The following is a 57671-nucleotide window of genomic DNA, read 5'->3' as shown; positions in this document are numbered from 1 at the left end:
GCGATCTGCCACGAACTCCTCACTTTAGCCAGGCAACTCGCTCCGGAGTCGGACGTGGTCGGCATTATTGATCCCGAAAATACCGCGTCGAAGAAGCTGCTGGAAAAGTTTGGCTTTAAAAGTTATTTCGTGGGGATAGAAAATAGCATGGCTACTGAGATGCTGATGCTCCGTCAGACTTCTTTAAAATCCCCTTCTCTACACTCTCATTAAGTAAGTTATCCGCATAGCTCCAAAGCGCTGTAGAACCATTGGCAATGACCTTCTTCTTCGCATGCACCTTTTCATAGGGGACATCAAACTCCTGCCAGGTGCCACCATTGTTAGACGCATTTTGCAGAAGCGGTTCAAACCGGTCCATGGATCTGGCGAATTTCGCCTCTTCCGATACACCTTCCTCGAACTCCTTCCAGATGCCGATAAATTCTTCTGCCTGCTGAGCTGGCAAGAGGCCGAATATGCGTTCAGCAGCTAAAAGTTCTTCTGCTGTATTATCGTGACTTTTGGTGGTGTCGTAAATGAAGGTGTCCCCCGCATCTATTTCGACGATGTCGTGGATCAAGACCATCTTCAGCACTTTCAGCACGTCTACCGGCTTGTTGGCGTGACCCGCCAGAACAATGGTCATCATGGCCAGGTGCCAGCTGTGCTCGGCGTCATTCTCGTGCCTGTCGCTGTTGAAGAGTTTCGTCCGTCGCTGGATATATTTCAACTTATCAATCTCTTTGATAAAGTTGACCTGCTGGATGAGATCACTGTTTTGCATGATCGAAGATAATAAAAGCTGTTGACTGGCAGCCGATAAATAACTATTAGTAGCTATTGGCTTTGCTGAACGATTGCCGCAATTTAGTACTGCAGGTAATCCTAACCGTGCCTGAGCCATCCGATGAAAATGCTGGGAATAACTCTTTTTTTATTTCTGTGTCTTCCCGCAAGCAAAGTGTTTGCTCAATACACTATGGAGAACTATAAAGAAGGGGAACGAGATACGAAAGATTTTACGGAGATCTATTTTGTCGGCACAGGAGACATTCAGCAAAATCTGGCCAGAACAAAGGATGACATCGCAGCAAGTACCGGTGTCGGCGTGATCTTCTGGAGGATGTTTGGGGATAAGCTTAATGGCATGGAGCTGCAGCTGGAGGCCAGAATCAGTATTGCATCTACCGTTGACACCATTCTCGCAAAGTACGCCGGCAGCAAGTTTGTCAATATGCGCGATTTTGGTGGCTACGTTTCAGCTCCTCTGGCAAGTGGTCAGGCAACCACCGTGAATTCTCTCTGGTATTTTAAAGACAGGGACGCAAATGCGCTTGATAAGCTGGTCGACGGTCTGCAGGTTGACTTTATTGCAGCCAATCAGGTCTTTCAAGATTCTGCAAATGCAATGAATACTGCAGTTTTAGGATTCAGGGCAGGTCTGTTCCATGAGTTTGTGCCCACTTTAAACAGGTTAAAGCAAGGTTATTCCATTCGCCTGGGCGTAAACTACATTCTGCGCGGTCTCCGGGGAGATCTGGGAACGAACTCTCCAGATGCCAATAGTTTACGTCTCAAGCTTCTTGGGGTAGATAAAAGAATCTATCATGGGCCCGAGGTCCTTCTTGCTTTTAAATTGAAAAACCTGAAGGCTCAGGCAGCTCTGCCTATCGTTTTCGCAAAGAGCGGTCAGTCGACTTATGGTCTTTCAGGTACACAGTTTATAACCACCATTTCTTTTATAGGTGGCTTTCCTCTGAGATTCTGACGGGGACATGCTAAGTTTTAGAACATGCATAAAAGTATAATACCTGAAATATGGACATTGTGACCGACATTACAGCCCAGGCCGTTTCGTTTATTACCACTTTTCAAGACATCTGCCATGAAAAGGGCAGTGAAATCCGAAAAACAGATAACCTGAATGCAGCCCTATGGGACCTTGTTGATTTCGACAAGATTGACGATATCGCCGATAAAGGGAATCTCAAGGACACATTCGGGCAATTCAAAGAGCGGATTCATGAGATTATATGGAGCAGCAGAGGTGAGAAAGAGACAGACCAATCTATCCGGTGCTTCTTCAATATTTCGAAAAACCTGATGTCTAAAATTGCGGAACTCCGGGATGAGAATGCAGATGATCCAAACGCGGATACAGATAAGGACAACGCCGCTGTACTGGGCTCACTTCATTCCAGTCCCTATCAATGGCGACGTATCATCAGAAGTATTTTGTACCGGTTCCCCGAGAAGCGCATTGAGTTTGTGTGCGTTCTTCATTATATGCCCATTCAGATCATTCTGAGTCTGGGGGGCAAAGGCCTGAGTGCATACAGGCAGAGGCTCTATCAGATATACAAACCCGACAATAAATATCTCCTTTCTGGTTCCGACAGAGAGAAGAATGAAAGCTGGTGGGAAATGCGCAATGAATTAGCCCATGAATTGCTTAAACATGACCCCATGTTGTTGAAAGGCCTCTTAACATCAGATAACGCGGTACCCTTCGAAACTCTTTTTAATAATGAACTCGACGAAGTAGCGAGGCGGAGAGAGGCGGTCGGCAGTTCTGTTGCAGGTCAAAGCCATTCTGCAGACCCGCTGATACGGGCAAAACAGATGGAGCTGGTAGGCCTGGCACTTTCCGGAGGAGGAATCCGGTCAGCCTCATTTAACCTCGGACTGATCCAGCAACTGGCGGAGAGAAATCACCTGAAGCGGATAGATTACCTTTCAACGGTTTCGGGTGGAGGATATATAGGGTCATGGCTTGCCTCCTGGATTATGAGAATGGGATCCATTTCGAAGCTGACGGCGCGCTTAAACCCGCGAAAATCAGCTGATCCGCTTGCCGACGAGGTGAGGCCCATCAGATGGTTGCGCATGTATAGCAACTTTTTAGCACCTGATACAAGTATAATGTCCGCCGACTCATGGACAGTGGGAATTACCTGGCTCAGAAATACGCTGATTAATCAGCTCATTCTGCTTCTTATATTATGTTCCGGACTATCCCTGGTTTGGGTACTGTTTTACTTCTGGATATATTTAAGTGAGACGCCCGGATTGTTTTTGGAAGGCAATGTATTATTCTGGAGTTCCTTGTTGTTATTGCCCGGAGCAGTCCTCGCCGGTTGGGGCATCAACGCCTATTATCCCAACCGTCCACCCCAAAGTCGCTTGAATTTAGTAAGGCATCACCTGGTTGCACCTCTCATAGTGGGCTGGGCAATCGTAGCATCATTCCTTGTCAGCTGCTGGATATATTCAGGAAGCACCGGATCGGCAAATATGACCTATCGGGAACACGTTTCTGTGTTGATGCCTGCCGTTGTTCCTGCTTTGATAGCCATGCTGCTTGTGGCCTGGCTGGGAAAATATCGCACCTGCATTAAAAAAGTTCCGGCACGCGAATATTATCCCGCTATTATCTTGTCGTCATTAGCTGCTGTGCTCGGAGGCCTGCTGCTTATCGCAGGCCTTTGGAGCCTGTTCCAGAAGGTAGATGATAGCAAGTTCTATTACCCCTGGAAGCGCACGGAAAAAGTTGTAACTAAAGATGCACCAAAAAAGGCTGTAAGCTCGTCGGATCAGGTGCAAGCCTGTGCTACAACAGGAAAGAATGTCGCCCCGACCCTCATCAGCAATAAGCACCTGCTGTTTATTTTTGGGATGCCCGCGATCCTGGAGGTCCTGGGGGTCATTATCGTGATCCGCATGCTGCTCATGGGGGTGTTATTTCCGGATGAACGTAGAGAGTGGTGGGGGAGGATGGGAGCAGTAGCGCATCGCTTCATGATCTTGTGGCTGTTAATCAGCAGCTCTGTGTTCCTGCTTCCAGGCTTAATCGCAGGTATGTATTTTAAATACATAGCAGGAGCATGGACCGTCATCATAGGGGCTGCAGTCCGCTTGGCCTATAGCTCCTCCCAGGCAGAAGCTTCAGGGAAAGGGAACGGACTGTCTGCTAAGGAAATTTTCATCCGCTTTGCACCCTACCTGTTTATGTTCGGATCATTGCTGATCGGAGTCTACGTACTTAAAAATATCAGGGAGGTTTGGTTCAAGGATCCAAGCTCAGGCCTCACTTTGGCCTACGCCTGCCTGTTGTCACTTGCTCTTATGGGTATAACCTATTTACTTAGCTGGCGCGTTGGTGTTAATGAATTCTCATTACACCATTTCTATCGGAACCGTCTGGTTAGAGCCTTTCTGGGAGCGACGAGAAGACAAGCAGATAGAAGCAAAACAGCAAATGGTTTCACCGGCTTTGATAAACATGATGATATAAAGCTGTCATCACTTCGGGTAGAAAAAGGGTATCAGGGACCTTATCCACTGATCAATACAGCAATGAATTCCACGGTGATGTCTGAGTTGGACCGGCAGGACCGGAAGGCCGAAGCATTCGTATTCAGTCCCTTATTTACAGGTTTCGACTTTAGTCCTACGCGTTCCGCGGCTAACTACCGGGACCACGTGTATGAGTACGGTTACCGTCAAACTTCTGAGTATGGCTATGAAAATGGTCCTTCTTTAGGAACTGCAATGGCAATTTCCGGTGCAGCCGCGAATCCCAATATGGGTTATCACTCATCGGCCGCGACTGCATTTCTGTTAACCGTCTTCAATGTAAGGCTAGGGTGGTGGATTGGCAATCCTCGGTTAGGCCGCTGGCGCAGATCAGATCCCGCAACCGGTCTCGGCTATATTCTAAAGGATCTTTTAGGCAAGTCAGATATTAATTCCGATTACGTATGCTTGTCAGACGGAGGACATTTCGATAATATGGGCCTCTACGAGCTTGTCCGGAGGAGGTGTAAATACATCCTTTTGAGCGATGCAGAAGGAGATGAAGATGCTATTTGCGAGGGACTAGCCAATGCGATCCGCCGATGCAGAATCGATTTCGGGGTGGAAATCAGAATTGGAACCGAGCCAATAACTGAGAAGGATAAGGCTACCGGATACAGTGCCATGCGCGCAGTAGAAGGTTTGATCTGGTATCCGGGAGATGAGCTGCCCTCGGGAAAGCTCCTTTATGTCAAAACCACATTAACGAAGAATATGCCAACCGATATCCGGGAATACCACTTAAAGAATAAAAGTTTTCCCAACCAGACAACTGCGGATCAGTTTTTTGACGAAAATCAATTTGAAAGTTATCGTAAGCTCGGATATCATGCCCTTGACGGCGTTGTAGTCCCTTTTTAAGATAGAGGATAATAATCACCGTTCATTATCAGACACAAGGCCGGTTTTCGAAAGAAACACCTTACGTATGTTAGTTGGTCGTGAACGATAAAGGGGAGTCCTGGCAACATACAGTCTTAATTTTGCTATTCTTTTAATGCAAACGCAGTCTGCCTGATTACCGCCAAGAACATGATACGCTTCTTCGTCTTCTCCTGTATATAAACCAACGTGACCACCGCCCTTCCTCGTAAATACCAGGACATCTCCTAGCTCCGGCGTCTCCTTTCTTGCGCCAAACGTGGACCAGTTTAAGGCCCATAGTGGATCTTTTACCAATTTTTTCTGCGCCCGTTTGGCAACTATCGCCAGAAACAAGCCACACCATGGTATCTCGTCCGCTTTATACACATCCGCGACGTTTTCTCCAACTTCTTTCGCCCAGGAGATGATGGTTACGTTATGTTTATTACCGCTCAGCTCTGTTGTTCCAATTAGCTTTAGCGCTTCCTTAATCATTCTGGGGCCAGGTTCTCGTTCCAGCCAGAGGTATCTTTGTTCTAAAGTCATGATCTGGGTTTCATGGGTAGGTAGTACATTGATGATGATCATAAATGTACTACGACGATAAGCCGGCTCAAATAGCTAACGATAGCCATTTGAGCCAACAGGCGTTGATTCTCCTTTGATAAGGTGGGTTAGCGGGGGGGATGAGATCTTACCGGAATTCAGATGATCTATTGGAGGTAAGAAGATCTGCTCCTTTAGAGGAAGACCACAGATCAATGTCCGCCTGATTACTTTCTAAGTTTTCTTGAGATAGATCAAGCGGAATTGTGTATTATTAAAGGATCTGGAACAGCTCCTTTGGGTTAGGAACATAGGTGTTCATCCTTTTATATGTAAACAGTCAAAATGAAATCTTACTTATTCCTTTTCTTAGCGATCATGTGTGAACTTACAGGAACAACATTCCTGAAGAAATCGGAAGGCTTTACAAGACTCTTCCCAACTGTGATTACAGTAGTCGCGATGGTTGCAGCGTTCTATTTCCTCAGTTTGGCGATTAAGACAATTCCAGTAGGCACAGCCTACGCAATATGGTCAGGTGTGGGAATCGTTTGTATCACCTTTATTGGCGCAATATTGTTCAAACAGATACCGGATACCCCGGCCATCATAGGCATCATACTCATCATAGCGGGCGTGTTGGTCATCAACCTGTTTTCTAAGGCTGCTGGTCACTAATTCCACATCGTCCCATTTAGGTCCCAGCACCAGGCTTATCCATAATCCAATGGCGTAGCTCAGCAGACTTAAGATAAAGAATAGCTTGCCCTGCCAGCCATTGAGTTGGCGCAGTGGTTCGGTCAGGTCGTAACATAAACCGATCAGGGCACCGAGAAAAGGGGTTAATAATAGAGGTTTGATTCGCCAGTAGGGACCCCAGGCTGGACTGCCCTCACCTGCGCCGAGAACAAAAATACCGATCAGGGCTAAGGCTATACCGCCGCCCACTAACATGCGTCTACCTACGGCAGAGCTAAGATGAAGTCTCTTGATTGCGTTTTCTGAAAGTGTCATAGCTTTTGATTGATTAAAGTACTTTGAATAACAAAGTTAATATATATATGTTCAATGTGCTAAGGTTTAATTAATTAGATCAGAGTTTCTGCAGTATCTTAGACGTTTGAAACTGTCAGAGCCAAAGCTTCCTGCAACTAAATACTCCGAATGATTAGAACAGTGGCGTCATGCCTGCAAGGCAGGGAAAACAACTTTGATTTTATAAGATTTTGTGCGGCACTAGCCGTGATGTTTGCTCATTCCTTTGATCTTACTCAATCTACCAAGGATCCACTTTACACCTTTTCATCCGGGAAAGCAACTTTTGGAACCCTGGCGGTGGCAATATTTTTTATTATCAGTGGTATTCTGATAACACAGAGTTTTGACCGATCAGCAGACCTGTACACCTTTCTGAAGGCAAGAGTATTAAGGATATATCCGGCCCTTATCGTCGTCGTGCTAATTTGTGTTTTTGTTGTAGGGACAATTTTCACCACCCTTACCCTGGCTGATTACTTTACCAACTGGTACACCTGGAGGTTTATGGTGAACATGCTTGCAATCAAGATCCAGTTCTTTTTACCCGGAGTGTTTGAGCATAATGTTTATCCGAGATCTGTAAACGGCAGCCTGTGGACGCTGCCTGTCGAGATGGGATGTTACGGTTTGGTAGCCGCATTCGGATTATATATAAAGAAGAACTATCGTCTGTCGATCCTGTTTTTTCTGTGCGTGGCCGCGTTGTATGGGAAAACTCTTGTCGACGTAAATACCTACTACTTCGCTTTAGGGGCGCTTATCTACATATATCGAGAGAAGATCTCTCTGAACAGTTTTCTGGCAATCGCATCTTTCGCGCTCTTTTTAGCTAATCAGTATTTGAATCCGAATCTTGCATCAGCCAATATCATAAATGGCTTTGCACTGGCTTATTTCCTGCTTTATGTAGGCTTCCTCCAAAACGACAGCGTTAAAAACTTTTCCAGGAACGGCGACTTTTCTTACGGTTTGTACATCTATGCGTTCCCCGTGCAACAAATTGTATCATTGAAGCTAGCTCACTTGAACCCTTATCAGCATGTCTTGCTATGTGTCCCTATAACGCTAAGCTTCGCATACTTATCCTGGCATCTCGTCGAAAAGCAGGCGCTCCGGTTGAAGAAGAAAGCTTAGAGTTTTTGTCGCCCAACTACATACATGGCTATTTTTTCACTAACTCAAACTTTCCTATGATCTCTTTCAATCCTTTATCTGATAAGTTACTCCCCCTTTGAACTTGATAAACAATAGTGTCTTCCGAAGGTAATTCCACGAAATCGCTGATAAGTGAACTCTTTCCACTTCTTCTTATATATTTATCCCCGTCAATTCCCAATGACCTGATCATAGATCCCTTGCCCCTCAATCCTACTTACTGTATGGGAAATTTCTTGACACCTATACGCAGTATAAGTAAGGTTTTAGACATAAGACAAGGTTTTGGTAGCCCAAACCTAACAAATATCAGTACGAAAAGCAATGCCCTTCATCTAAAAAAGAGATCGTAGGGGGGAGTCCCCTTAGTTCCTGCAATCCCTTTTAAATAGGAAATTGCTCTATCCGATTGATAAACATGCAGACAGAGCCCGATTATCGCCCTTTTTCCACACAAAGCCGATCCAGGCCAATATCCCTCAAATAAGAATTTATCAAATGACATACGTTTGCGGTGGTGTAATTTTAATATTTCAATAATTAATCCCTTTTATTATTAAAATATCATAAAAGTTCAAATATATTTCTCAATAATGCAATGTGACTGTATATTTGTTATGAAAATCAAAACGAACATTATGAAAAAGACTTTATTACTCGCCTGCTTAATCAGCGTTCTATCTGCAAAAAGCTTTGCAGTTGACAAAAAAGACGGTAAAGACGCTGATGTATCGTATTTCGCTGAAAACAACTTTTTAAACAAATACTACGCTGCCGAAAATGTAAGATGGACAGTAACAAGCAACTTCCAGAAAGCAGTATTTACACTTGAAGGAAAAACAATGGCTGCCTTCTTCGACAGAAACGGCGAGTACATCGCAACAACTCAGTACGTAGAGGCAAGCAAGATTCCAGCTGTTGGTAAGAAGCGCCTGGCCAAGTTGTACGGCGATTTCAAAGCCAGTGAAGTGATCAGGTACGATTTCGATGGTGAATCTGATGCACACCTTCAAATGCTTACCGGAAAGAGGTTTTACAACACTGTTTATTTTGTAAACGTGAAAAGCGACAAAGAAAATGTACTGGTAAAGGTTACTCCCGACGGAGATGTATCTTTTATCCGAAACCTTTAATAATAGTTTCCGTAATAAGCAGAAAATAAGCAGCTTATTCCCTGTTAAGTGTGGTACGGGAGAAATCCTGAAGGTTCGACTCCTTCGCTAACAGCTCCTTTCAATAATTTAGGTTTATAATTGGTTAGTTTGAGCTCCCGCCCATCGGGGGCTTATTTTTTTTGGAAGAAATTCTCTTCGAGCAGTTGTAATCAGCTAAAAGCGGCTCTGCCCGGAGAAGGGGTGAGGTTGTTTCCAATAAGAAGGTAGCACTCTACCAGGCCCCAATATCACAAAACTATCTAATCCCGCTGTTCTACTTCTCGCTACATTGTTGGTTCCTTGATTTGCTTACAAGCTTCAGGGGTTTGCATACATGCGCGCCGTTTCGCATGCCGACCTTTGGATCATGGAAATAAAACAAATGGCATTAGGCAGTCAGGGTTTGACTGTACCGGTGATCGGCCTGGGTTGCATGGGCATGACCGGTTTTGAAGAAGGACATATGTATGGTCCCGCCGATGAGCAGGAAGCCATCGCGACAATTGAGCGCTCGCTCGAGTTAGGCGGTAATTTCTTAGATACAGCAGACCTCTACGGACCACTTAAGAATGAGCAGCTGATCGCTAAAGCGATCCAAGGTAAACGCGATCAGTATATCCTGGCAACCAAGTTCGGTTGGGAGATCGATGATAACAATAGAATAACCTGGACCATCAATGGCAAGAAAGATTATGTAAAGAAATCTTTGGAACGTTCGCTGAAGAACCTCAATACCGATTACATCGATTTGTATTATCTGCACCGCCTGGATAAGAATACGCCGATCGAGGAAACGGTTGGTGCCATGGCCGAACTGGTAAAAGAAGGTAAAATAGGTTATATCGGCTTATCAGAAGTTTCCTCCGAGACGGTCAAGCGGGCTCATGCCGTACACCCCATCACCGCGGTACAAAGCGAATATTCTTTATTTGAGCGGAGGGTGGAAGAACGCGGAGTGTTGGCCACACTAAATGACCTGGGAATAGGTTTTGTAGCTTACTCACCCCTGGGCCGTGGGTTTTTATCGGGACAGATCAAAAGCATCGATGACCTTCCGGAGAACGATTTCCGTCGGGCAATCCCGCGCTTCCAGGGGGAAATGTTCAGTAAGAACATGGAATTGGTTAAGGCGATTGAAGCTATGGCTGAGGTAAAGAACGTCACATCCTCACAGCTTGCTTTAGCCTGGATCATGAGCAAGGGAATTCTACCGATCCCAGGAACGAAACGCCGGAAGTACCTGGAGCAAAATATTGCGGCTACGACTATCGTACTTACTGAGACGGATTTGTCACAGCTGGAAAGCATCGTGCCACTAGGTACCGATACGGGCGCACCCTATGATGAGTTCAGTATGGGCTTAATTGATTAAATTAGTTTTATGAACGCCATTAACTCCATATCTCAATTCCACCGTCTGCTGTCTTTAGCGGAGCCTCGCCACCCGCTGGTAAGTGTGATTAATCTGGCGGAAAGTGTTTTTTTGGAAGACGAGATCTGGAAAGGTTTCGTTAACCGCTTCTATTGCGTGGCGCTCAAGCGCGAAGCCAAAGGCAAGATCAGGTACGGGCAGCAGCACTACGATTATGATAAAGGCGTATTAAGTTTCACAGCCCCGAACCAGGTACAACAACTCGACCTGCAGAATATGGAATGCGGGTCGGGCTATGTCCTGATCTTTCACCCGGACTTCCTTTTACAGCATAATCTGGCGAATAGCATTCATCAATACGGGTTTTTCGATTACGCTGTCAATGAAGCGCTGCACCTGTCGGCTGAGGAAGAGGATGACCTGATCACGATTCTCCATAAAATTGACAAGGAGTGCCAGCATATCGATAAGCATACCCAGGAGATCATCCTCACACAGATCGAGAGCCTGCTAAAATACTCCAACCGTTTCTATGAGCGGCAGTTCTTAACCCGCAAGAATAATAATTTAGCGCTGCTAAGCCGTTTCGAGCACTTGATTGATGACTACTTCAACGGCGAGGTGACAGGTTTGCTCACGGTGCAATATCTCGCAGCGCAGATGAACCTGTCGCCGAACTATCTGAGTGACCTGCTTCGCGTTCATACCGGACAGAACACCCAGCAGCATATTCATTCGAAGCTGATCGCGAAAGCCAAAGAAAAACTTTCAATGACCAGTCTGTCGGTAAGTGAGATTGCCTATGCCCTGGGCTTTGAGCACGCGCAATCCTTCAGCACCCTTTTCAAAAAGAAGACGAACTTATCGCCCCTGGAATTCCGTCAGGGCTTCAACTGATTAACAGCAGGGGAGGTTCTGTAAAGATTAAAAAGGATTATCAAACCACTACTTCTCCTCGGAACTCACAATTTTTATTATAGCTTTGTCGTGCTTTTGGTTTCATCCCGAGCAATCAGGATGGATTAAATGGGAATCTGGTGTAAATCCAGAACTGTCCCGCAGCTGTAAACTCTATTAACCGAGGTACACTCTAGTGTCACTGTTCATTGTTTTGAATGGGAAGACCGTACCAAGGGGAGTAAGTCAGAATACCTGCCATAGCATTATATAATTCATAGCTTTCGGGGATTGAAGCTAGAATGAAGATGCTACGGTGTTTCCATTTTGTATTTCTATACCCCTGGCTGTGCAAGACACAGGTATGGAAAAAAGGATACTCATTACATTATTTGGCTTCTTCGTCGGTGCATGCTCTTATGCACAAAACGATACCAGCAGGACCCTTCAGGAAGTGAATGTTCGCGCAAGCCTTCCTCCGCCGGTTCAAAGCTTTCTTCCCTCACAAACCATTTCTTCCACCGACTTCAAGCGCACTGCTTCCTATAATGTTGCGGATGCCATCAGAAACTTCTCCGGTGTAAACATTAAAGACTATGGTGGGATCGGCGGCTTAAAGACAGTTTCCGTACGAAGCTTAGGGGCAAATCATACAGGTGTTCAACTCGACGGCCTTCAAGTTGCAGACGCACAAAATGGTCAGATCGATCTTGGCAAGATTAACCTGGAGAATGTTGCGTCGATCACGTTATATAACGGACATTCTGATGATCTTTTGCAGCCTGCCAGGGCTTATGCTTCAGCGAGCATGCTGGTCATCAAAAGCATAGCTCCCGATTTTGGACCGAAAAAGAGCTATCGTCTTCGCCTGGGTTATAAGACAGGATCTTTTGGCTTGACTAACCCGACAATCTCATGGCAGCAAAAGATCAGCAAACGCTGGTCCATGAACCTGAGCAGCAACTGGCAAAAAGCACACGGACGCTACAAATATCAGGTGGAAGGAGATGGTTCCGATACACTGGCGATCCGTCGCAATGCCCAGCTAAACACCCTGCAAACAGACGCCTCCCTTTATTGGAAAGGCACAGACAGCAACCAGCTTCAATTCCGCATCAACTATACAAATTCCAGTCGCGGACTTCCCGGTGCGGTCGTGTACTACAATCCCTATTCCAATCAACACCTGTGGAATAAAGATCTCTTTTTGCAGAGCAGTTACAAGCACCATTTCAGGAGTAAATTGAGCCTTCTGATCAATGGGAAGTTTTCGCACAACAGACTGCGCTACCTCGATCCCGATTACCTGAATCAGGCAGGGGAACTCGACCAGCGGTTCCGGCAAATTGAGCTTTATGAATCCGTGTCCGTATCTTACCCACTTTCATCAGTATGGGAAGTCGCCATCGCCAGCGATATGGCCTATAATAAGCTGAATACAAATCTTTACAACTATGCTTACCCTACGCGTTTTACTTTCCTGAACGCGCTGACAAATAAAATCAAGTTTCAAAAGTTGATCGTCCAGGCGAACCTCTTGAATACCAGTATTCAGGAGAGGGTAGAGGCTGGCACAGCCAGTCCCTCGAAAAGCATCTGGTCGCCCGCCATCTCACTTAGCTACAGTCCCATTGAGCAGGAGCAACTGCAATTCAGAGCCTTTTACAAAGACATTTTCAGATATCCAACCTTTAATGATTTATACTATACCCGCTCGGGCAGACGCGATCTGAAACCCGAATATGCATCGCAGTACAATGCGGGGATTACTTATACCAAATCATTTGACTCAGCCGTAGACTTTGTCAGCATCACAGCTGATGCCTATTACAACAAGGTAAAAGACAAAATAATCGCCATCCCAAATAAAGACCTCTTTACCTGGACCATGATGAACCTGGGTATCGTGGACATCCGCGGCCTGGATGTCGGGCTAAAGACGAAGTGGAAGCTGACACAAGGTTCCGATCTGAGCCTGACAGGAAACTACACTTACCAGAAAGCGGTCGATATTACAGATCCTGCTTCCTCCGTTTATCTGCAACAAATCCCTTATACGCCTGAGCACACTTTATCCGTCAATGCCGGCCTTAGCTTCGGTCAGACAGGGATTTTTTATAACCATATCCTCTCCTCATCAAGGTATTACCTGAGCGAAAACCTGCCTGAGTACTATGTGCCGGGGTTTTCCGTGAGCGATCTCTCTCTGAATCATCAACTGCAAACCAAGTTTCCAATCGGTATTTCCGCCGAACTCAATAATCTATTTAATCAATCCTATGCCTTTATCCGAAGCTTCCCAATGCCGGGTCGTTCGCTGAGGTTTTCCATTCAAATTACAATTTAATAAACAACATGAAACAATTCCAACAAAAATCCCTGCTGATCTTAGTTCTGGCAGCAAGCATTTTCGCATCCTGCAAGAAAGACGACCGTTCAAACACTGAGCCCGAACAGCCAACTGCCGAACGAAAAGGCCTCTATGTATTATGCGAAGGTTTATTCAATGCCAATAATACCTCTCTGGCGTATTACAATTATGACGATAAGCAACTGACAACAGACCGGTTCCTTGCTGTAAACAAACGTGGACTGGGCGACACCGGTAACGACATTAAAGTATATGGTTCCAAAATGTACATTGTCGTAAATGTGTCCAGCACCCTCGAAATTGTAAATCCTCATACCGGCGCGTCGCTCAAGAAAATTGACCTGAAAGACAAAGGTCTTGGCAGACAACCCCGTTATATTGTTTTCAACAAGAACAAAGCGTTCATTTCGAACTTCGACGGAACTGTTGCCGTGCTGGATACCGCATCCATGGCCATAGAGCAATACATCAAGGTCGGAAGGAACCCCGAGCAGATGGCTATTTCAAATAATAAGCTTTATGTCGCCAATTCTGGTGGTCTGGACTATCCGAATTACGACAATTCCATATCGGTCATTAACCTGAATACACTTAAAGAAACAAAGAAAATCACCGTAGTGGAAAATCCAAGAGCACTGGCTGCCGACCAGTATGGAGATGTCTATGTGCTATCAGTAGGTAACTATGCAGACGTTAAACCGAGCATGGCTACGATTGACAGTAAAACGGATGAAGTAAAAACAGAGCTTGCATTTAGTGGCGGCTCTATCGTGATTAGTGGCGACCTGGCCTATATTCCCGCATCAGGTGGAAAACTAAAAGTGTTCAACGTCAAAACGGAAAAGATTGAAAAAGAAAATTTCATCACGGATGATACAAAGATCACTACGCTTTATGGTGTGGCGGTAGACGACTTGACTGGTGAAGTTTTCATAACCGACGCTAAAAACTACACGACAGGAGGGGAGGTGTTCTGCTTCGATAAAACAGGAAAGAAAAAATATTCACTCAACGTGGGCATTAACCCGAACAATGTGGTGTTCGTTAACAAATAACAGCTAACAATTGACGATTGCAAGATGACGTTGGCAGAACAAATTACGGAGAAGATCAATCTAAAAACGAAACCGCAGGCCGCACTTGGCAGGCTGGAGGCGCTCGCCTTACAAATCGGCCTGGTGCAAAACAGCCTGAACCCTCAGCTACGTCATCCTGCTATTCTCATATTTGCTGCCGATCATGGCATTGCAGCCAGCGGAGTTAGTGCGTATCCTTCAGCTGTCACCGTACAGATGGTACGGAATTTTTTAGAAGGAGGTGCAGCCATTAATGTTTTTTGCAGACAACATGGAATCACGCTTCAGGTGATTGATGCAGGAATAGATTTTGACTTTGAGTCCCATGAGCGGTTGATTCCCGCGAAAGCGGGAATGGGCACACGGAACTTTCTGCATGAAGAGGCAATGACTGACGCGCAGCTGCAAGATTGCTTTAAGCAGGCAGCCGCTCTGGTCAGCCAACAGGCTGAAAAGGGCTGTAATATCATTGGCTTCGGTGAAATGGGCATAGGCAATACCTCATCAGCCAGTATGCTGATGAGCTGCCTTACCGGCCTCCCGCTCGCGATGTGCGTCGGCAGAGGTACAGGTCTTGATGATGAACAGCTTAAACATAAGTTAAACATCCTGACGCAGGCTAAAGAAAATCATTCAGTTCCCGCAAATGTTTTTGATGCCTTGAAGTGTTTCGGCGGATTTGAGATTGCACAGATGTGTGCGGGCATGCTCCAGGCGTACAAGCATGACATGATTATAATGGTAGACGGGTTTATCGCCAGTGTGGCTTATCTCTGTGCCGTGAGCATCAACCCAAGCCTGCATCTAAATTCAATTTTCTGCCATGAAAGTGACGAACAAGGACATAAGAACCTCCTCGAATACCTGAATGCAAAACCGCTTCTTAATTTGTCCATGCGGGTAGGCGAGGGTACCGGATGTGCCATGGCTTATCCCTTGATTGAAAGTGCGGTTCGATTTCTTAAAGAAATGGCCAGTTTTGAATCAGCAGGCGTTTCACAAATAAAGGAACGCCCATGAAAAATGAAATCCAGGTGTTTTTTACCGCGCTGATGTTCTATACCCGAATTCCCTGCCCGTCGTGGGTAGATCATTCAGAAGAATATCTAAACAAGGCTACTCGCTATTTTCCCCTGATCGGCTGGTTGGTGGGCCTTGTCGCCGCGGCAATCGTTTATGCCAGTCACTTCATCTTTCCAACGCCGATCGGTGTGCTGTTGGCCTTATCCGGAAGTGTATTGATGACGGGTGCTTTCCATGAAGACGGCTTTACCGATGTTTGTGATGGCTTCGGTGGCGGCTGGACGCCGGAAAGAATACTCGATATTATGAAAGATAGTCGGGTTGGCGCCTATGGCGTTATCGGCATCATTCTGTTGTTTTCATTCAAAGTGTTCGCACTAATCAGTTTGCTGGAATTCAACTTCATCTATGGTATAAAATCACTGATCCTTGCACACGTGGGCAGTCGGTTTACCTCGGTTCTGATTATGCGCAGCCATGAATATGCCAGGGCTGATGCCAGCAGCAAGGTAAAACCGCTTGCTAAAAAGCTGACCACCGCTGATTTCTTTATTTGCATCCTGTGGCTGTTGCCCGCACTTCTGCTGTTTCAGCACCTTTTGATCTGCCTGGTCATACTGCCGCTTTATCTGCTGAAAAGATACCTGGCGTCTTATTTCCAAAAGTGGATCGGCGGTTATACAGGAGACTGTCTGGGAGCCACGCAGCAGCTGGCTTTTGTACTCATCCTTCTATATTGTCTTGGCTTATGCAACTATATTTAGTCCGCCATACCACTCCGGCAATTGCCAAAGGCATCTGTTACGGACAAACTGATGTGCCGATTGACCCCGTGTTTTTTGATCAGGAATATGAGCTTATTCGCAGCAGGCTTCCTAATCAGATCGATGTGTTTTACAGCAGTCCGCTCAGAAGATGTTTAGACCTGGCTCAGGCTTTATCGCCGGTAGTGCTTCAGGACAAGCTGCTCATGGAAATGAATTTCGGTGATTGGGAAATGCAGAGATGGGACAATATTCCTGCGGAGCCGCTTAATAAATGGATGAATGATTTTGTACAGGAGACAACACCGGGTGGCGAAAACTACATCGCACTGAACCTTCGAAGCACGCAATTCATTGATCGGCTCCTTCAGCTAGACTATCAGCGTGTGTGCATTGTCACCCATGCCGGAAATATTCGAAGCCTGATCAGCAGGGTGCTTGCTCTTCCTCCCGAAAACAGCTTCAGAATAGATATACAATACGGGGCGGTAATTCAACTTTCCGTTTATAAAGATTCCCGACTTAATAAACTACACTTTTAAAATATGGATACATCTCAGAAATTCAATCTAAGGACAGGTCTTTTGGTTCTTTTAGTCTTATTAGCAGCGCTTTCACGTCTTATTCCACACATGCCCAATTTTTCACCCTTAGCAGCCATCAGTTTATTCGGGGCAGCCTACTTCAAAAAGACCTGGCAGGCTTTCCTTATCCCGGTCGCAGCTACGTGGCTAAGTGATCTGCTGATCAATAACGTGGTATATGCAGCATATTTTCCTTCGTTTACGTGGCTTTATCCCGGATTTTACTGGCAATACGGCAGTTACCTTTTGATCGCCCTTAGCGGATTGTTGATGCTGAAAAAGGTTAATATTACACGTGTAGTCGGAGCAGGATTGATGGCAACCGCTATATTCTTCCTGGTCACCAATTTCGCCGTCTGGCTGGGCAGTAAGACCTATCCCCAAAATCTCGCTGGCCTCATTAGCTGCTATGTTGCAGGGATTCCTTTCATAAAAGGCACATTACTTGGCAATCTTGTTTACTCAGGGGCTTTGTTCGGAACTTTTGCCTGGATGCAGCAGCGGTATAAGCTTGTTTCAGCGGATAGGTAGCATTCTGTATATACCGCCACCCGGTAGGAACGGCACATCCCCACGGACTACCGCCTGTTCACGCCTGATTGGACCGGATATATTTGTTTATCCTGAACATTAATGTCAAACTTATTATGCTCACGATTCCTACGACATACCCAATCGTTGGATAATGCTCTAAAGGTGCTTCAGGAGACTTTTGCACAACAATTATACCTGCGGCCCAGGCAGCGATGCCACCTGCAATCTGCTGTAAAGAAGCATTCATACTCATGAATGCGCCGCGATCCCCGGGTTCAGGTACAGCACGGATTGGCGCGCTTCCTGGTGTAGATATGCTGAGAATTCCCATTTGCATAATAATGTTTAGTACCACAACCCAAAAAAGAGGAAGCGGACCAAGGTTGGTATAAACAACCACCATAATAGTCATCCAGATGATTGCAATGTTGAATATTTTCAATTTATCAAATTCGCCGCTGAGCTTTTAAGTGTCATATGTGCCCGTTTCTCCTGCAAGGCCCCGAACATTTTGAAAAATTGTCAAATGACTCACGTTTGCGGCTGTTGTTTTTTACTATTTCAATAAATAAACCATTTTGTTATGATAATTTCATAAAAATGACTTAAAATTTTCCAACTAAGCATATTGTATGTATATTTGTTATGAAAAATAAAACACACGTTATGAAAAAGATCTTACTACTTGCCTGCTTAATCAGCGTTTTATCTGTTAAGAGTTACGCAGTCGACAAGAACGACGGCAAAGATTCTGAAGTGTCTTATTTCGCTGAAAACAACTTTTTGAACAAATATTTCGCTGCTGAGAACGTGAAATGGACCGTGACCAGCAACTTCCAGAAAGCGGTCTTTACACTGGACGGAAAAACCATGGCGGCTTTCTTCGACAGAAACGGAGAGTACATCGCTACTACGCAGTACGTGGAATCAACCAAGATTCCTGTTGTAGGTCAGAAAAGACTGGCTAAGCTCTACCCTGACTATAAAGTAAACGAAGTGATCCGTTATGATTTTGATGGCGAGCCTGATGCGCACCTTCAAACGCTGACCGGTAAGAGATTTTACAATACCATTTACTTCGTGAACCTGAGCAAGGAGAAAGAAATGTTATTGGTGAAGGTTACTCCAGACGGAGATGTATCTTACATGAAGGCCTTGTAATCACACTCCAGCACACACCTGATTCAAAACCGGCTCGTCCGGTTTTTTTTATGCCCTAAAATTTGCGGCTAAGCAGGTCCTTTTTCCTAGCTCGCCAATAAAGAGGCATCATCGCGTTTCTGTTCCAGGAACTTCGCCAGGCTAAGCAGGGCCTTCACATTGGCGTCGTCACTTGCCAGGAGTGCATAGGTTCCTTCGCTGGGGAAGAAAAAGTCGTGCTCGAAATCATCCGGAATCTCCCTGTTGTAGAGCAGGTGGTAGGCGCTATGCATCACATCCGCCAGGGCGTAGCTGATAAAGTCGCTTGCTTCCAGTCGCAGGTCTTCCATCGTCTTCCTCGGGTTCATCGGGAAGGGGTCATAACTGTAATTGCCGTCTTTACCGCTCCGTTCTTCGTCTTCCGGAAGATCTTCAGACAGGTTATTGACATTGTAGATATAGGTGTGGACGTCGAGCAGTTCATTGATCGTGTCTTCCAGGACATGTACCGAGGGGATATCGGAAGCTTCCAGCAGGCCCATGTCCAGGGGGATCTCGTCGCCCTCCTCGAAAGGAAAACAACCATTCTGCCGGTCCTCAAAGAATATGAGACAGAGCGCCACATCGCCCAGGTTGTTCCAGCAGCTCTCCATGGTAGCTAAAGCGTCCAGGAGCAGCTGACGGTAAGTCATTTGTTCAATCATCACGTATAAAGTTGGTGATCAAACTTAGAAGAATCAAACGAGAAAAAAAGATACAAGCGCTAAAAAATATTCAGGGGTCCATCGCTGTATTCTGCCGCCCTAAACAGCCGCCTTTAAGTCCCGCATAAGTCCCACCTTAGGGATCAGAGGTCGGACTTCCAGCTGCTTCTCATCCGCAACTGCTGACCTCGGCAGGCCCGCAGGGCAGATCCCGTATATAGCCCGCCGACCTGCAGAATCTGACAAAATCCGGAAGAATTTGGAAAAATGAGCCTGAAAATCGACCCTTTTCGTCGTTGCCTGATATTTTACACGGAAAATCAGAAACTCATGGCAACAATAGACAACAAAGGTATGGTCCGCGGAACTGCGGGATCAGTCGTGTACCGCGCTTACCGCAAAAAAAACATCATCCAGGGCAAGCCCAGGAAGTTTAAGCAAACCAGGGAGAGCATCAAGGCCTCCACCGAGTTCGGTCTTTCCAGTTCTACGGCGGCAGTGATCAGGCAGGCCTTCCAACCGTCCTATGTACACCGCGACGGGGAGGCTGTCAGTCGCAGCACACAGCTGGTGTACCGGGGCATCCGTGCAAGCCGGAGCGGGAAGATGGGTCAGCGGGATATTCATGACGCCGATCTGAGCAGCATCATCGGTATGGATTTTAACAACAACAGCCCCCTGGCGCAGGTGCTGCAGACCAGCATCCGGGCCGAGCGCGACCCCGGGGGTAAGATCAGCGTCTTTATGGCTGCGCTGAATGCTACGACCGACATCCATGGGATTCCGGCGAGCTGCAAACGGGCCCTGAGCAAGTACCACATTCGTTTCAGCCTGATCGGCTTCAATTTCCGGCAGGAATACTATGAGCACCTGGAAGTCAAGGATGTGGTGGTAGGTAGATATGGAGTATTGGAAGAGCAGGAAATTCGTTTTGAAGCGCAGCCTGCGCCCGATCAGCTGCTGTTGTTGAGCGTCTCCCTGTTAGCCTATAGCGAAACGCGCATGGAAGAAGGATATGTGTTGCTGAACAGCAAGGCCTTCAGTCCCTGTGCGCTGATTGCCGCCTATCCGGCCGGAAATCCGGGAGAATACCCTACGGCTCCTGTGAATATGGAGATCTCTCCAGATCAGCAGTCGGGGGAAGTTACTGTTTGTCTCATGGGGTACGATGGAAACCGCTTGTTGAGGGATCTGGCGCGGAGGATGCGGACCGATGTTTGGGCAGAGAAGGTGCCAGTGGAGGTGGAAGAGCAAGCGCAGCCATTCCGGGTGGGGGAGAAGGTGTCGTTTTCCGGAAAGGTCCGGAAGTCGGGGTGCTAAAACCTGTGATTTACGGAAACCCGTAAGGGCGATCGAAGTCCTCCTTGTAGATTTGGCCAATGTTAAGACTACAAATTTCATGTGTCGAAAGAGTGCATCATGAGAATGTACATGAACAAGTGCAATTTATAGGTGGCAGATATTCCGGAGTGAGGTGGAGACTTTGCTCCGCCGACGCCATTCATTTGATCGAAAGAGGGAGGTATTCTTTTTATGTCGTCAGTGAAGGAGAAGAGGAAGAGGAAGAGGTCGTTGTAGGAACGAGCAGAGGCGTGAAATACCTCAGGACTGAATCCGATGATGAACTTCCCTGCAAGTTACTGGCCTTGTCACCCTGCAAGTAGTGAACTGAATATTCACAAAAACTGCTGAACTTTCTCTTAATTTGAGAAAAAAAACTTTTGAGAAGTTCACTGATTTTATCTGGCATTCTGGTGCTCATCATTGCGGCCTGTCGTGAAAAGACACCTGCGGATAAGACCGTCAAGACTGATGACTACAAAAAGGCGGAAAGCTTTCTCACGCTGCAGAAAGATTCTGCGTTCTATTATTTCAATAAGATCGCTACGACATCGGGAGACAGTCTGCAGCGGGCAGTTGCCTATAATCAAATGGCCACTATCGCTTTAGACGCCGGAGACTTCTTCGGATCTCAGGAAATCCTGCTGAGGTCGCTTCAGTATTTAGACAAAACCAATCCCAAACACCGGAGTTGCCTCGCCTCTGATTACAATGCGCTCGGTATGGCTACGATGAACCTCAAAAACTACAAGGCCGCACTGCCCTATTACGATGCAGCCCTGGATTTTTCCGATAACCAAAGCCTGCGCCTGATCATTCTGAATAACAAGGCGCTTACATATCAGCGCAGCGAAAAGTATGCTGATGCCTTGAAGATCTACAAAGAAGTGCTTGCGGCAGCGGAGAAAGGAGGGAAGGAATATGCCCGTACCTTGTCCAATAAGGGAAGAACAGAATGGCAGCTGCGACCGGATTATCATGCTGCACCGGAACTCCTGACGGCACTCGAGATCCGTATCCGGGCGGAGGACCTCTGGGGACAGAACGCCAGTTATTCGCATCTGACAGATTATTACAGTGCCCGTAAACCGGATTCGGCATTATTCTTCGCCAGAAAGCGATACGAGGTAGCGCAAAGGTTGAACAGTGCAATGGATCGGATCCCTGCACTACGGGAGCTGATCAAACACAGTCCGCCAGGTGCTGCTCAGCGATATTTCTCCGAATATCAACGGCTGAGTGACAGTGTTCAAGTTGCCAGAAATGCGGCCAAAAACCAGTTTGCCCTGATACGTTATGAAGCACAGGAAGCCAAGGCGGATAATCTCGAGCTGCAGAAGGATGTCACTGAAAAGAAGTACCAGATCATCCGCCAGAATATTGTGCTTTATACTGTTATTGTTCTCTTTATCTTCATAACCGTGATAGCCCTGTTGTGGTATCGAAAGCGGAAACAGCGGCTCCATCTGGAAGCAGAAAACCGGATCCGTAAAATTCAGCTTCAAACATCCAAAAAAGTGCATGACGTGGTCGCCAATGGATTATACCGGATCATGACGGAAGTAGAACATCGCGATGAACTAGACCGGGAACAACTGCTTGATAAAATAGAGGTCTTGTATGAACAATCCCGCGACATCTCGTATGAAAGTCCTGAGACAAACGAGGATGATTTTCATGTAAAGATCGCCGGTCTTCTCGGGTCTTTTGCCACGCAGGAGACGAAGGTGCTCATCGCCGGAAACAGCAAAGACTTCTGGGAAGAAGTTGGTGTGCGTATCGTGAACGAGCTGGAGCCCATTCTACAGGAACTCATGGTCAACATGACCAAGCACAGTCATGCCAAAACTGTTGTGGTCCGGTTTGAACGGCAGAGACAGCATGTGGTCATCACCTATACAGATGACGGTAAGGGATTTCCATCTGATCTTAAGTACGGGAACGGGCTCGTCAATACGGAAAACCGGATAAAAGAGCTGAACGGTTCTGTTAGTTTTGAAACGAATAACGACAGAGGGCTTAAGGTCCGGATTTTAGTTCCAGTTCAATAATCATAAGATGCTGAAAAATATCCTCATAGCAGAAGATCACCAGAGTATAAATATTTCCGTTCAGAAGACGCTAAGCGACCTGGGTGCGACGAACGTCACGCATGCCTATTATTGCGATGATGCGCTTAAGTTGATCCGGAAAAGCCCTTTCGATGAACCGATCGATCTGTTGATAACCGACCTGTACTTTGACGACGATAGCAATAGGCAGACCCTGTCAGATGGTATTGAGCTCATCCAGGCAGCAAGGGAAATTCTGCCCGACCTGAAGGTTCTCGCGTTCTCCGCTGAAGGCAGGGCTGTTGTGATTGACAGGCTCTTCAATCAGCTCCATATCGATGGATATGTGCGAAAGGGGCGCAACGATAGTCAGGAGTTAAAGGCGGCGCTGGAGAGCATTTCCAAAGGAAAGCGTCATTTTGCCTCTCACCTGCGCGCAGCCATTAAGCAAAAGAACAGCTATGACTTTTCGGAGCTCGATATCACCATTATTTCGCTTCTTTCCGATGGAACGCGACAGAAAGATATTCCGGCATACCTGCTTGCGAATAAGCTCAGGCCCAGCGGACTCAGCAGTGTCGAGAAACGCTTAAACCGGATGAAGGAAGTCCTGGAGTTTTCTAATAATGAACAACTGGTGGCGTTCTGTAAAGATATTGGGCTGATCTAACGATGGTTGTTGTTTATTAGTCTGCTGTCGTAACTGAAAATGTAGCTCCAGTTGATAATGTTCACCCACAGAAGGTATTATATTCGTGTAATATGAAGATAGTAAAGTTGTTAATCCTGGTTGCGGCATTGCAGTTCACTTTTTCGGGCTGTAAAAAATCGGAGGAAGAAGAAGTGCTCACTGGCAGATACTCGATTGTTTCAACGCAATCCGACCGGTCCGTGGATATCAATATGGACGGTCAGTCGACCAGGGATATGCTAGTTGAAATGCCTGCATTAAAGAATGCTACTCTGGGTTTGAATGTGAACAATTCCAGATTGTTTGATATGTTTTGGCCTAAGGAGTCTTTCCATTCCAGAGATGGAAGGGTAGTGCCCGACGGATATGATCCCAGCTTATTTGTTAATTATGATTTGGATGCGATCATTGGTTATTATTCGTATGATAAGAGTTCCAGAGAAATTGATGTCGACAAGAAATCGGACAATGAAAAGCCAGAATCCATACGTGTTATCTCTGAAGGAGAGATAGAGGCTATTTTTTCTGAGAAAGTTTACACTCGTTCTGGATGGGAAGATATAACCCTCACAATCTTATACAAGAGGTTTACTGATACGTTTTAGCCGGCCTGAAACTGGCTGTTGAACAAGTTGAATTTAAGCCCCGGAGTACATTTCTTTCTCCAACTCAGGTGTGAAATACGACGAGCTGAACAGGCAGGGAACGCTATCGATGTGAAACCATTATACGTTTGGAAAGAAGACCTTAAAAGTGGATCCCACGCCAACTTTGCTTTCCACTTTCATTTTTCCCTTTAACGCCTCGATGTGTCGTTTGCTAAGAAACAAGCCTAAGCCCTTGGCATCCTTATTCCCATGGAAGGTCTTGTACATGCCAAACAATTGGGTCTGATGTTTATTCAGGTCGATTCCTAAGCCGTTGTCGCTGACCTTTAATATGGTAAAGTCGTCTTCTTTTGACATGCTGATAGAAATATCAAGCTTGCGATCCGGAGAGCGGTACTTCACCGCGTTCGTGAGAAGATTTAAAAGCACACTTTGGAAGTAAGCAGGATTCGTGGTAAGATGCTTCTTTGAATCTATGTCGCAACGAATCGTCGCCTCGGCGCTAATGGTCGACAGTTGAATAATTTGTAGCACCTTATTGATCTCATCCGTCACATTGACCGATTCCATAGGCAGGTCGGGATTATCCTGAATGCTCATGATCGTACTCAGATGATGTATCGTTTCATCCAAAGAATTGACTGTATTGATAAGCATCCCCCATGCCCAGTCTCTATCCTTATTAGCCGTTAGCTCAAATACGTCGATCAAGCCGCTTATGTTCGCCACATGGGATCTTACATTGTGAGATATGATGTAGGCCAGATTGGTCAGCCGGTCATTTCTGATCTGTAATTGAGTAGCTAGTTCCTTTTGCTTTTCAGTAGCAAGCATGAGCTCGCGTTCATATTTTTTACGCTGTGAATTGTCAGAGATCGCGTAATAGACAGTTGCCGGTTCCTCCTCCGTATCTCTTTTTACGATCCCGTGCAGCAATGCCGGAACTCGTGTGTTGTCCGGACGCAGCAGATCAACACTGATCTCCTTCACTGAGCCTTGCATCAGCAATAAAGGGCGGATGTGGGTTTCAAAGTAAACTTTTGATCCCACGGGAAAGAGGTCATAGATATAATTCTTCGCTATCACATCTTCTTCTTTTACGGATAGCAATTCAGTCAGATACTGATTGATGAAAGTTATTTTACCGTCTTCATTCGTCGTGAGGAACCCGCAGGTGTTTTTTTAAGAAAATCTTGTGAATTCTCCGGTTTGACCATTATGAAACTTTTAAGGATGAGTTAAAATACGCCTGGATAAACATATATATGCCGGTCTTGTTAGAAATAATACGAAAGGACGAATTCCTGTTTCTCCACAACCTTAAACCAACGTTGATCGGCTAAAAAACTAAAAGAATTGATATGATGCAACACAAACTAAGATCAACGCTCGACCGCGGGGTTACTGTTCCGGGTCTGATATTTATTATCGGCGTTTGTCTGTTCGCTGTTTTCTTTCCGAATCCCGCTGAGCAAGTTCTCGATACCGTGAAGCAGTTCATATTTGTAAACCTCAATTGGGTTTACGTTTGGTCGGTTACCATTTTCGTTATTTTTCTGGTATATCTGATGTTCAGTAAATTCGGAAACATCAAGCTGGGGCCCAACGATAGTAAGCCGGAGTATTCTTTTTTTTCCTGGATCTCCATGTTATTTGCAGCTGGAATGGGAATCGGCCTGATGTACTTTGCCGTTGCCGAGCCGATATCGCACTACTCAACCGAAGCTTTCGAAGGAGGACATTATATCAACCGGGCGAAAAATGCACAACTTTATACTTTCTTTCATTGGGGGATCCATGCATGGGCGGTATATGGTTTAGTTGGGCTGTCACTCTCCTATTTTGCTTACAGATACCGGTTGCCGCTTTCGCTTCGAAGTTGCTTATATCCTTTATTAAAAACAAAATAGACGGAAAATGGGGAGATGCTATTGACGTGTTCGCCCTGTGCAGTACCTTCTTTGGCATTACCACAACGCTGGGATTTGGAGTAGTACAGATCAATTCTGGTTTGAAGACGCTGAATATTTTAGCCGAAACCAGTTTTGGCTATCAGGTAGGCATTGTGACGGTACTGGTGTCCTTCGCTGTATTTTCTGCCATCTCGGGAGTGAACAAGGGCATAAAAATATTGAGCAATATCAATATTACAGCAGCAATCCTGCTTCTGCTTTTTGTTTTGTCAGTTGGACCAACGGTTTACCTGATAGGCAGCTTTACTGACGGACTTGGAAACTATATCAACAACTTCTTTAATATTACATTTGATACTCATGTCTACGATCAGCAGACGCTTCCATGGTTTTACAACTGGAGCATTTTGTACTGGGCATGGTGGATTTCCTGGGCACCATTTGTCGGTTTGTTTATTGCCCGGATTTCTAAAGGCCGTACCATCAAGTCATTTATAGCTGCCGTGTTAATCCTTCCGACGCTGTTCAACTGTATCTGGTTCTCCATTTTCGGGAACAGTGCAATCTGGATAGACTTAAACGTGGCCGATGGTGTTCTCAGCAGCCTGGCAAATGATAGAGATGCACTGATGTTTCGATTCTTAGAGTATTTGCCTCTCTCGTCTGTTTCGAGCTTTTTGGTCATTGCTATTATCGTTATCTTCTTTATGACCTCTGCAGACTCAGGAATTTTGATTATGGACAGCATCTCAACAAGAAATTCCGACAAGTCACCTGCCTGGCAGAAGATCTCCTGGGGCTTTCTGTTAACCATATTAGCCCTCATGCTGCTAAATGCGGGAGGCCTTCAGGCACTACAAACCATGACGCTGATAACGGCCCTGCCTTTTTCTATAATCATGTTGTTTTTCGCTGTTGCGCTCATGAAAGGTCTGATTATCGATTACCGGTATTATAAACGTGATTTCTCCGTATCTACCGTCCCATGGTCGGGAGAGCTTTGGAAAGAACGCCTAAAGCAGATCGTCTCCTTCAAGGATAGTTCATCCATAGATGAATTCATTAATGGCCGGGTCATGGATGCCTTTGCTGAACTAAAAAGAGAATTTGATGCCAATGGCATTGCGCTTAGTATAAATGTCGACCGTAACCCAACCAGGGTGGCTCTTGAAATCCGGCATGATGTGGTAAATAACTTTATTTATGGTGTTAAAAGCCAGGTGAAAGTCGTTTCTGAGCATCTTATAGATGACAATAACTTTCCGGAGGTAAAGGAAAAGAAGACATATTATCCCAAAACGTTTTTTGGAGATGCCAGGGAGGGATATGATGTACAATACTTCACAAAGAATGAGTTGATCAGTGATGTACTCAAACATTACGAAAGGTTTCTTGAAATCGTCTCGGAGGAGGCTAATGAGATGTTTATCAGCAGTAATATCCACAAGAATAGAATTTAGCTTTGATCATATTTAAAATCGCAATTTTCCAGACGTACACGCTGATAGGTCAGCCTTGAGGAGATGCCCGAAGATCATGTGAAAAGGGGCAACGATAGCTAATGGATTTACCAGGTTCAGGCAAAGGGCAAGCCGCTTAATGAGCTACAGGTAAAGCACCTCCATCGATAGAATAATTGGTGCCGGTAATATATCGCGCTTCCGGAGACACAAGAAATGCTACCAGTTCAGCGATTTCCTCCGGCTCCGCCATCCGGCCCAGGGGGACACCAACTTTGTCCATCATGACCTTGAAAGCGTCGTCAGCTGTAATGCCGGAAGACGCCGCTATGTTCTCAATAAACTCCATCATCAAGGGGGTTTTAACCACCCCGGGAGAGACTACATTCACCCGGATCCCTTTGGGTCCTAATTCATTTGCGAGTGCCTTGCTATAGGCATTCAGGGCTGCCTTTGCGGAAGAGTAAGACATCGTCATTTCCCAGATAGGCTGCCTGGCGGCACCTGTAGAGATATTGATAATTACACCACTTCCTTTTTCAAGCATTGAAGGCAACAGCAGTTTGTTGATGCGCACGACCGACAAAAAGTTTAATTCCCAGTCATTATACCAGTCTTCGTCTGAAAGTGAATTGAAGCCACCGCCCGGGCTTAAGTTAGCCCCTGCATTATTGACGATGATATCCAGTCGGCCGTATCTTTCTGTAATCTCCTTAGCCATGGAGTGAGCATCTTCCAGATTCGTCAGATCAGCTGCTATAAAGTGATGTGCGTATGTATTCTCCTGAGGTGCTGTTCGTGCAGTTATCACCACTTGGGCACCTCTACTACTCAACTTATCAGCGATGGCTTTGCCGATACCCTTTGTTCCGCCTGTTACCAAAGCAACTTGTCCGTTTAATATACTTTCCATTTTGTTATTTATTATCCGTGTTTGCAAAGTAAAATACATTACTTTACTTTTGGAAGTAGTTACACTTTTGTATAGTAATACCATAAGGTAAAGCCATACAAAGGATCAGGTACTTATGGAAGAGAAAAAGTTGAAAAAAAATGATGACCGATGTGCGCTACAGGAGATTCTGGAAGTAATTGGTGGAAAATGGTCGATGTCTATTATCTATGCCCTGTTTAACGGCACGAAGCGCTTCAGTGAATTAGAGCGACTCATCCCGGGGATCAACACCCGGATGTTGGTTAAGGAATTGAAGAATATGGAAGCAAATGGAATTGTCGTCAGAAAGGTTTTTCCAACCGTTCCGCCTACTGTAGAATACACCCTAACTCCCAAAGGGGAAAAATTAGAGCCCATCATCGATGAATTGTATAAGTGGGGACTTGAATACGTCAGTAGTAAATGAAGCTGCTTATCCTCCCGATAGAATTTTCCCGGACTAGCGTTTGATTAATCTCTTGATATCATCAAATTCCCCAAAAACAACCAGGATGTCGTTCGCATCTAAGGTAGTGGAGGATTTTGCGATACCGGTGACTTCCTTAGATTCGCTGTCTTTTGAGTGGAAGTGGGAAGCATCAACAGCGAGGTTCCAAAAAAAAATCAGCAGCAAAAAGCTAATTACAAATAACAAGGTCGGGTTAAAATAGAACCGGTCGAAAAAAGACTGCCCTTTGATAGTTCAATCAGAAATATGCCAAAATTCCTGCATATATCCAGCCAACGTCCGGGTAAGAATAGTAAGGGCTAAATCTCCAGATAAATCCGGATAATTTGAAATTGCAGTAATTCCACCAAACCCGAGCTGCGTGATAATACCTAAAGAGGCAATTAAACTTACATACAAGAGGATGTAATCCAGAATTCTGCTATTTGTTTCCAGGAAATCCCCAATGCTTTTCCACATAGTTGTAAGGTAGTGTATCGCAAACATAATGTAAAGCACAAATTATCTCCATCTATAATCGGAAAAACGAAAATGCCAGTTTTTCAAAACCAAATTTCCAAAAATAAAATCACACACACGATTTAAATGATATTTAAAAACACTCTTAAACATCATTTAAATAAAGTTTATACTATCCCTCTTTAACGGCTCATCCAATAATAGTATATTTGCCCTGCGAACATTTCATTTCAAACATTCAATCCGGCTTTGTTGACCCTTTATAGGAAACGAGCCCGGACGCAATAGCCTTCGGGCTATTTGTTTGTGATGAAATGTTCGCAAAACTTCCATCCGTCCGGGCTTTATTTTCCACTTCTTTCCAACATACATCTTAAAGAATTAGCTATATTAGTCGAGCAAGGTGGCTATGGTTTAACTCATAGCATAATTAAAACGATGGAGTTAAGATTAACTATATCCATACGCTTTATCAGGGCGTTAAAAGGCTTGGTCTTGGCCATTTGCCTACTGATAATCCTCCTTTAAACTGAGGATCGCACAGGAAACAGAAAAAAGGACACACAATGTTGAGATCAGTGTGTCCTTTGTTACCATGTGGAGAGAGGGTCTCTTCAGCCACCTTGCTAATTTAATCGATTGGATAGTTTGATGTAAGCACCTCTATCTTACGTTTCATGTATCCAGCCTTACTGTTCACCGATACACCCGACTCAACGCTCCACATGTACCAGCCATGCTGCTTTACCCATCGCTGGAGCAAAGGCGAAGGATAGGAAGACAGAAGGAATTTGCCCTTTATCTCAGACAGCGTTTTAAGCAGGTTCTCGAAGTCTTGTTCCGAGTAACCGTCATAATGCCCGCAATCGCTATTAAAGTACGGAGGATCGCAGTAAAAGAAGCTCGCTTCTGAATCCCTGCTCTTAATGATATACAAGGCATCAGCGCACTCTAGCTGTACGTTCTGCAACCGGATAGCAATATCCTCAGTAAACCTTTCCTTATTGTTGATGATCTTCTTTGTCGTGGTGTTCTTTGAACGATCATAGCCCCAACTGGAGTCAAGTTGTGCGCTGAAGCTTTGCGAGCTAAGCACCCACACAGCCCACGCACGTTTGATCTCGCTAAACATGTCCGGATTGTTATAAATAACGGATGCCTTGCGATGAAGGTCACGACTGTGAAGAGTTATCCGGATCTCCATTTCGAGTGATACAAAATCATTCTGCACCACTCGATAGAAATTGATAAGCTCTCTATTCACATCATTGAGCACCTCGATGTTTGATTGCTGCTTTGCAAAGAACACCGCTGCACCGCCTATAAAAGGCTCACAGTACAGCGTGTGCTCAGGGATCAACGAGATAATCTTGTTAGCTAACTTTTGTTTACCGCCATAATAGCTAATTGGCGTTTTCATATTAATCTTACTCATAATCTAAAAAGTGTTTGTCTTGCTTTGTCAACCCTTCTTAGAAACTTGTAAAACTTAGTTCAGGTAACCCGTACAGATCCAGCTGTTGACATTAGAGAAATAAGTGTAAGTACGCCCCCAACTTATCCCGGTTTGCCATTCATTTATTGCTATAGTATCACCTCTATCTCTTATAGCCTTATCGGAGCTTTTAACTTGCATCGCGCCTCCTATACCGTTCACACTTACTACTCGTCCTTCAGGAGGGCTGACAGGCAATATAACAGAGGCTGTTCCGTTGATCAGGATTGCGCCTTCATCAGTAACCTGATGTACTCCAAAACCCACAACTGAAGTCTTGACAGCATGGTTTCTGATCTTTGAATCTCCATGAAACAGGAGATCACCTTCAGCAGACACCGCGATGTTCTTAATACCATTTTTAGCCCGGATATAGAGCCCATAATTATCCGCTCCACTGAATCCGGTGTTTTCAAATCTACCCACACATCTAACACCACTCGTTGCAGGGAAGACGTTCGCACCTATACCAGCCCAATAGCCTACACTGTTGTCAATGAAAGCTATATAGCCGTCATTCGGATATAGCACGAACTTACCCGATGCTCCATAGTTTTGAGCTGATTCGAGACTATTTGAACCGATTTTAAAACCTCCTATATAACCGGATACCGCGTACAGTTCGCCTCGCTGGTTGACCTTAAATGTTGCCGTTTCCTTAGTCCCTCCAGACCATATAACAATGGAATCTAAGCCCAATGTAGTATCTCCAGAAAGCCCGGCATTGATGACACCATTGGAGCCTACTGAGACATCATCAGCGATAACGAAGCCTCTGATTGTTAGTCTACCTTCAGTCGTTACGTTCCAGTCAATCCCGTACTGCTCATTTCCTAAATTGAATGATCCGGTTGTAAGGTCAAAGAAGTTTTGTTTAGTGATATCCTGAATACGGCCTGTAGTGATCTGATCACCGACAATAAAGGTCATCCCTTTAGTAAAGTCAAAGTTCCGATACCCATCTAGGTTAACCTCGAATAGTTGACCGAGATTGAACGCCCAAAAGCCGGGAATGTCGTTAGTGCCTACAGGTGTCTCACTAAGCTCCCATGTTCCCTGCAACGATGTCTTAGAACACTTCGCATAAGCGTAATAGAACTTTGCCGGATCAAGATTGTTGAAAGCAGCAGCCTCCATATTCCAGATATAGCCTAAACTTTCAATCTCGTAGAAGTAGTGTATTAGTTGCCCTGCTGAAATGGTTAGCGTGTTCTGATCACCTCCAGCATTCGGGTTGATCGTTACGTTATTGAGGACGTAATTTTGCGAGGCAAACCCGAACGTTCCCATCGCAGCGTACAAGCTTTCTTGACCTTTTGCGAGATTTCCGTCCGGATCAAACACCCGACCTGCCAGCTGCTTCATGTTCATGGAGTTCAACCTTGCACGTTCAGCGTTCCGTCTATCCACAACCTTTATTTCCTTCTGGTTGTCAATCGTATCAGCAATGACACGCTCGCTGATCGTATATGGAATGAAGTTGGCAATCTCAACAGTGATCTTTGTCTCCTGGGTAATCGTTTCAGGGAAGTTCAAAGGGTAACTGATGGAGGACACCCTGATCAGGTCATCAATACCGAGTGCTGCATGCTGAATTCGTACTTTATCTCCCGGCTTCAGCATGATCGAATTATCACGAGCGTACAGCGGATCAAGCTCAAGCGAATACAGTACACGAGGTATACAGTTCTCATCAAGATACTCCTGTGTTTTGGCACGCAAACGAGCTTCAGCATCATCAACATAAGTTTGTGGAAGACTTATATCCAGTAACGTGTAAACATCTCCCACATGCGCTGAAAATACGCCATTTGGAAGGGTGTAGCTATTACTATCAGTAGACACCTTACAAGTGATCGTCTTGGTAGCATGATTATAACGTAAGATTTCGAATTCTTCACCTTGCAGTTCTCCGGTTTTAAAAGAGACCTTTGCCGTATTACCCTCAAGTAGATGAGCGTTAATGTCAAAGTCCAGCGTAGTGTCCGTAATGGTGAAAGTATTGTCTCCCTCATTGAAGGAAACAGCCGTAACAGGAGCATCACGTTCCGGAAAGATGTCTTCATTGTTGTAATCACCTTCCTTGACCCGATAAAGCTCTGTATTGCGGTCAAGATAATCACCCTCAAACATCAGGTTCTTTGCCCCGTTGCGATATCCAGCAGGAAGGTTCCGAGTGCTTCCATAACCAAACGCCCTGGTCACGATGTTCTTATCACTCTGATAAGATGCAGATAGCTTGTACAACCCTTTGCCCCGACCATAAGCGAATACATGCGTTGTGAGGTTCCCAACTTGCTTTTGCAAGTGAATTGTCTTACCCGTTACGTTCCACTCAAAGGCGAACAGTTCAGCGATGGTGTCAAGAGCAGCACGGCACTTCATCGGAGTGAAGTCCGCTTTCTTCTCTTCAGTCACATCAACAGTACCAACAGACCAACCTGAATCAATCTCATTGATGTTGTCAACGAGGAGCTGCACGTAATCAGATGCAGTTCCATAATACTGAAAGTTATTGTTCTTGAGATGCTTGAAACCTTTGTCGTACAACCTGTACAGATCGCTTTCAAATACCAGCGAATACCTATAGCGGTGATTGTTGATCACTTCTGCAAGTATCGGAGGCGTATTGATTGTGTACCTTTCGCCCTGGTACTCGATGTAGCTACCAATAGGCGAAAGCAGAACACCAGGCGTTTCAATATCCGCCCGGATCTCCTTTGCGCCCATCAGCTCCCACGAGATCACCATCCCTGAATGAACAGGGAGGTTTGATATCTGGGTGTCGTTATGATGAATTGGGAGGTACATGCCGTTAAACCAAAAGATGTAAGATTTGATGAAATACGTGATCTCCGATCTCCTGATAACCTTCCGCACGTGGGTGAACACTGTTAGTATTCACTGGAGTTGCGCTCGTATAACGATCAGATGCTTTCACGGTTCCTTGTGGATACCCTTCAAATGGATGTATTGCTAACCCGGAGATACCAACGTAGACATTGGGATTATAAACAGCATTGTCGAACTGATTCAAAAGTGCCTTCCATAACTTGAACATATTTTGACGATAATAAAAGTAGTGGCTCAGTTTAGGGAAACCACCTGCTGTATTGTTACATGATGGTTCAAGCTGTACTATAATCCTACCTGTTGGATTGTCAGCAATAAAGGCATCTACTATTGCCTTTTGGTGCGAGACTTTTGTCGCAATTACAGCATCGGATAACACCGCATTCGGGGATTGTCCTATATCGTTGATTCCAAGTTGCATATTAACTATATCAAACTTTACATTCTCAGGCATTCCGAGAACGACTGTTCTATAATTGGCCACATTGAGTTTCGTGCCATCCCAAAGCGGATTGCCAGAACCTACAGAATAAGAAGTATAGGTAATACTTTGAAGACCGGACGTAGAGACCAATACACCACTAGCATCCGGCAAATTGGTGCCGGCACTTCGAGTCATATTAACGTATCCGTTTCCATCAGTTCTATTAACCTCGTATACAGTGAATGTACTTCCATTATTAGTAAAAGACGTCCATTGTGTCATCGGAGCCGTATGACCTGTAAACTCGAACCTGTAGAAGACCAATCCACCTGTTGCAAAGTTTTCTGCAGTCCAACCGCTTCGACCTTCTGTTTTTCCACCCGTCTTTGTACCACGAAATACCGGTTGCACTCCTCCTAGCTTCTGGAAGTTTGAAATAATAGCATTTATAGTGTATACCGGTTCGGTTAGGCTGTCTCCAATTGAGACACCGTTTTTCTCCGTCAATAACTGACTTGCAGCTTTTACAACAACTTGCAGGGATTTTTCAGAAACAACAACAGCATCTTTGTAAACTCTTATCGTCATCGAGAATGTACCTTCAGTTGTCGGAGTTACCTTCCAGAAGTTAACGTATCCTGTACCTATAGCACAATCAACCGAAACGTTAAACCCTTTGACATCGCTAATAAAGTTCTCGTAGTACAGAGAGATCGGATAGCCAGTCACAAGCAATATTTTGGAAGGCGTAACTATTGATGGTTTGGGGCCTATCCCAGATTCACCTTCTTTCAAAGCTGATATTTCTGCGTTTAGTCTATTCAGCTCGGATGAAAATATGTAAGGAACGGGATCTTTATAAAGCAGCCTTTGCGTTTCTGTTACATTGACAGGCTTATAAGAGCAGTAGCGAATAAATGATGTTCCTTCAGGAGCCTTAAAAAGAAGTTGCTTAAGCACGTCAGACCCTGTTCCTGTATAGTTTGCACCAGGTGCAATAGTAGTTAACAATCCTTTAGCATCGTTAAAGTAAGCGAACCTCGCAATTTGACCATATATACGGCCATTAAACTGGAGATCCCTGTTTTCCGGAATTGATACGAAATCGCTGGAAAACCAGTTCCCAGCGGGGCTTACCGTCCCTGTGTTATTTATGAACCCTTCAAAAGGAAGTTCGCTATTTATAACATCGTCAAGAACAAACGACTTAAGACCCAGTTTGGTGACGATATTATCAACAACAGGCTTAGCAGCCTTTCCAGCCAGAGTGTTCTCCACAACTACCAACTTAGCAGTTGCTTCTGTAATCTGATTTACCTTACTTGAAGAAAAGTATGGCGCCTCATCAAAGTATAACAAACTCTGTCCTTCAACTATACCTACTGGTATATTAGAAGAATACCGAACATAAGCTGTTCCAGCAGGAGTGAGAAAAGTCGTTTGTTTCAAAACGTTCGAACCGACTCCATTGTAAGCAGCTCCAATAGCATTAGATCCTATCAAAACTTTATTCTCATCGAAAAAAGCAACTACCGCTATAGTTCCGTATATCCTTCCATTATACTGATATACTTTGTTGGGAAGGACACTAACAAAGTAGCTTGAATACCAGTTTTGTGCAGCCATAATAGCCCCGGAGCTATTCACATATCCAGAAATTGGTAGAGAAGTATTAACAATACTACCTTTTGTGTAAACTACTGCTTCCAAGGCTGTTTTAAGACCGTCAGTAACTTCCTGAACTGGTGAAAACTCACTTTTTTTTGTATAGTCAACTAATTCGGGACTATCCACCAACTCCCTCTGCCATTCCCACGCTCCGTTATTCCACACAAAGCGATTGTTGCTGGTATACTGTTCACCAACCTTAGAGGTAACAGTAATCCCTCCGAACCCTGGATATGCAACATTCAAATGAGCCGTGGATACCGGCCATGTTTCACCCGCAAACCTTTGCCCTGATGGAACAGTTGCAGGCGTAGCAATATTCTTCTCTGATCTTACAATACTTGACAACGGGAAGAGCTTAGTCCCTCCATTTGCGTCAATGCCTAGAACCTTTGCATTATCAATCGATACAGCAACATCTACTGTATCTATACTTTTATCTTCTGTAGCTGCCATTATTCTGTAACTATAAGTGCGTAATTGTCTGTTGTTATTAATCTGTTGCCGTTCTTGTCTGTCAGGAAAGTGAACTGTTTCCAGAAGGAAGGTTCCGGCTCGATAAGTACAAGGTTAAACTTGACACCAATCCCTTCATACTCCTCATGCTTGAGGTAAGTGAGCTTTCTGAATGACGTGCTGCTGTGATAGTAGCAGTAGAAGCTCCTTGACAGCTCATCAAGGTAAAGACGGAACGTGCCTGGCTTTGTGATCAGAGTAAAGAACCCTTTGTACTTATTCCAGAAGTCCGCTTCGCTATTTCCCATCATCACTATTTCCAGAGTAACCCTTTTCTCTTTGAAGTAGACCGGCGCTTTTCGGTCAAACTCAATCCCATTCTCATCACCCCAATCATGTAAGAACCGTTCCTTTGTGTCGTGCATACGGAGTAGGTCATCCAACCCTGATGTAATGAATGCTCCGAAGTTGTCACGGAGTGTTACCCCGCTTATACTGTCTTTTATCATCCGTAACCAGCCCCCCTCAAACTGCCTGAATTTGTGTTACTAACTATTTTATCCAGCTTTTCAGCTATCGTAGCTAGTTTATCGAGCTTCTCAAGCGCATCGAGCTTCAGAGAGCTTGATGCTGCGTGACGCTCGATTCTGATAAGCACCTCTGTTTGTTGCTTCATAACCGCTAAACCTTCCATAGCCGTTTGATAGTTGCGTTTCGTGTAGTCGTATGTCCCACGGGTGATCCCTTCCAGTGCGCTGGCTTGATCGGAGGTAATACTTTGAATGCCTTTAGATACAGCTGATCCATCAGCCGTCTTGAAGTCGCTTCCAGTCACTTGCTTAAGCTTCTCGAATTCCGCTAATGCTTCCCCTGTCATTGTCTGATAAGCAATACGAAGAGCTTCGATATCTTCAGTTGTAAGGCCATCTTTACCAGCTTCAGCAAACTGCTTATAAAAGCCTTCGATCTTACCTTTCAGGATATTGTTCTTGAACATATTAAGAGAAGCCTCATTCATTGAGTCTTCAAAGAAGTCAGCCAGATCTTTAACACCTGTCTTGCCTTCCTTAATGAAGTTCATGAAGCCGTCTGTCAACGAGTCGACATTTGTCCCGGTGGCTAACTCGCTGGCAACATCAGCAACATCCTGAAACGCATCCTTAACATCAGCACCCTCTTCTTTAAGTTTCTGCAACCATTCAAACAGGGACTTAGCACCTTCCGTCAACTTTCCCTGCAGATACAACTCCTCAAGCTGATCGTAGTCCATACCTGCAAGGCTGGCCATGTTCTGTTCAGATTTTGCTTTTCTAAACCAAGTTCCATGTTTGTAAGTGGTCGACTCGACGTACTGTTCACCTTGCAGTTTACGGTACACCTCGTTATACTTCTTATCAATTGCCGTTTGCTGGGACGTTAAAAGCTCATATTCTGCTTTCAGCCCCTCCATCGTATCTCGATGCTGTTCGGCCTGTTGCCTTGCACGATCCCGGAGCGTAGCTTGGTACTGCATCTCACCACGATAGGCAGCATCATAAAAGTCTTTAATGTCTGCTTTGGCTTTTTCTTTTGCAGCCTTTAACCCTTTAAACCAGCTAACCCCCGTACCGATCACACTGGCAGCGATCCCGATACCAGCTGTAACCATTCCAGCACCAGCTAACAGCTTTTCAGTTCCTGAAGCACCAGATGCGTTCATAGCTTCCTTTTGCCGTTGCATCTCTGAGAAGCCGGCAATAACATTGGACACCGTTCCGAGCACATTTGCAAAGCCATCATCGATACTTGAAATAGCTGAAGCGACATTTCGCAATGAATCAGCAGCAGCATCCAGACGATCGGGAAGACGATCTGCAACAGCCTTCTTTGAGTCGTTGATCTTATCGATGATATCTTTAGCCAGATCCGCGCTGATGAGTCCTTTGCCTTGCAGCTCCTGAAGCATAGATTCAGCGTTCGCGATAACAACTTGCGCCTGCTTGTCGCTGACCCGCTCGACACCATCAAACAGCTTTTTATAAGAGTCCAGCTTCTTGACATTCGCATCATCAAGGTTACGCAAGGACTCCGTGTACTCAACGGATCGGGTATTCGCTTCAGCAATCTTACCTGCAGATAACAGCACTTGATAATCGCGCTCGTAGTTCTCAGTGAGTAGCTTTCTTTGTGCCTGATAGCTTTGAAAGTCTTCAAGAAGTTTACTCAAGTGCTTAGCTTGAGCTTCAGCTTCCTTTTCCATGGCATCGGAAAGGATCTTATTCCTTTCTTCAACCGGACCAGATCCAGCATCAGTAGTATTTACATTTGCTTTCTGGTTGGATAGGTATTCCGAGAAAGATCCAAACTGAACATTATACAGCTCCTTTGCTTTATCAGCTCCGAACTTAACCCTCGCATTCTCGAAGTTCTCATATAGCTTTTGCTGTTTATCAAGTTCTACTTTCAGCTTCTCAGTTTGTTGACGATACTTTAGATCTGCTTCAGCATCTTTCTGTAAATCGTCAAGTCCGGACGTGGAAACAAGACTCACCTTTTTTGAGTGCGTTGCATTGTACTTCGCAATCTTCTCATTTTCTTCAGCGATGATCCGCTGCAGCTTTGCAAACTTGTCTTTAAGTGCCTGTAGCTCCTCTTCGTCCTTGTTAAACGACTTTCTGGAGTACTCATCGTCCAGCTGAACAATACGCTCCAGTATGCTTTTACGACCTGATATAATCTGATCGTAATCGGTACCGTCTTTCTTGGATTGCTTGTCCGGATCTTCAGCAGTGAAAGCCTTTAGATTCTTACGAGCTTCCGCTATTTTAGCCTTATAGTCCTTTGACTTTGCAACGAAGTCAGTAGCGCTTTTGTCCAGATTATCAAGCAATAATTGATTATCAGATACGATTCTTTCAAAGTATGACTTGTCCTGTTTGTTGCTGTCTCCGATCGGCTTCTCAGCCTCAAGGCGTTTCTGATAGCCTTTGTCAAGCGTTTCGACCTGCTTCATAATAGCACGATCTTTTTCAATGTACTCCTCGAAACTTGCCTGACGTTTTTTGAACAGCGCATCGGTCGCGGTCTCCTCGTCATTGATCTTGAACTTCTGGTTCTTAGCAGCAACTGCAGCCTGATCCCGCTTATCCCTGGCTTCGTTATAGCCTTCAGACAAATCAATCCTTTGCTTTAGTAGTTCTTGACGCTTAGAGTTGATAGCCTCTTCATAGCTTTTGCGTTTAAGCACCTCGATGTACTTTTCAATAGCAACCCGACTCTCGTCTGTCTTGATTTTCTCAAGAGTGATATTACCTAAGTGTTCAGGCATCAGCCTGTTGATGCTTCGAACAGCCTCAACTCGTTTTTCACGAGACAATCTTTCATTGTTTGCCGTTTGGATTAGCGTCTGGAGGTTGCTGATCTCTTTGGTGATGGATGACTGATAAGCTTTATCAACCTCAATTTGGTTTTGCTTAGCCTGCTTAAGATCATCAAGAGCCGATTTGCCGTTAAAGAGTGCTTTTACCCATATTCCGATTTCCTTACCGTACACCGTTGTCAGCGTAATACCAACAGTCAACAATGTTTGCCAGCTCAACATGGACGAAGTCAGTTGTCTCCATATTGGCACTGCTTTTTGTCCGGATGCTGTTAAAGCTTCATTTTGTTTACGAGCAGCAGAAAGGCTATCGACAAGTATGGGAATATTGTTAGAAACTGCCATGAACCCTGTTTGAGCGCTGTAGGTAAATGCTGGAAGTTCCCGGCTGATTTGATTGATACTATTCTGCAGACTATTGAACCCGCCTCTTGCAGAGTAAGCCACATTGTTAAGCTCCGCAACTGATCTGCGTATTCGTTCGTTACGAGCCTGATAATCTCTTTCTACTTGAGCGTTTGCTGCTGCAGATCTAACAGCTGCTTCTTGTGCTGCTGCAGCAGCTCTGTTTGCAGTATCTTCAATAAGGGCGTTAGTCTGTCTTGACATTGCCAGAGAACCGGAAAGAGCAGAATTTACGGCTTGAGCTTGACTGATAGCTGCTTGTCTTACCGCTGCCATCGACATGGATGCAACCTGTTGCGAAGCGCTTCTCGAAGTACTTAATACTCCAGTAATGCCACTACGAACATCATTTAGCTGTTCGCGGACTTGCGGATTATTAAGTATGAAATCAAGGTTTAACTCTAAATTATCCATTTTGACGCTTTGCTTTATGTCTGGCTACTGCTTCTTTACCCGACATCTTCTTTTTCTTTGGTTCGTCTTTCTTTTTGCCGAAAGAGGGAGCATCGGATATCATCATCCGAACGTTGATCCAGCTAACTTTCCAATAGAGGTAATGAAGCGACCAGCCAGTTTTCTCAATGATCATCCACTGTATTCCCCAGGGGCTATTGAGGCCAGTTGCCTTTAACTCCCCTGATTCTCCGGACTCAGATTCGGTGCCGTCACTATCGTTGTGCTTACCGATCTGATAGTATTCATAAAATCCTCTACACCTCCGAACAGGATGATAAGCTCAACAAGTGCAGCCATCCGGTTTGGCTCCATGGATTCTCTGAGAAAGAATGCGAGTGGACGATTAAAAAGGAAGTATGTGATATATCCGTTTAGGAGCAAACAGGCAATGATCTTAGAAAAGCCTTTGCCATTTTTTGACATCAGCTCTATTGCTTTTTCAACAGAGATACCTTTTAGCTCCTCCGAGCTGATCCCCATTTTAAGGTACAATCGTGATACCCGGAGCATCGTTCCCCAAGTCGGCTGCTTGATGACCAGGGATATTGTTTTTTTACGAAAGATCCTTAAAAGAAGAGGCGCCCTGATTTTCACCCGCACGCCTCTTTCCAGTAATGTATCAGCAGCCTTAAGTTCGGTTTGCTGATTCATATTACACCTCCGGTTCTGGATCAGTCCAAGCCATAGATGCTAGTCCTTCAATTCCCGTTGCCTTTGGTGTTACGGTGATATCCTGAAGTCGGATACTTCCTGCAGCAAGGTTAGCGTTCTGTTTACCGAACCAGCTTCCACGTGGTATCGTACATACACAACCATCTTCAGTTGTGAAAACAAGCGCCTTAGTCTTGTTGCTTCTTTTATCCGGCTTGTTCCAGGTCTTTCTACCTTCAAGGGTTGTCACCGTTCCATCAAGACAAAGCTTCAATGTGTCAGCATCACTTTTCATAACACTGAATCTAGCAGTTGTCTTTCCCGGACGCGTGATGACGAGTTCGGCATCATCGTTTCCTGAAGAATAGTGCTCTTCCTCTTCTGGATCTGCTTCCTGAATATCAACGGTGTCCTTGTAAACCTTAATCGGAACAAGGTTAGTAACTTCACCAGTTGTAGGGTTAAAGTCCCCGACTTCAACCTTACTACATCCGTAACTTATAACGTCTGACATATAGTCGTTTTAATGATTAATAAATAGTGTTTAAATACCGTTTAAACCTGATTAAACAGTCTCTGATTCCTTTTCAGCGATCTTCGCTTTCAGCTTATCTGTTGTGATATTCTTAGCTGCTGGCTCTCCATATAACTCAGAGTATCGAGCTAAAAGCGTTTCCCTTTCGGCCTTAGCAGTATCTGCATTAGACTCATTTTCACCATCGGGATCTTCCACGATATCAGAGGGACGCTTCACCTCTACTACATCCTTATCTTCTAAGGTCTTTCCATGGTTCACCGCATCACCTTTCTGAAAAAAAGCCTGATTGTCAGATGTCATGTGAAATGTTTTCGCGTTTGGATTTTGAGCAAATAAGATCTTGATGATTTTCTCGCGTTCTGATGATTTTTTCATTTTAAAATCGTATTAAGTTATAAGATACGCCCACACCTATTGCGGGCAAGAAAGTTCGTTTTGACGGATCATAGTAGTAGCCACTTTGCAGACCAATACCCCAGCGTGTAGGCTTATGGCTTTCAATGGTAAGCGTTTGCAGGCCGTCTATAGAAATGCGTTTATCGGGGCTTAGTATGTCAGTGTAGTAGGTATAAGGAGACAATATATTTTTTCGGTCTTTATAATCATGTCTAATCAGCTTGATCATCCAGTCAATATCAAACGTACCACTAATACTGTCTGGCGTGAACTTAGCAGATGCAAACGCATCCTTATACTGATATGATGTCCGGTGAAGACTATCTATAACCTTAACCGCTCTCAGATTCTTTGCTTCAAGTTTCCCTATAGTTACGGAAGCCTGCTGAAGCTTGTTTGATTTGTCGAAATTATCAAGTCTTAGGCTATCAAGAACAGACTGGCTTATCGGTAACTTACTGATATCTCCATTGCTTAGAATAGCTTCCTTTCGTTTGGCAACAGTCTTCGAGTATCCCTGGTTGTCAACAGAACGAGCCAATATCTTTGCTTCTGTCTTCGCTTCGTCAATCAACGCAGGTGAATTCTCTATTGAATGATTTTGAGGGCTGCGAAACACTAACTTAAACGTTAGCCAGCTGCAAAGCACAACCATAACGGCAAGGCATATCTTTAACAAGTTATTTTTCATTTCCTTTTTTGTTTATAGGTCTCAATTGCTGTACTGTCTACTGTTTTTTGTATTTGTTCTACTACACCTCTTTGAACGAGATAGGCTTTAAAAACCTCATCCTTTTCCCTGCGTTCGTCTTTGACCTGCCTTTGCAGTTCTTCTTTTTCAAGCTGACAATTCTCTGCAGCGCGGTTGGTATCGATCCTCTGGGTTACCAAAACGCTGACCAGTACAAGTGTTACCACGTACAAGGCGTAAGCGAATGGAGTTTGTGCAATCTCTTTTAGAGTGATTTTCTGTAAGCTTTCCTGTAACGGCCCCATTATGCTTCATTAGTTGATAAGATGCCTGCTTCTGATAATTTGATCTTGCGCACATTGGCTGGTTGAGCGATTTTGTATTTAGGCCTCCTGGCTGCAAGAAGACGGCTTTTATCTATCCAAGCAAAGCCTACAGCATTGCTTTGATTACCGCCATACACCAGGAATGCTTTGTCGTTTTCACCGACATAAAATCCAACGTGACCACCACCGGGTCTAACGAAAACTAAAACATCCCAAAGTTTCGGTGTATCTGCCTGAATTCCCCAATTAGCCCACTCTCTTGCTGCTAATACTTTGGCCGAAGAAAATGCGTAACCACATCTTTTAGCAACTACCCCAACAAATAAACCACACCATGGTATATCGTCGTCAGTATACCACCCACTCACTCCAACCTCTTTTGCCCAACCAAGGATATTAGCGTTACTGCCTTTACCCGCGTGTTCAAGCTCTCCGTAATGTTTTAGAGCTTCAACAAGCATCTTAGGAGCGTTTTCCTTTAACAACCACTTATATTTATCGGGTAATATTCTCATTGTTTTAAGGTTAAGCGGGTCGGCCTTACCGTCCCCGCTATGTAATTAACCTGTTGTTTTTTACGCCTTTCTACCAGAAGCGATGGCAGCGATATACTTTAGTCTCTTAGGACAAGCCACGAAGTAGTGACGGTAATTAAGCTTATTGCTTTGGTTTTCCGGATCTATCTTTGCATCCCGGAAGTACTGCTTTGTGAAGCCAGTTTTCTTAGCTACGTTGGAAGCAACAAAGGCGAAAGATGCCTGTGATTGAGTATCAGTAGGAACCGCACCAAACGCTAACTTAGTTGTACCGTTATAGTGTGGATTCTCTGAGTAGCGGAATAGGTCAAAGCCTAATATGCGCGGTGCTGGTGAACCTTCTTTGTAGTTTACCATCTGATCACCAAAGTTTTTACGATCCAATAGCAAATCGTTCCAGTGATCATCACATAGAACCAGGCGCCTTCCACGAACCGGCATTTTAGCCTTATCGCAAGCGACTTTGAACGCGACCAGATTCTCGTAAGACATTTGCAAACGAGCACCTGATGCTGCTGTGGCTGCATTCAGACCTACACCATCTGTAAGTATTACAGGGGTTGCTGGCGTGTTTGCTGCAGGAGCCATCGCATGTGCAGCGCGAACGTACTTTTTCGCTAAGATTGCTTCTTTGTGTGCCGTTGTCGCTGCATCAATCTTGTCGTATGATGCACCTAATACCTGATCATCAGTCAGTTCAGTAGGTAAGCTCTGAAACTTGTGAAGTCTCACAATCGTCTCATTGTCGTCATACTGCTCTACTGCTAAAGGGTATGCGGTGTTATCCACCAACACAGTAGGCTCAAAGTCTGAAGCCGGGATGTGGATGATGTTCTTTTCGGTTGCAGTACCGGAACCAACCTCGATAACCTCGGTGTCTAGCTCTGGTATATTGTCCAGCCACGGTGCATCGGTGGCATCGTTCAGGTTTCTTTCAACCCTCTTTTCCCACATTTCAGGATAAGTACTTGGCATAATAGATATTATTTATGTATAAGATTTTTGTTAGTTAATGAGTACTTGAGGTTATTTGAACAGAGCCTTGTATGCGTCCGGATTCTCCTTTTTGAAAGTCAGCTTCGCATCATCAGACAGCTTTTCGAACTCGTCCATTGTTTTAGGACCGTCAGACAAAGTTTGAGTCACTACCTTACCACCCAAAGTCACCTTTGCAGGTATTCTTGAAAGCAGCTTTGCGGTCAACTCGTAATTGTTAGTCGCGTCCTTAACGAAATTCGCCTCTTCATCAGCAGTGATTTTTCCCTCAAGAAGCGCCTGGGAGACAAGAGCCGTAGCCTGTAGCTTAGCCTGATCTTGCAGTTTACCTTTCGTTACTTCGTGTGCTGACTTCTCGTTTTCCAAGTCAGTATTTACAGCACTCAACTTCACAGCGAGCTTTTCAACTGCTGCACTTAAATCCGTGCTATTTTCAGGAATCTGATTGAGTCCTAATGCTACCAATGCGGGAGCGGAAAGAATGATTTTTTCCATTTTTTGCTTGTTTGTATTATTGTCCTTTATAGTTAAGTCCGTTGTGAGTTGCGAGATGCTTAGCTTAACCTCATCATCTGAGAGGATCTCACCGTTTTCCGCGAAGAGAGTTAATGAATTACGGTTGCTTGGAACTGCTACAATAGACACCTCATACAGCTCGCACTGTGTTAGCTCCCACGTTCCATCCGGATTAAGCTTCATGTGCTCCCGGTTAAATGTCACGCCCATCGATGCACCTTTGATGTAACCGCGATCAACCTTTCCTTCAACCTTTGCTGCATCTGCATCTTCAGAATCAAAATCAGAATCACCTTTAAGCTGTGTGCCGTCCACTCGTATTGTTTTCCATTTACCAAGCACAGCACGAGTACTGTTGTAATGCTGGTCTAACATGACCGGATTAGCCTTGAAACGGGACAGGTTTATACCCTTGTTCGGTATCCTGAAGCCGTAGCTGTTTACCTGTGTTTCATCGTTAAATACAAATGTTGGCATGTAACTTATCTTGTTTGTTGAGCAAAGATGTTTCTTTGCTTAACGCACTGAAAATAAGAGCGCAAGGTTTGCACAACTATTTTTCAAGGGGGGTATTTTAGTACACTTTTGCTACCATAATATTAACTTATGGGATTAAAAAAGGCTCAAGAGCGTGAGTATGCACGTGTACTGTTTGTTTCCGAGAACCTAAGCCAGAAGGAGATTGCCGATCGTGTAGGGGTAACAGAAAAGACCCTAGCAAAATGGGTAACCGAAGGTGAATGGAAAAAACTCAAACGCTCACAATTAAACACCAGACATAATCAGCTTAATCTGATGTATGACCAGCTGGAATGGCTGAACAATCATATCGCTACAAGAAAGCCAATCTATGACGTTCCTCCGTATTTGCTTATTCCTATAAAAACCGAACTTCCTGATGGATCATTTACAGAAGCATTACCAGAGTTTGACGAAAAGGACTATCCGGTGAAGATCGGAAATGTAGCTACATCAAAGGAAGCAGATAGCCTACTCAAGCTAAGTGCATCTATCAACAGGCTTGAGATTGAAACGTCTATTGGGGAAACTGTAGAAGTAGCCAGAGGAGTGCTGGAGTTCATCAGACAGAACAATCTGGAAGATGCAAAGAAGCTTACTGCATGGTTCGACCTGTATATCCAATCTAAGCTAAAATAGTATGGCTAAGCAGACGGATAAACAGTATTTAGAGCAATGGCAACAGTACAAGGAGAATATATCGAAGGCAACTCCGGTTGATCTATTTGAAACGCCTGTTGAGAAAAAGAAGCGAATCAAAGCCCTTGAGAAAGATCCCGAAAAATGGTTTAAATACTACCTTCCGAATTTCTATACATCAGAGCCAGCTCCCTGGCATATTACTGCAACGAGGCGTGTGATCAATAACCCTGAATGGTTTGAGGTTCGGTCGTGGGCGCGAGAGTTAGCAAAGTCCGGACGGACTATGATGGAAGTGCTGTATCTGGTTTTGACAGGTCAAAAGCATAACGTTGTATTGACGTCAAACACCATTAACAATGCGGAAAGGTTACTGCTCCCTTACAAAACAATTCTGGAAGCGAATAACCGGATCATTAATGATTATGGTGTCCAGCAAAGTATTGGCAATTGGGAAGCATCCGAATTCATCACCCGAAAGGGAGTAGCCTTCAGAGCGCTCGGAGCTGGTCAAAGTCCCAGAGGTACCCGAAACGATGCCATACGTCCGGACGTGATCTTAATTGATGATATCGACACCGATCAGGATTGCAGAAACAGGGATATCATCAAGCAGCGTGTTGACTGGATTCAGGAGGCTCTGATACCGACACGTTCCATAAGCAACCCATTGCTTATTATCATGTGCGGAAACATCATTGCTAAATACTGCTGCATAACAGAGATGGCAAGGAAAGCAGACGCGCATGACATTGTTAATATCCGGGACAAACACGGAAAGAGCACGTGGCCACAAAAGAACTCGGAGGAAGATATAGACCGGGTGTTAAGCTTGATATCTGACAAGTCCGCTCAAAAGGAGTATTTCAATAATCCGCAAAGTATCGGAGATACCTTTAAGGTTATCACTTACGGACCAGCACCTAAGTTGAGCAGTTGTGATATGGTCATCTGCTATGCAGATCCATCCACGTCTAACAAGGACAAGGTAGGCTTGAAGAGCAAGGTAAGTTACAAGTGTCTAATCATCATCGGTTACAAGGACTTCAAATACTACGTGTATAAGGTTTGGTTAGCCCAGACCAACAACAATACGTTTGTAAGCTGGATATATGAAGCAGACCGCTACTTGTCAGCCCAGGGAGTAGATCCGAAAAGGATCTATATTGAAAACAACACGCTTCAGGCTCCGCATTACGAGCAGGTCATTTTACCCGCCATCTACAAAAAAGCGGAGGAGGACAATCTGGACACCATCCCTTCTATATCTCCCGATACCCGAAAGAAACCTGAGAAGTTCGACCGCGTTGAGGGAACGCTTCAGCCAATCGACAAAAACGGCAATCTGATTTTTGACAGCAGAATCCAAAAAGATAAATACATGTCGGTAATGGAAGATCAGATGCTGTCAGTATCCGCTACCTGTACAACGATGGACGGTCCAGATGCTTTAGAAGGCGCTGTCTGGATCATTCAAAACAGGAAGGTAAAGAAGCAGACGAAGCACCGCTTTAAGAGGCGTGTAAGTATGAGACATTAATCAATTAATTCACTATACATTATGGAATTTATTTCAAAGCAAGATTTTACGAGTCATATATACGAGGAAAGCATGGGAGTCATCAGCAGGGATGATGACCAGAAAGTACAGGAGGCGCTACAGATAGGTATGCAAACTGCTGCACGGTATCTAGGTAGATATAATACCGCCTTGATATTCACATCATCCGGAGACGATAAGTTAAAGTACGCTGAACTGATTACGTACATTAAAGATATTGCTAAATGGCATTTCATTGCCGTATGCAACGTAACCGTTGATTTGGAGCTGGCTGAAAGACGCTACAAATCAGCATTAACAGAGTTAGGGAAAATCCAAGCGGGTTCATTCCTTTCTGGCTGGCCGGTACTAAACGAATCAACAGTCAGACCTTTCAGATCTGGAAGCCAAAAGAAGTTTAATCATTACTAATCTATCATTATGAAGTTCCCAAACATATTTGGAAGAAATAAGCAGACCCTCACAGCCGAACCAAAAGAAAAGCCTAAGAGGTATCTTCCTTACGAATCAAAGGCTGTTTTTACCACAAGGCAAGATATTGCAAGCTGGAAGATGGCGCTTAAGCTGGCTCAATCGGAGGAGCCCCGCAACTTCAGACTGCAGCTCCTATATAATGAGATCATGAACGATGCGCTGTTAACTTCCCAGATCAACAACAGGAAGCAACAAGTATTGTCTATCAACTTCTCGCTAAAAAAGAAAAACGGAGAAGTTGATGAAGAGCAAACGCAGATCCTGCGTAAACATCCAATTTACCGGACGCTTACCAATGCTATACTTGATCAGATATATTACGGTTATAGCTTGGTTGAATTAGAGTTTAAACCCGATTTAAACGGCAAACGAGTACTCACAGGCGAAGTAATACCGAGGACAAATGTAGTGCCTCAAACGGGCTTATTTTACGAGGATTATTTTAATACCAACGGAACCAGATACAGGGAGATGCCAGAGTTCGGATTATGGATTCTTGAATACAATAGCGGAAATCTGGGAATGCTGAATAAAGCCGTATCGCACGTATTATTTAAGCGATTTGCTCAAAGCTGCTGGTCGGAATTATGTGAGATTTACGGGATTCCCCCTCGTGTGATGAAGACGAACACGCAAGATACCGTTATGCTCAACCGAGCGGAGCAAATGATGCAAGACATGGGTGCTGCAGCATGGTTCATCATCGATGATACTGAAGAGTTCGAATTTGCGCAAGGCGTGTCTACCAAAGGCGAAGTTTACGAAAACCTGATGACCTTTTGCGGTAATGAAATTAGCATGCTGATCTCCGGAGCTATCATCGGTCAGGATACAAAGAATGGCAACCGGAGCAAAGAAGAATCAAGTCAGGAAATGCTTTGGTATCTGGTTCAATCGGATATGGCCTTATTGGAGGAGCAGTGGAATAACATCAACATTCCTGCATTGGTAAAGCATGGCGTGATCAAAGGAGATCTCACGTTCGAATATGACGAAACCGAGGATCTTGAACAGCTATGGAACATCACGAAGGATGCGCTGCAGTATTTGAAGGTAGATCCGGAATGGGTAAAACGTAAGTTCGGGATAGAGGTCACTGGTGAACGGGAACAGAAACAAGGAACTCAACTTCAACTGGACGGAAGTTTTTTCGCCTTAGCCCCGGAGACAACAACCGGGGCGAACATGAAGGATCTAGCGAAAGCTTGTTGTGGAGATCTCCACACACTAACACTTAGTAAAGAAGGTATTGAAGAGTTTGACGATGATGCACTAATAAAAAGGTTTTGGGATGCTAAAGGCGCTTTAACATTTGATATACCACTATTCTATTACGCGTCAACAACTTTGATTGCTGGTCTAAAGAAGGGATGGGACAAAGGCAAAAAGGAACTTGCTGCTGATATTGGCTTTGATTACGACATAGATGATCCGGCTGTCTTAACTGCCTATGAAATGAACTTGTTTCGGTTTTCGGCTGCGAAGACACTCGCTGAAGCACAGCGTTTAAACGAGCTATTTAGAAGTGCTAAAAGCTACGAGCAGTTCTACACCAACAGTAAGCTTGTAACTGAAGTCTTTAATAAAGAATGGCTTTTAACAGAGTACCAAACAGCAGGACTAACGGGAGAATCAGCAGCGACCTACACCCGACTGAATAAGCAAAAGGATGTATTTCCTTATTGGAAGTATATGACAGTTGGCGATCACCGAGTACGTCCGGAGCATGTTCTGCTTGATGGTCTGATCTTAGCTGCTAATGATCCCAGATGGAAGAAGCTTTGGCCTCCTAATGGTTGGAAGTGTCGCTGTTATGTAGTAGGTGTTATGAAGCACGAAGTAAAGGACGTTGACATGAAGGCGATGCAGGCACGTGCTGATGCGTACTTTGCAACAACTGAATTCAAAACAGCCTCTGCAACTGGTTGGGGTGTGAACCGTGCTGAAAGCGGAGAAGTGTTCACGGCAAATCAGCTGTATATAAATAAGTTTCCCGGTAAAGCATCAAAGATACTGGATAACCTGAAGCCAGCGGATTACAAACTAAAAAGCTACAGCCAGGCTAAGAAGGTTGCAAGTGATGAAGCTCCAATGTACTCCGGATCTGTTGACGCTTTCCTAAAAGATAACAAGCCTTTTTTTGATTACCATAACCGCAAGGTTGAACTTAACAAGTCAGCTTTCAAGAATACTTCAGGAGATCATGACCAACCAACGTCTGAGTATCTGGAAGCGTTTAAGAACAGCATCCTTCAACCAGATGAGGTATGGATTAACGGCACTAACTATGAAGAGTTTGTATCTGTTAAGTACTACACGGACAAGACGCTGATCGTTGTTACCCGGATTAAGGACGGAACACGATATCAGGTTAGAACATTCTTCCCGCTATCAGAGACAAAGGAAGCGATTGATAGATACAGACGAGGGCTATTGATATTCAACAGGAAGTAATATGAACAATGCTCAAAAATTAACTGCCTGGTTAAATCGTATCGAGCACCACCTGTATAACTCGGTGCCAACCATTATTGCCGAAACCAGTACCGAGTACTTCAAAGAGAGCTTTAGAACGAAGAGCTTTAATGGTGTAAAATGGAAGGAAACCAAAAGGAAGGTAAGCCGGGGATCACTGATGGTAAGATCCGGAGCATTAGTCTCTACGATCAAGCCTTCTTTAGTTTCATCAGAGCGGGTAAGGATAAGTGCAGGGAGCAGCAGGGTTCCCTACGCACGAGTTCATAATGAAGGGGGGCTGATCAGACGAGCTTCACGCTCTGAGACGTTCGTCCGTAACAGGCACACAAGAGGCAAAAAAGGGAAGATGTTTGGTGGAATGGGAGCCTTCAGGAAGGGCACAACACCAGGACAAGGACTTACATTCAAAGCTTACGAGTACAGGATGCCACAAAGGCAATTTATGGGACACTCGGCAATATTAAACAAGCGTATTATCATGAGGATCAAAGGAGCCTTCGACATTAAATAAACAAACTATGAGAGCAGCTTACGAAACAACACTTAGCTTACTGGAACCTGAAGCGGAACCAGATAACGAGTATGATTTAGAAATATATAACCAGCTCAAAAAACTACGCTGGGTAGATTTAGATAAAGGTCAACTGGAGTTTTATGATATGCGACCGGCCATTGCTTTACCTTGCGCATTGATTCGCGTTGAACTGACCAGAGCTGAAACGATCGGCAACAACGATCAGCGATGCACCGGACGTGTTATTATTCGCCTGGCATTTGATTACGTAGGTAGCACGTCAAAAGCATCACCAGCAACAATAAGACAGCAAAGTCTTGAGTACTTTGATCTGTTGGAGGGTGTTTACAGAGCTGTGCAGGGAAAGAGCGGTAAAGGTGTCGGTAAATTCGAACGGGTCAATGCAATGGAGCAGACAAGACCTGACGGCCTTAAGGTTTTGGAGATGACGTTTAACACCACTTGGATAGACAAGAGCGCAAAATAAAAAAGCCTCCTGATCGGTCAGGAGGCTTATGAAGAGCTACTCAGCGAAGAGGCTCATTTGTGATTTGTATTCAGAAGGTTTCATGCTTTTGATGTACATCCATGTTCTGTAGCTGATATATATCCCGTGCTTTGGAAAAACAGTCCTTAAGATTTTAGTGTCAGGTACGTCCGGTTCCTTTACGGTCTTGTAGATATCAACGATACGACATACATGCTTTAAGTAGTTAGATCGGTTATATGCCATCGTGTCACAAAAATAGCAACACGATTTATCTGTGTATTAAAAAGTTATTCAAGTTTACCGGCGTTATTCAACTTCTTGCTTTTAATTAAGTCCAGACAGCTCCTTCTCCAAGTCTTCCTTATGAAAGTCAACAACCTTTGAATCGTCCGAATTAAGCTTATTATACAAGCTATTAAAGTTAATCATAATTGAGTCAACTTTGCGTTTAGCTACAGATGGAGCCATCTCTTTAGTTATCGCTTTTATTTTATAGTAATTAGCATCATCAAGCATCAGCGTAGCACTATCTACCCACTTTACAGAGTTGTACTTTTCGACACTTATTTGATTGGATGCTGTCTTGCTTTCACCGCATCCATACATAGTAAGGATACTTAATATATATATAGTTTTTTTCATGATCTGATTTAATACAAAGTAAAGAGAATGACTTGAATTTTTATCATGCTTTTTTAGCTGGCCTACTGGACTTCTTATTGTTGTTTGCCCTCCATATGTCAACCATCGTTTGAGAAGTGTTCATCATCTGGCTTTTCTCCTCTTTAGAGATACCGGACCGACCTTCGTCAATACCTATCTTTACGTGAACCTCTTTGACGTAATTACGTTCATTCAGTCGGGATTGCTTCTCGGTGTTATACTTCTTTATCCATCCAAGTATAATAGCACCATCTAAGCGGTTGTAGACCTGTCCATATTCTCCAAGCTTTGCCATATTCATACAAATAGCGAGTTCTTCGAGTGTCAGGTGCCTGTATTGAGTAGTAATTATTGAGGCAAGGGAATATAATCCGTCTGTATTTATCACTTTGTCGACTTGAAAGAACATTCGCAGATCATTTAATATAAGTACTATACAATCGTCTGTTTTATCCGGATCTTGCCTGTAGAGATCACCAATTGTCAGCGATTCAGGAATAACAAGCAACTTACTTTCGATTAATTCCAGTTCTCCTGAAATTTGTGTTAAGTACTTTTGAGCACCATCTTGATGGAAGTACTGCTCCTCAAAAAAAGCTTTCGATTTCAGCAGGCTATCCAGTCTATCCTGTAGCTTACGCCTGCTTTCCTGATCTGCTTCAAACTTTACGGGTGTATACTTGGATATCCGTCTAAGGGCTGCGCTTGAGTCGGTTTCCAAGTTGACTAGCCAACTGCTCTGCTTCACTAAGGCTTTGTTGTCTTTTTGTGGCTCCATTCTTTATATTATCAATTATTTCCAAGAGGTTGCTGTTGATGGCAACCAGCGTCTTTTTTCGGGATATATAATCTCCTGTTTTGCTCCAGTTACTGAAGATCGCCTCTAAGCTTAGATAAGCTGCTTCCTCGGTTTTAGCTGTTGATGCGTCCTTCAGCTTAATTAAGATCTCTTTAAGAGCCTTACCTTGTCTGGCATCGAACACCAGGGGAAGTTTGTGATATGTAAGGAACGACTTATATAATGCAACAGCTTTAGTATAGTATTCTGATGGCGGTTGCTTATTCTCGACAATTTGAAGGCGTCTCAGGATCGACCGCAAGACTTCAGGATGATATCCTTGTTTTATCTGGCCTTTACACCAGCTTATTTCCTCTTTAAGTGTCATTTAATCACGATTTAAACAGTGAATAACCATCATTCCAGCTTACATGATCCCGGTATTTCCAGAACTCCGCAAGGCTACATCGAACACCATCTTCAAACAGGAGATCACCCTGATCTATGGTCATCCATTCATCAGATGTGAAGTATGAATGTTGTACTTTTTTACCGCTTCTCATTGCGGTTAATGCTTCTGCTTTACTCATTTCTACATTATTTATTCAGTGTGGATAGATAGTGCCCGTAAACCTTTGTTTCGAAGATGGTAACCATCACATTAAGCTCCAGGATAGACAGCTGGTTGAGTCCCTTTTTATATTTTTGACTTTTACACCACATGTCAAGTCTTTTGACATCTGCTTTGCCGTCTTTCAGCCAGCGCATCTGCCTCGCGATTGATATCATCTTTTTACGCTGATCGTCTCCGGGTTTCGGCTTGAACTTCTGTCTGACTGGCTTGTTAAGATCGGTCATAAGCTTTAGCATTCGGTTGAATTCAGCGTCTGTGAGCGCCCGTAAGCTATCGGTACGGTCATTGGTGAACTCTGCTACCTTTTCTTTATAGTCGAAGCCATGAGCCTTGCAAATGGCAAAGAATTGTGTGTAATCTCTTGCGACCTTATTCATAGTTTAACTGCTTTGTAATATTTGGCGATAATTCTAAAAAATCGTATCGTATGGCGATATTAAATTGCTAAGACACCATTTTTTGAGTTTTCAAAAGGCTCTTGAACACTCGAATGTTATCCAGATTTGGATTGACCAACTTCTCAGCCCATAAAGGAGGTACCGCATTACCAATCAACTTAATAGCATTCTTGTGTGATAATTTAAGTTCTGGATGACTGAAGTAGTCTCTTGGAAAGGTACTGCAAGATGCTAACTCATCAGGTCGTAGAAACCTCGCTTTTATATCGAAGCTATCCAGCAGAGTTATCAGTTGATGTTTAGGCTCTTGCATTATTGTTGAAAGGGGATCATCCAAACTCTCAACATTATTTTCTGGATGTCCGTTGGAATTGAAGTACTTGGCAATGAATTGAACCTTCTCTAATCTAATAAGTTGATGTCGGTCATTTCCGGTAATGGTATTGATAGCGGTGTCAACACTTTGTGTCTGGTCGCTACCTCCATAAAACTGACATAAGAAATGTCTTACATCAACAGTAGCCATCTGCTTTGTTTGTCTGGTTAGCTGCGGATTCAGAGGCTCCTCAATTGTGTTGTAATTATCGGAGTGACAATGATCCATTATAAACTTGAGCTTCTCGACCGTAATGAGCTGATGGCGATTTTCAGTGGGTATAGTATATATAGGAGCTGTCAAACTTTGAAACCTATTCGGATCTTCGCCCCCATAATACTGCGTTAAGAACTGATTAAACTCCGGGTAAAGCTTCCTGATTCCTCCAGCTATTCGTCTAAGCGAATTATGCTTATACGGCTTGCGTTGGTGCTTTTTGAGTGATTCATTAAACTGTCTACCAAAGATGCTGACACCTTCATCATCGGTATTAATATGAGGTCTACAAGACTCCCATTTCTGTTTACCATCTAACCCGTCCTTGGAGTGTGTAAATTCTGGAAAGGATATATCTATACCTGGTCTGTAAAAGAAACAGAAAAAGCGAACCCTGCGAGTAGGGAGCCCATCATCAGCTGCATTTCTGATTGATTCTTTATATTCGTATCCCAGATCCATTATAGCGCGCTTCCACTTCTTAAACTCTTCGCCTAGTCGCTGTTTATCTGGCTTGCCATTCTCATCGAGAGGAGACCACTTTTTAAATTCTGGAACGTTTTCGATACTGATTACAAGAGGTTGCAGATATTTCAAGTATCTATACAATTCCCATCCCATTGTATACGAGCCAATCTTCTTATCTCTACCCCCGTTAGCGTTGCTATGCTGTGTGCACTCTATGGATGCGTGTACATAGTCGACTTGTTCTAATTCATGCTCGTCTTGGACATAGACGTCTGCCCAGTAAACTTTGACCCCTTTGTGATGAAATGCGTTTGTTTTAAGAGCTATTCTATCATGGTTAAGAACCCATTTTGTTTTGACTCCAGAAAGCTTTTCTATTCCAGAAGTCCAACCACCACCACCAGCGAAGAACTCACCAGCAGTTACCTCATCAGTGATCTGATTTTCAACACTGAAATTTATATTAAATTGATTACTATTAATCCTCATTCTTAGTGATTTTAGGAGAACAGGTGATGAATTACAAAGAGGCTTATCGGAATCCAAATTAGTATGGTAGTTAAGCCCAATAAAAAGAATGTTAGTCTTTTTGACATGATTTCAATATTTTATCGTTTACCAAAAAATCATCCTTCACTTTCTCGCACATGGTTACGGTTAGATTTTCGGAGGTCAGATTTAAGTTTGTTGGATTACTTTTTTGGATTCCCAACAAGAGGTGTTCTAATGAAAGTTGCTTTGCCTGATCGGGTGATTTTGCGAAAGCAAGCCCTTGGTAGAACATGTTGCGGAAGCCAGGGATAGAAACCCTGACTTTAACCGAATATATTTTAACTTTCATAGTTGATTATTTAGAGAAATTGACTGCAGACGCTTCTGATCTAGTTTTAACGCCATTCCATGCAGATATCTAAGTGGATTAGAACAGCGTCAATCGAAAGACATACAGCATTAAACATCTTATACATTAATTCTGGCTCCGCTGTAGTATGCTCGTCTAATAGTATGAATGTCGGCTTTCCAGCACCTTGCATCCATCCGGCCTCAACATGAGCAGATCGGCCACATGGCATAACTAATACACAGGCATCTGCCCATTTCATCGCATCGAAGTCGCTTTTAAAACCTGCTTGCGAAATAGGATGATTCAAACCTTGCAAGTATTGTACGTTTGTCCATTTCTTCCAGTCGGGATCTACGTCAGACCAACTAAAGCCGGTTCTTGATGGCGGGTTCTTGAAATCATATACATCGTGACCTTGATCCCGTAGGCGTTGTACTACTTGTTGCTGGTAATCATTTCTCCAGCTGCTTGCTACATAAACGTTCATAAATTCTTGTTTTGTAATTATTAAATAAGCTTCTTAAGCCGTCTAAATGGAATGCAGTCTTTAAGCTCACCAGCCTCGCAGGTGAAGCCATACGTTTCGAGATCCTCAAGGATCGTCCGGGCTTCCTGCCTATCCTTTTTAAGCTTTTCGATAGATGCGATCATCTCCTTTTTCACCTTTGAGACCTTTTCCCGGTTGTTGCTGAATAACCCCATTGTTAATCCTCCGTTACGAGTGCAGAAAAGTTCAGTACGACATCATGGTACTCGCCCTGCTCATCACGCACCTGTATGCGATAGTATTCCTTACTGGACGGCTTTCTGATTGCCTTATCGACAAAGGCCATTGCTGCATCAAAGCGAGGATTGTTAATCCGGGTAGCGTGGCGTTTCAATGCGAGAACCTTGCGGTGATCCAGTCGGCCTCCAGAGGTTTCAAAGGCAGCCATAACAATTGGCTCTATCCAGTCTTTAGTATCTTTAAGTGCCTCCGATAGCAAACCGTTAAGCTCCTCCTTCGCAAGCATGATATACTTTTCATCCAGCTCAATACGGTCATTGATATCAAGAGTAATTTTTATTGACCTATCGAAGTTGAAGAATGTAATACCTCCTTTTCCTTTTCCGGGAGCTTTGCCATTATTCTCTTTGATAAACTCCTGATACATTTCCGAGAACTGGTTTTTTAACTCAGATTTAAAAGCGGTTAGAGCGGTGTTTAAAGCGATTGCTTTCTTAGTAGTGGATGCAAGGACACGTTCGCTCTTTCGCTCCAATGGAGATACCCTGCTGTATGGTATTTTATTACCGTTATCGTCTTGCCAGATACCCTCTGAAGGTTTTTGTTGTCTTATAGGTAGTTTTGTCATTTGATTATTTGTT

General features: G+C 44.3%; 59 protein-coding genes, 2 pseudogenes and 1 riboswitch (3 of these 62 running past the window's edge). Of the genes and pseudogenes, 28 read left to right on the top strand and 33 right to left on the bottom strand.

Annotation, left to right across the window (positions count from 1 at the left end):
* Positions 1-213, top strand: the 3' portion of a protein-coding gene (locus tag ACO1NU_RS08905; protein ID WP_448818123.1) for a GNAT family N-acetyltransferase. It extends 303 nt beyond the left edge of the window; the window shows 213 of its 516 coding nt (coding positions 304-516); the start codon falls outside the window, past its left edge; it ends in the stop codon at positions 211-213.
* Here ACO1NU_RS08905 and ACO1NU_RS08900 read toward each other — a convergent pair.
* Positions 152-766 (bottom strand): HD domain-containing protein, encoded by a 615-nt coding sequence (locus ACO1NU_RS08900; RefSeq protein WP_448818122.1) that lies wholly within the window; start codon positions 764-766, stop codon positions 152-154. The two genes, ACO1NU_RS08905 and ACO1NU_RS08900, sit on opposite strands and share 62 nt — an antisense overlap.
* 195 nt (positions 767-961) lie before the next feature.
* Between ACO1NU_RS08900 and ACO1NU_RS08895 the strand changes: the two genes are divergently transcribed.
* The gene (locus ACO1NU_RS08895; RefSeq protein ID WP_448818121.1) at positions 962-1750 is read left to right on the top strand and encodes a hypothetical protein; all 789 of its coding nucleotides are present in this window, start codon (positions 962-964) and stop codon (positions 1748-1750) included.
* A 50-nt stretch (positions 1751-1800) separates the two neighbouring features.
* Complete coding sequence (locus tag ACO1NU_RS08890) at positions 1801-5199, top strand: patatin-like phospholipase family protein (protein WP_448818120.1); 3399 nt, start codon at positions 1801-1803, stop codon at positions 5197-5199.
* Positions 5200-5214: 15 nt separating this feature from the next.
* Here ACO1NU_RS08890 and ACO1NU_RS08885 read toward each other — a convergent pair whose 3' ends face one another.
* Positions 5215-5748, bottom strand: a complete 534-nt coding sequence (locus ACO1NU_RS08885) for a TIGR02594 family protein (RefSeq protein ID WP_448818119.1) — start codon at positions 5746-5748, stop codon at positions 5215-5217.
* Between the two features lie 345 nt (positions 5749-6093).
* On the opposite strand from ACO1NU_RS08885, the gene ACO1NU_RS08880 reads away from it, so the two are divergent.
* The 11 genes from ACO1NU_RS08880 (at position 6094) to ACO1NU_RS08830 (ending at position 17713) form a co-directional block, all read left to right on the top strand.
* Entirely contained in the window at positions 6094-6426 is a 333-nt protein-coding gene (locus tag ACO1NU_RS08880) for a DMT family transporter (protein ID WP_448818118.1), read from the top strand.
* Between the two features lie 486 nt (positions 6427-6912).
* Entirely contained in the window at positions 6913-7920 is a 1008-nt protein-coding gene (locus ACO1NU_RS08875; RefSeq protein ID WP_448818117.1) for an acyltransferase family protein, read from the top strand.
* A 659-nt stretch (positions 7921-8579) separates the two neighbouring features.
* Positions 8580-9074, top strand: a complete 495-nt coding sequence (locus ACO1NU_RS08870; RefSeq protein ID WP_448818116.1) for a hypothetical protein — start codon at positions 8580-8582, stop codon at positions 9072-9074.
* A 388-nt stretch (positions 9075-9462) separates the two neighbouring features.
* Entirely contained in the window at positions 9463-10467 is a 1005-nt protein-coding gene (locus ACO1NU_RS08865) for an aldo/keto reductase (protein ID WP_448818115.1), read from the top strand.
* 9 nt (positions 10468-10476) lie between these two features.
* The gene (locus ACO1NU_RS08860) at positions 10477-11364 is read left to right on the top strand and encodes a helix-turn-helix domain-containing protein (RefSeq protein WP_448818114.1); all 888 of its coding nucleotides are present in this window, start codon (positions 10477-10479) and stop codon (positions 11362-11364) included.
* A 79-nt stretch (positions 11365-11443) separates the two neighbouring features.
* Positions 11444-11641: riboswitch (cobalamin riboswitch) on the top strand.
* Positions 11642-11728: 87 nt separating this feature from the next.
* Positions 11729-13711 carry a TonB-dependent receptor plug domain-containing protein gene (locus ACO1NU_RS08855; protein WP_448818113.1) on the top strand — a complete coding sequence of 661 codons (1983 nt, stop codon included), beginning with the start codon at positions 11729-11731 and terminating at the stop codon, positions 13709-13711.
* A gap of 8 nt (positions 13712-13719) precedes the next feature.
* Complete coding sequence (locus tag ACO1NU_RS08850; RefSeq protein ID WP_448818112.1) at positions 13720-14790, top strand: YncE family protein; 1071 nt, start codon at positions 13720-13722, stop codon at positions 14788-14790.
* A gap of 9 nt (positions 14791-14799) precedes the next feature.
* Positions 14800-15831, top strand: coding sequence for a nicotinate-nucleotide--dimethylbenzimidazole phosphoribosyltransferase (gene cobT / locus ACO1NU_RS08845; protein ID WP_448818309.1), 1032 nt, complete (start codon positions 14800-14802; stop codon positions 15829-15831).
* The gene (locus tag ACO1NU_RS08840; protein WP_448818111.1) at positions 15828-16598 is read left to right on the top strand and encodes an adenosylcobinamide-GDP ribazoletransferase; all 771 of its coding nucleotides are present in this window, start codon (positions 15828-15830) and stop codon (positions 16596-16598) included. The genes cobT and ACO1NU_RS08840 overlap by 4 nt, the downstream gene beginning before the upstream one ends.
* Positions 16583-17140, top strand: coding sequence for an alpha-ribazole phosphatase family protein (gene cobC / locus ACO1NU_RS08835; protein WP_448818110.1), 558 nt, complete (start codon positions 16583-16585; stop codon positions 17138-17140). Before ACO1NU_RS08840 ends, cobC begins: the two co-directional genes overlap by 16 nt.
* A 3-nt stretch (positions 17141-17143) precedes the next feature.
* Positions 17144-17713 carry a DUF6580 family putative transport protein gene (locus ACO1NU_RS08830; protein ID WP_448818109.1) on the top strand — a complete coding sequence of 190 codons (570 nt, stop codon included), beginning with the start codon at positions 17144-17146 and terminating at the stop codon, positions 17711-17713.
* A gap of 58 nt (positions 17714-17771) precedes the next feature.
* Here the strand turns inward: ACO1NU_RS08830 and ACO1NU_RS08825 are convergent, their stop codons facing one another.
* Complete coding sequence (locus ACO1NU_RS08825; protein ID WP_448818108.1) at positions 17772-18158, bottom strand: hypothetical protein; 387 nt, start codon at positions 18156-18158, stop codon at positions 17772-17774.
* A 224-nt stretch (positions 18159-18382) separates the two neighbouring features.
* Between ACO1NU_RS08825 and ACO1NU_RS08820 the strand changes: the two genes are divergently transcribed.
* Complete coding sequence (locus ACO1NU_RS08820) at positions 18383-18877, top strand: hypothetical protein (RefSeq protein ID WP_448818107.1); 495 nt, start codon at positions 18383-18385, stop codon at positions 18875-18877.
* An 86-nt stretch (positions 18878-18963) separates the two neighbouring features.
* On the opposite strand, the gene ACO1NU_RS08815 is transcribed toward ACO1NU_RS08820, so the two are convergent.
* The gene (locus ACO1NU_RS08815) at positions 18964-19563 is read right to left on the bottom strand and encodes a hypothetical protein (protein WP_448818106.1); all 600 of its coding nucleotides are present in this window, start codon (positions 19561-19563) and stop codon (positions 18964-18966) included.
* Positions 19564-19890: 327 nt separating this feature from the next.
* On the opposite strand from ACO1NU_RS08815, the gene ACO1NU_RS08810 reads away from it, so the two are divergent.
* The 5 genes from ACO1NU_RS08810 (at position 19891) to ACO1NU_RS08790 (ending at position 24248) form a co-directional block, all read left to right on the top strand.
* Positions 19891-20880, top strand: coding sequence for a hypothetical protein (locus ACO1NU_RS08810; protein WP_448818105.1), 990 nt, complete (start codon positions 19891-19893; stop codon positions 20878-20880).
* A gap of 59 nt (positions 20881-20939) precedes the next feature.
* Entirely contained in the window at positions 20940-21224 is a 285-nt protein-coding gene (locus ACO1NU_RS08805) for a DUF3892 domain-containing protein (RefSeq protein ID WP_448818104.1), read from the top strand.
* A 57-nt stretch (positions 21225-21281) separates the two neighbouring features.
* On the top strand, positions 21282-22952 hold the full coding sequence (locus ACO1NU_RS08800; protein ID WP_448818103.1) for a tetratricopeptide repeat-containing sensor histidine kinase: 1671 nt from the start codon (positions 21282-21284) through the stop codon (positions 22950-22952).
* Positions 22953-22959: 7 nt separating this feature from the next.
* Positions 22960-23622, top strand: coding sequence for a response regulator (locus ACO1NU_RS08795; RefSeq protein ID WP_448818102.1), 663 nt, complete (start codon positions 22960-22962; stop codon positions 23620-23622).
* Between the two features lie 92 nt (positions 23623-23714).
* Positions 23715-24248 carry a hypothetical protein gene (locus ACO1NU_RS08790; RefSeq protein WP_448818101.1) on the top strand — a complete coding sequence of 178 codons (534 nt, stop codon included), beginning with the start codon at positions 23715-23717 and terminating at the stop codon, positions 24246-24248.
* 120 nt (positions 24249-24368) lie between these two features.
* On the opposite strand, the gene ACO1NU_RS08785 is transcribed toward ACO1NU_RS08790, so the two are convergent.
* Positions 24369-25085, bottom strand: coding sequence for a sensor histidine kinase (locus tag ACO1NU_RS08785; RefSeq protein ID WP_448818308.1), 717 nt, complete (start codon positions 25083-25085; stop codon positions 24369-24371).
* A gap of 66 nt (positions 25086-25151) precedes the next feature.
* Positions 25152-25412, bottom strand: a pseudogene (locus tag ACO1NU_RS08780) (PAS domain-containing protein); the annotation flags it as partial.
* A 200-nt stretch (positions 25413-25612) separates the two neighbouring features.
* Here ACO1NU_RS08780 and ACO1NU_RS08775 point away from each other — a divergent pair.
* Positions 25613-27624, top strand: a pseudogene (locus tag ACO1NU_RS08775) (BCCT family transporter).
* A gap of 136 nt (positions 27625-27760) precedes the next feature.
* On the opposite strand, the gene ACO1NU_RS08770 reads toward ACO1NU_RS08775, so the two are convergent.
* Positions 27761-28537, bottom strand: a complete 777-nt coding sequence (locus ACO1NU_RS08770) for an SDR family oxidoreductase (RefSeq protein WP_448818100.1) — start codon at positions 28535-28537, stop codon at positions 27761-27763.
* 115 nt (positions 28538-28652) lie between these two features.
* On the opposite strand from ACO1NU_RS08770, the gene ACO1NU_RS08765 reads away from it, so the two are divergent.
* Positions 28653-28985 (top strand): winged helix-turn-helix transcriptional regulator, encoded by a 333-nt coding sequence (locus ACO1NU_RS08765; RefSeq protein ID WP_448818099.1) that lies wholly within the window; start codon positions 28653-28655, stop codon positions 28983-28985.
* 276 nt (positions 28986-29261) lie between these two features.
* Here the strand turns inward: ACO1NU_RS08765 and ACO1NU_RS08760 are convergent, their stop codons facing one another.
* From ACO1NU_RS08760 to ACO1NU_RS08690, 15 genes are all read right to left on the bottom strand, one after another.
* On the bottom strand, positions 29262-29486 hold the full coding sequence (locus ACO1NU_RS08760) for a hypothetical protein (protein WP_448818098.1): 225 nt from the start codon (positions 29484-29486) through the stop codon (positions 29262-29264).
* Positions 29487-30117: 631 nt separating this feature from the next.
* Positions 30118-30921: a DNA adenine methylase gene (locus ACO1NU_RS08755; protein WP_448818097.1), complete on the bottom strand. Its 804-nt coding sequence runs from the start codon at positions 30919-30921 to the stop codon at positions 30118-30120.
* 54 nt (positions 30922-30975) lie between these two features.
* On the bottom strand, positions 30976-33792 hold the full coding sequence (locus ACO1NU_RS08750) for a phage tail protein (protein WP_448818096.1): 2817 nt from the start codon (positions 33790-33792) through the stop codon (positions 30976-30978).
* 4 nt (positions 33793-33796) lie between these two features.
* On the bottom strand, positions 33797-36382 hold the full coding sequence (locus tag ACO1NU_RS08745) for a hypothetical protein (RefSeq protein ID WP_448818095.1): 2586 nt from the start codon (positions 36380-36382) through the stop codon (positions 33797-33799).
* Positions 36382-36891, bottom strand: a complete 510-nt coding sequence (locus tag ACO1NU_RS08740; protein WP_448818094.1) for a hypothetical protein — start codon at positions 36889-36891, stop codon at positions 36382-36384. The genes ACO1NU_RS08745 and ACO1NU_RS08740 overlap by 1 nt, the downstream gene beginning before the upstream one ends.
* Positions 36888-40559, bottom strand: a complete 3672-nt coding sequence (locus ACO1NU_RS08735) for a hypothetical protein (protein ID WP_448818093.1) — start codon at positions 40557-40559, stop codon at positions 36888-36890. Before ACO1NU_RS08735 ends, ACO1NU_RS08740 begins: the two co-directional genes overlap by 4 nt.
* Positions 40552-40734, bottom strand: coding sequence for a hypothetical protein (locus ACO1NU_RS08730; RefSeq protein ID WP_448818092.1), 183 nt, complete (start codon positions 40732-40734; stop codon positions 40552-40554). The genes ACO1NU_RS08735 and ACO1NU_RS08730 overlap by 8 nt, the downstream gene beginning before the upstream one ends.
* Positions 40735-40772: 38 nt before the next feature.
* The gene (locus ACO1NU_RS08725) at positions 40773-41252 is read right to left on the bottom strand and encodes a hypothetical protein (RefSeq protein WP_448818091.1); all 480 of its coding nucleotides are present in this window, start codon (positions 41250-41252) and stop codon (positions 40773-40775) included.
* A gap of 1 nt (position 41253) precedes the next feature.
* Positions 41254-41766 (bottom strand): hypothetical protein, encoded by a 513-nt coding sequence (locus ACO1NU_RS08720; protein WP_448818090.1) that lies wholly within the window; start codon positions 41764-41766, stop codon positions 41254-41256.
* Positions 41767-41817: 51 nt separating this feature from the next.
* Positions 41818-42165: a hypothetical protein gene (locus tag ACO1NU_RS08715; RefSeq protein WP_448818089.1), complete on the bottom strand. Its 348-nt coding sequence runs from the start codon at positions 42163-42165 to the stop codon at positions 41818-41820.
* 1 nt (position 42166) lies between these two features.
* Complete coding sequence (locus ACO1NU_RS08710; RefSeq protein ID WP_448818088.1) at positions 42167-42877, bottom strand: DUF6808 domain-containing protein; 711 nt, start codon at positions 42875-42877, stop codon at positions 42167-42169.
* Positions 42874-43182 carry a hypothetical protein gene (locus tag ACO1NU_RS08705; protein ID WP_448818087.1) on the bottom strand — a complete coding sequence of 103 codons (309 nt, stop codon included), beginning with the start codon at positions 43180-43182 and terminating at the stop codon, positions 42874-42876. Before ACO1NU_RS08705 ends, ACO1NU_RS08710 begins: the two co-directional genes overlap by 4 nt.
* Positions 43182-43718 carry a TIGR02594 family protein gene (locus ACO1NU_RS08700; RefSeq protein ID WP_448818086.1) on the bottom strand — a complete coding sequence of 179 codons (537 nt, stop codon included), beginning with the start codon at positions 43716-43718 and terminating at the stop codon, positions 43182-43184. The genes ACO1NU_RS08705 and ACO1NU_RS08700 overlap by 1 nt, the downstream gene beginning before the upstream one ends.
* A 60-nt stretch (positions 43719-43778) precedes the next feature.
* Positions 43779-44714 carry a phage major capsid protein gene (locus ACO1NU_RS08695; RefSeq protein ID WP_448818085.1) on the bottom strand — a complete coding sequence of 312 codons (936 nt, stop codon included), beginning with the start codon at positions 44712-44714 and terminating at the stop codon, positions 43779-43781.
* Positions 44715-44765: 51 nt separating this feature from the next.
* Positions 44766-45728, bottom strand: coding sequence for an HK97 family phage prohead protease (locus tag ACO1NU_RS08690; RefSeq protein ID WP_448818084.1), 963 nt, complete (start codon positions 45726-45728; stop codon positions 44766-44768).
* A gap of 129 nt (positions 45729-45857) precedes the next feature.
* Between ACO1NU_RS08690 and ACO1NU_RS08685 the strand changes: the two genes are divergently transcribed.
* From ACO1NU_RS08685 to ACO1NU_RS08660, 6 genes are read left to right on the top strand one after another with little or no spacing between them, the layout of a single operon-like run.
* Positions 45858-46409, top strand: coding sequence for a hypothetical protein (locus ACO1NU_RS08685; protein WP_448818083.1), 552 nt, complete (start codon positions 45858-45860; stop codon positions 46407-46409).
* 1 nt (position 46410) lies between these two features.
* Positions 46411-47949, top strand: a complete 1539-nt coding sequence (locus ACO1NU_RS08680; RefSeq protein WP_448818082.1) for a hypothetical protein — start codon at positions 46411-46413, stop codon at positions 47947-47949.
* A 21-nt stretch (positions 47950-47970) separates the two neighbouring features.
* Positions 47971-48381 (top strand): hypothetical protein, encoded by a 411-nt coding sequence (locus ACO1NU_RS08675; RefSeq protein ID WP_448818081.1) that lies wholly within the window; start codon positions 47971-47973, stop codon positions 48379-48381.
* Positions 48382-48390: 9 nt separating this feature from the next.
* On the top strand, positions 48391-50898 hold the full coding sequence (locus ACO1NU_RS08670) for a phage portal protein family protein (protein ID WP_448818080.1): 2508 nt from the start codon (positions 48391-48393) through the stop codon (positions 50896-50898).
* Between the two features lies 1 nt (position 50899).
* Complete coding sequence (locus ACO1NU_RS08665) at positions 50900-51433, top strand: phage virion morphogenesis protein (protein ID WP_448818079.1); 534 nt, start codon at positions 50900-50902, stop codon at positions 51431-51433.
* Between the two features lie 7 nt (positions 51434-51440).
* The gene (locus tag ACO1NU_RS08660; protein WP_448818078.1) at positions 51441-51923 is read left to right on the top strand and encodes a hypothetical protein; all 483 of its coding nucleotides are present in this window, start codon (positions 51441-51443) and stop codon (positions 51921-51923) included.
* 327 nt (positions 51924-52250) lie between these two features.
* Here the strand turns inward: ACO1NU_RS08660 and ACO1NU_RS08655 are convergent, their stop codons facing one another.
* A complete protein-coding gene (locus ACO1NU_RS08655) occupies positions 52251-52568 on the bottom strand; it encodes a hypothetical protein (protein WP_448818077.1) in 318 nt (105 codons plus the stop codon).
* A 43-nt stretch (positions 52569-52611) separates the two neighbouring features.
* On the bottom strand, positions 52612-53310 hold the full coding sequence (locus tag ACO1NU_RS08650) for a hypothetical protein (RefSeq protein WP_448818076.1): 699 nt from the start codon (positions 53308-53310) through the stop codon (positions 52612-52614).
* Positions 53282-53755 carry a hypothetical protein gene (locus ACO1NU_RS08645; RefSeq protein ID WP_448818075.1) on the bottom strand — a complete coding sequence of 158 codons (474 nt, stop codon included), beginning with the start codon at positions 53753-53755 and terminating at the stop codon, positions 53282-53284. The genes ACO1NU_RS08650 and ACO1NU_RS08645 overlap by 29 nt, the downstream gene beginning before the upstream one ends.
* Positions 53756-53759: 4 nt before the next feature.
* The gene (locus tag ACO1NU_RS08640) at positions 53760-53957 is read right to left on the bottom strand and encodes a hypothetical protein (RefSeq protein ID WP_448818074.1); all 198 of its coding nucleotides are present in this window, start codon (positions 53955-53957) and stop codon (positions 53760-53762) included.
* A gap of 7 nt (positions 53958-53964) precedes the next feature.
* The gene (locus tag ACO1NU_RS08635) at positions 53965-54378 is read right to left on the bottom strand and encodes a hypothetical protein (protein ID WP_448818073.1); all 414 of its coding nucleotides are present in this window, start codon (positions 54376-54378) and stop codon (positions 53965-53967) included.
* A gap of 67 nt (positions 54379-54445) precedes the next feature.
* Positions 54446-55948 carry a DNA cytosine methyltransferase gene (locus ACO1NU_RS08630; RefSeq protein WP_448818072.1) on the bottom strand — a complete coding sequence of 501 codons (1503 nt, stop codon included), beginning with the start codon at positions 55946-55948 and terminating at the stop codon, positions 54446-54448.
* A gap of 91 nt (positions 55949-56039) precedes the next feature.
* Positions 56040-56300 (bottom strand): hypothetical protein, encoded by a 261-nt coding sequence (locus tag ACO1NU_RS08625; protein ID WP_448818071.1) that lies wholly within the window; start codon positions 56298-56300, stop codon positions 56040-56042.
* Positions 56301-56346: 46 nt separating this feature from the next.
* Positions 56347-56790 carry a hypothetical protein gene (locus ACO1NU_RS08620; RefSeq protein WP_448818070.1) on the bottom strand — a complete coding sequence of 148 codons (444 nt, stop codon included), beginning with the start codon at positions 56788-56790 and terminating at the stop codon, positions 56347-56349.
* Positions 56791-56810: 20 nt separating this feature from the next.
* Positions 56811-57005, bottom strand: coding sequence for a hypothetical protein (locus ACO1NU_RS08615; protein WP_448818069.1), 195 nt, complete (start codon positions 57003-57005; stop codon positions 56811-56813).
* Between the two features lie 2 nt (positions 57006-57007).
* Positions 57008-57671 carry the 3' portion of a DUF3164 family protein gene (locus ACO1NU_RS08610; protein WP_448818068.1) on the bottom strand. Its footprint extends 5 nt past the window's final position, so 664 of the gene's 669 nt are visible here — the last part of the coding sequence; its start codon lies off the right edge, out of view — the gene reads right to left on this strand; the stop codon is at positions 57008-57010.
* Positions 57663-57671, bottom strand: partial view of a hypothetical protein gene (locus tag ACO1NU_RS08605; RefSeq protein WP_448818067.1) — the 3' end only. The gene runs 177 nt beyond the window's last position; the window shows 9 of its 186 coding nt (coding positions 178-186); the start codon falls outside the window, past its right edge — the gene reads right to left on this strand; the stop codon is at positions 57663-57665. Before ACO1NU_RS08605 ends, ACO1NU_RS08610 begins: the two co-directional genes overlap by 14 nt.

The sequence above is a fragment of the Arcticibacter sp. genome (genome assembly GCF_053551015.1).
This window is presented reverse-complemented; position numbering and strand designations above follow the sequence as displayed.

Coding starts and splice junctions, on each gene's coding strand:
- ACO1NU_RS08880 (WP_448818118.1), top strand. CDS start 6,094: ATGAAATCTTACTTATTCCTTTTCTTAGCGATCATGTGTGAACTTACA.
- ACO1NU_RS08660 (WP_448818078.1), top strand. CDS start 51,441: ATGAGAGCAGCTTACGAAACAACACTTAGCTTACTGGAACCTGAAGCG.
- ACO1NU_RS08750 (WP_448818096.1), bottom strand. CDS start 33,792: ATGTACCTCCCAATTCATCATAACGACACCCAGATATCAAACCTCCCT.
- ACO1NU_RS08820 (WP_448818107.1), top strand. CDS start 18,383: ATGAAAAAGATCTTACTACTTGCCTGCTTAATCAGCGTTTTATCTGTT.
- ACO1NU_RS08705 (WP_448818087.1), bottom strand. CDS start 43,182: ATGGGGCCGTTACAGGAAAGCTTACAGAAAATCACTCTAAAAGAGATT.
- ACO1NU_RS08645 (WP_448818075.1), bottom strand. CDS start 53,755: ATGACACTTAAAGAGGAAATAAGCTGGTGTAAAGGCCAGATAAAACAA.
- ACO1NU_RS08655 (WP_448818077.1), bottom strand. CDS start 52,568: ATGAAAAAAACTATATATATATTAAGTATCCTTACTATGTATGGATGC.
- ACO1NU_RS08745 (WP_448818095.1), bottom strand. CDS start 36,382: ATGGCAGCTACAGAAGATAAAAGTATAGATACAGTAGATGTTGCTGTA.
- ACO1NU_RS08785 (WP_448818308.1), bottom strand. CDS start 25,085: ATGCTTGCTACTGAAAAGCAAAAGGAACTAGCTACTCAATTACAGATC.
- ACO1NU_RS08670 (WP_448818080.1), top strand. CDS start 48,391: ATGAAGTTCCCAAACATATTTGGAAGAAATAAGCAGACCCTCACAGCC.
- ACO1NU_RS08765 (WP_448818099.1), top strand. CDS start 28,653: ATGGAAGAGAAAAAGTTGAAAAAAAATGATGACCGATGTGCGCTACAG.
- ACO1NU_RS08640 (WP_448818074.1), bottom strand. CDS start 53,957: ATGAGTAAAGCAGAAGCATTAACCGCAATGAGAAGCGGTAAAAAAGTA.
- ACO1NU_RS08725 (WP_448818091.1), bottom strand. CDS start 41,252: ATGAATCAGCAAACCGAACTTAAGGCTGCTGATACATTACTGGAAAGA.
- ACO1NU_RS08730 (WP_448818092.1), bottom strand. CDS start 40,734: ATGATCATTGAGAAAACTGGCTGGTCGCTTCATTACCTCTATTGGAAA.
- ACO1NU_RS08805 (WP_448818104.1), top strand. CDS start 20,940: ATGTTAAGACTACAAATTTCATGTGTCGAAAGAGTGCATCATGAGAAT.
- ACO1NU_RS08710 (WP_448818088.1), bottom strand. CDS start 42,877: ATGAAAAATAACTTGTTAAAGATATGCCTTGCCGTTATGGTTGTGCTT.
- ACO1NU_RS08615 (WP_448818069.1), bottom strand. CDS start 57,005: ATGGGGTTATTCAGCAACAACCGGGAAAAGGTCTCAAAGGTGAAAAAG.
- ACO1NU_RS08715 (WP_448818089.1), bottom strand. CDS start 42,165: ATGAAAAAATCATCAGAACGCGAGAAAATCATCAAGATCTTATTTGCT.
- ACO1NU_RS08755 (WP_448818097.1), bottom strand. CDS start 30,921: ATGAGTAAGATTAATATGAAAACGCCAATTAGCTATTATGGCGGTAAA.
- ACO1NU_RS08850 (WP_448818112.1), top strand. CDS start 13,720: ATGAAACAATTCCAACAAAAATCCCTGCTGATCTTAGTTCTGGCAGCA.
- ACO1NU_RS08625 (WP_448818071.1), bottom strand. CDS start 56,300: ATGAAAGTTAAAATATATTCGGTTAAAGTCAGGGTTTCTATCCCTGGC.
- ACO1NU_RS08695 (WP_448818085.1), bottom strand. CDS start 44,714: ATGCCAAGTACTTATCCTGAAATGTGGGAAAAGAGGGTTGAAAGAAAC.
- ACO1NU_RS08860 (WP_448818114.1), top strand. CDS start 10,477: ATGAACGCCATTAACTCCATATCTCAATTCCACCGTCTGCTGTCTTTA.
- ACO1NU_RS08635 (WP_448818073.1), bottom strand. CDS start 54,378: ATGAATAAGGTCGCAAGAGATTACACACAATTCTTTGCCATTTGCAAG.
- ACO1NU_RS08690 (WP_448818084.1), bottom strand. CDS start 45,728: ATGCCAACATTTGTATTTAACGATGAAACACAGGTAAACAGCTACGGC.
- ACO1NU_RS08735 (WP_448818093.1), bottom strand. CDS start 40,559: ATGGATAATTTAGAGTTAAACCTTGATTTCATACTTAATAATCCGCAA.
- ACO1NU_RS08875 (WP_448818117.1), top strand. CDS start 6,913: ATGATTAGAACAGTGGCGTCATGCCTGCAAGGCAGGGAAAACAACTTT.
- ACO1NU_RS08900 (WP_448818122.1), bottom strand. CDS start 766: ATGCAAAACAGTGATCTCATCCAGCAGGTCAACTTTATCAAAGAGATT.
- ACO1NU_RS08720 (WP_448818090.1), bottom strand. CDS start 41,766: ATGTCAGACGTTATAAGTTACGGATGTAGTAAGGTTGAAGTCGGGGAC.
- ACO1NU_RS08740 (WP_448818094.1), bottom strand. CDS start 36,891: ATGATAAAAGACAGTATAAGCGGGGTAACACTCCGTGACAACTTCGGA.
- ACO1NU_RS08830 (WP_448818109.1), top strand. CDS start 17,144: ATGGATACATCTCAGAAATTCAATCTAAGGACAGGTCTTTTGGTTCTT.
- ACO1NU_RS08810 (WP_448818105.1), top strand. CDS start 19,891: ATGGCAACAATAGACAACAAAGGTATGGTCCGCGGAACTGCGGGATCA.
- ACO1NU_RS08630 (WP_448818072.1), bottom strand. CDS start 55,948: ATGAGGATTAATAGTAATCAATTTAATATAAATTTCAGTGTTGAAAAT.
- ACO1NU_RS08865 (WP_448818115.1), top strand. CDS start 9,463: ATGGAAATAAAACAAATGGCATTAGGCAGTCAGGGTTTGACTGTACCG.
- cobC (WP_448818110.1), top strand. CDS start 16,583: ATGCAACTATATTTAGTCCGCCATACCACTCCGGCAATTGCCAAAGGC.
- ACO1NU_RS08795 (WP_448818102.1), top strand. CDS start 22,960: ATGCTGAAAAATATCCTCATAGCAGAAGATCACCAGAGTATAAATATT.
- ACO1NU_RS08760 (WP_448818098.1), bottom strand. CDS start 29,486: ATGTGGAAAAGCATTGGGGATTTCCTGGAAACAAATAGCAGAATTCTG.
- ACO1NU_RS08620 (WP_448818070.1), bottom strand. CDS start 56,790: ATGAACGTTTATGTAGCAAGCAGCTGGAGAAATGATTACCAGCAACAA.
- ACO1NU_RS08790 (WP_448818101.1), top strand. CDS start 23,715: ATGAAGATAGTAAAGTTGTTAATCCTGGTTGCGGCATTGCAGTTCACT.
- ACO1NU_RS08770 (WP_448818100.1), bottom strand. CDS start 28,537: ATGGAAAGTATATTAAACGGACAAGTTGCTTTGGTAACAGGCGGAACA.
- ACO1NU_RS08685 (WP_448818083.1), top strand. CDS start 45,858: ATGGGATTAAAAAAGGCTCAAGAGCGTGAGTATGCACGTGTACTGTTT.
- ACO1NU_RS08890 (WP_448818120.1), top strand. CDS start 1,801: ATGGACATTGTGACCGACATTACAGCCCAGGCCGTTTCGTTTATTACC.
- ACO1NU_RS08855 (WP_448818113.1), top strand. CDS start 11,729: ATGGAAAAAAGGATACTCATTACATTATTTGGCTTCTTCGTCGGTGCA.
- ACO1NU_RS08665 (WP_448818079.1), top strand. CDS start 50,900: ATGAACAATGCTCAAAAATTAACTGCCTGGTTAAATCGTATCGAGCAC.
- ACO1NU_RS08895 (WP_448818121.1), top strand. CDS start 962: ATGGAGAACTATAAAGAAGGGGAACGAGATACGAAAGATTTTACGGAG.
- ACO1NU_RS08675 (WP_448818081.1), top strand. CDS start 47,971: ATGGAATTTATTTCAAAGCAAGATTTTACGAGTCATATATACGAGGAA.
- ACO1NU_RS08885 (WP_448818119.1), bottom strand. CDS start 5,748: ATGACTTTAGAACAAAGATACCTCTGGCTGGAACGAGAACCTGGCCCC.
- ACO1NU_RS08840 (WP_448818111.1), top strand. CDS start 15,828: ATGAAAAATGAAATCCAGGTGTTTTTTACCGCGCTGATGTTCTATACC.
- ACO1NU_RS08870 (WP_448818116.1), top strand. CDS start 8,580: ATGAAAAAGACTTTATTACTCGCCTGCTTAATCAGCGTTCTATCTGCA.
- ACO1NU_RS08680 (WP_448818082.1), top strand. CDS start 46,411: ATGGCTAAGCAGACGGATAAACAGTATTTAGAGCAATGGCAACAGTAC.
- ACO1NU_RS08700 (WP_448818086.1), bottom strand. CDS start 43,718: ATGAGAATATTACCCGATAAATATAAGTGGTTGTTAAAGGAAAACGCT.